This is a genomic window from Kribbella kalugense, assembly GCF_004365875.1.
Classification (GTDB): Bacteria; Actinomycetota; Actinomycetes; order Propionibacteriales; family Kribbellaceae; genus Kribbella; species Kribbella kalugense.
The window spans coordinates 2,621,319-2,678,989 of the sequence record NZ_SODF01000001.1; the positions used below are offsets into that span (position 1 = coordinate 2,621,319).

General features: G+C 68.6%; 42 protein-coding genes, 1 tRNA gene and 1 other RNA gene (2 of these 44 cut by a window edge). 22 read left to right on the plus strand and 22 right to left on the minus strand.

Going from position 1 to position 57,671, the window contains the following annotated elements:
* Positions 1–125 carry the 5' portion of an aldo/keto reductase gene (locus tag EV650_RS12300; protein ID WP_134118399.1) on the minus strand. Its footprint begins 775 nt before the window's first position, so the window shows 125 of its 900 coding nt (coding positions 1–125); it begins with the start codon at positions 123–125; its stop codon lies beyond the left edge, outside the window.
* Positions 126–282: 157 nt separating this feature from the next.
* Between EV650_RS12300 and EV650_RS12305 the strand changes: the two genes are divergently transcribed.
* Positions 283–780: an NUDIX hydrolase gene (locus EV650_RS12305; RefSeq protein ID WP_134118401.1), complete on the plus strand. Its 498-nt coding sequence runs from the start codon at positions 283–285 to the stop codon at positions 778–780.
* Here EV650_RS12305 and EV650_RS40325 read toward each other — a convergent pair.
* Positions 777–953, minus strand: coding sequence for a hypothetical protein (locus tag EV650_RS40325; RefSeq protein WP_166677960.1), 177 nt, complete (start codon positions 951–953; stop codon positions 777–779). The two genes, EV650_RS12305 and EV650_RS40325, sit on opposite strands and share 4 nt — an antisense overlap.
* Before the next feature lie 63 nt (positions 954–1,016).
* Positions 1,017–1,754, minus strand: coding sequence for a helical backbone metal receptor (locus tag EV650_RS12310; protein WP_134118403.1), 738 nt, complete (start codon positions 1,752–1,754; stop codon positions 1,017–1,019).
* Positions 1,755–2,046: 292 nt separating this feature from the next.
* Between EV650_RS12310 and EV650_RS12315 the strand changes: the two genes are divergently transcribed.
* Positions 2,047–2,646, plus strand: a complete 600-nt coding sequence (locus tag EV650_RS12315; protein WP_134118405.1) for a histone H1-like repetitive region-containing protein — start codon at positions 2,047–2,049, stop codon at positions 2,644–2,646.
* Between the two features lie 95 nt (positions 2,647–2,741).
* Here EV650_RS12315 and EV650_RS12320 read toward each other — a convergent pair whose 3' ends face one another.
* Entirely contained in the window at positions 2,742–2,930 is a 189-nt protein-coding gene (locus tag EV650_RS12320) for a hypothetical protein (protein WP_134118407.1), read from the minus strand.
* Between the two features lie 53 nt (positions 2,931–2,983).
* On the opposite strand from EV650_RS12320, the gene map reads away from it, so the two are divergent.
* The 3 genes from map to EV650_RS12335 are packed head-to-tail and all read left to right on the plus strand — an operon-like array spanning position 2,984 to position 5,647.
* Complete coding sequence (gene map / locus EV650_RS12325; protein ID WP_134118409.1) at positions 2,984–3,832, plus strand: type I methionyl aminopeptidase; 849 nt, start codon at positions 2,984–2,986, stop codon at positions 3,830–3,832.
* Positions 3,829–4,209 (plus strand): GNAT family N-acetyltransferase, encoded by a 381-nt coding sequence (locus EV650_RS12330; protein WP_134118411.1) that lies wholly within the window; start codon positions 3,829–3,831, stop codon positions 4,207–4,209. Before map ends, EV650_RS12330 begins: the two co-directional genes overlap by 4 nt.
* Before the next feature lie 52 nt (positions 4,210–4,261).
* Entirely contained in the window at positions 4,262–5,647 is a 1,386-nt protein-coding gene (locus EV650_RS12335; protein ID WP_134118414.1) for a mercuric reductase, read from the plus strand.
* 313 nt (positions 5,648–5,960) lie between these two features.
* On the opposite strand, the gene EV650_RS12345 is transcribed toward EV650_RS12335, so the two are convergent.
* The 5 genes from EV650_RS12345 to EV650_RS12365 all read right to left on the minus strand — a co-directional run bounded on the left by EV650_RS12345 (position 5,961) and on the right by EV650_RS12365 (position 13,370).
* Positions 5,961–6,194, minus strand: coding sequence for a hypothetical protein (locus EV650_RS12345; RefSeq protein ID WP_134118416.1), 234 nt, complete (start codon positions 6,192–6,194; stop codon positions 5,961–5,963).
* A gap of 128 nt (positions 6,195–6,322) precedes the next feature.
* Positions 6,323–8,185, minus strand: a complete 1,863-nt coding sequence (locus EV650_RS41315) for an HNH endonuclease signature motif containing protein (RefSeq protein WP_134118418.1) — start codon at positions 8,183–8,185, stop codon at positions 6,323–6,325.
* A gap of 374 nt (positions 8,186–8,559) precedes the next feature.
* On the minus strand, positions 8,560–9,021 hold the full coding sequence (locus EV650_RS12355; protein WP_166678094.1) for a GNAT family N-acetyltransferase: 462 nt from the start codon (positions 9,019–9,021) through the stop codon (positions 8,560–8,562).
* Between the two features lie 43 nt (positions 9,022–9,064).
* A complete protein-coding gene (locus tag EV650_RS12360; protein ID WP_134118422.1) occupies positions 9,065–10,528 on the minus strand; it encodes a S10 family peptidase in 1,464 nt (487 codons plus the stop codon).
* Positions 10,529–10,571: 43 nt separating this feature from the next.
* Entirely contained in the window at positions 10,572–13,370 is a 2,799-nt protein-coding gene (locus EV650_RS12365) for a fascin domain-containing protein (protein WP_134118424.1), read from the minus strand.
* A 197-nt stretch (positions 13,371–13,567) separates the two neighbouring features.
* Between EV650_RS12365 and EV650_RS12370 the strand changes: the two genes are divergently transcribed.
* The 3 genes from EV650_RS12370 (at position 13,568) to EV650_RS12380 (ending at position 17,677) form a co-directional block, all read left to right on the plus strand.
* Complete coding sequence (locus EV650_RS12370; protein ID WP_134118426.1) at positions 13,568–13,930, plus strand: DUF952 domain-containing protein; 363 nt, start codon at positions 13,568–13,570, stop codon at positions 13,928–13,930.
* Positions 13,931–13,940: 10 nt separating this feature from the next.
* Positions 13,941–14,339, plus strand: an RNA gene (gene rnpB / locus EV650_RS12375) — RNase P RNA component class A.
* A gap of 134 nt (positions 14,340–14,473) precedes the next feature.
* Entirely contained in the window at positions 14,474–17,677 is a 3,204-nt protein-coding gene (locus tag EV650_RS12380) for a S8 family serine peptidase (RefSeq protein ID WP_134118428.1), read from the plus strand.
* Here the strand turns inward: EV650_RS12380 and EV650_RS12385 are convergent.
* A complete protein-coding gene (locus EV650_RS12385; RefSeq protein ID WP_134118430.1) occupies positions 17,674–18,405 on the minus strand; it encodes a DUF899 domain-containing protein in 732 nt (243 codons plus the stop codon). The two genes, EV650_RS12380 and EV650_RS12385, sit on opposite strands and share 4 nt — an antisense overlap.
* Before the next feature lie 83 nt (positions 18,406–18,488).
* On the opposite strand from EV650_RS12385, the gene EV650_RS12390 reads away from it, so the two are divergent.
* Entirely contained in the window at positions 18,489–19,634 is a 1,146-nt protein-coding gene (locus EV650_RS12390) for an alpha/beta hydrolase family protein (RefSeq protein WP_134118432.1), read from the plus strand.
* On the opposite strand, the gene EV650_RS12395 is transcribed toward EV650_RS12390, so the two are convergent.
* Positions 19,631–20,116 carry a GNAT family N-acetyltransferase gene (locus tag EV650_RS12395; protein ID WP_134118434.1) on the minus strand — a complete coding sequence of 162 codons (486 nt, stop codon included), beginning with the start codon at positions 20,114–20,116 and terminating at the stop codon, positions 19,631–19,633. The two genes, EV650_RS12390 and EV650_RS12395, sit on opposite strands and share 4 nt — an antisense overlap.
* Positions 20,117–20,167: 51 nt before the next feature.
* On the opposite strand from EV650_RS12395, the gene EV650_RS12400 reads away from it, so the two are divergent.
* Positions 20,168–20,722 (plus strand): TetR/AcrR family transcriptional regulator, encoded by a 555-nt coding sequence (locus tag EV650_RS12400; RefSeq protein ID WP_134118436.1) that lies wholly within the window; start codon positions 20,168–20,170, stop codon positions 20,720–20,722.
* Here EV650_RS12400 and EV650_RS12405 read toward each other — a convergent pair.
* The 5 genes from EV650_RS12405 to EV650_RS12425 form a co-directional block, all read right to left on the minus strand.
* Positions 20,711–22,144, minus strand: coding sequence for an RNB domain-containing ribonuclease (locus EV650_RS12405; RefSeq protein WP_134118438.1), 1,434 nt, complete (start codon positions 22,142–22,144; stop codon positions 20,711–20,713). The two genes, EV650_RS12400 and EV650_RS12405, sit on opposite strands and share 12 nt — an antisense overlap.
* A gap of 4 nt (positions 22,145–22,148) precedes the next feature.
* A complete protein-coding gene (locus EV650_RS12410; RefSeq protein WP_134118440.1) occupies positions 22,149–23,273 on the minus strand; it encodes a bifunctional RNase H/acid phosphatase in 1,125 nt (374 codons plus the stop codon).
* A 76-nt stretch (positions 23,274–23,349) separates the two neighbouring features.
* On the minus strand, positions 23,350–24,063 hold the full coding sequence (locus EV650_RS12415) for a zinc ribbon domain-containing protein (RefSeq protein ID WP_202874475.1): 714 nt from the start codon (positions 24,061–24,063) through the stop codon (positions 23,350–23,352).
* Between the two features lie 57 nt (positions 24,064–24,120).
* Positions 24,121–25,248 carry a Nif3-like dinuclear metal center hexameric protein gene (locus tag EV650_RS12420; protein ID WP_238174171.1) on the minus strand — a complete coding sequence of 376 codons (1,128 nt, stop codon included), beginning with the start codon at positions 25,246–25,248 and terminating at the stop codon, positions 24,121–24,123.
* 219 nt (positions 25,249–25,467) lie between these two features.
* Positions 25,468–27,117, minus strand: a complete 1,650-nt coding sequence (locus EV650_RS12425; RefSeq protein WP_439648774.1) for a glycoside hydrolase family 13 protein — start codon at positions 27,115–27,117, stop codon at positions 25,468–25,470.
* A gap of 111 nt (positions 27,118–27,228) precedes the next feature.
* Between EV650_RS12425 and EV650_RS12430 the strand changes: the two genes are divergently transcribed.
* Complete coding sequence (locus EV650_RS12430; RefSeq protein WP_134118448.1) at positions 27,229–28,437, plus strand: ROK family transcriptional regulator; 1,209 nt, start codon at positions 27,229–27,231, stop codon at positions 28,435–28,437.
* Positions 28,438–28,545: 108 nt separating this feature from the next.
* Here EV650_RS12430 and nagZ read toward each other — a convergent pair whose 3' ends face one another.
* The gene (gene nagZ / locus EV650_RS12435; protein ID WP_134118450.1) at positions 28,546–30,024 is read right to left on the minus strand and encodes a beta-N-acetylhexosaminidase; all 1,479 of its coding nucleotides are present in this window, start codon (positions 30,022–30,024) and stop codon (positions 28,546–28,548) included.
* A 223-nt stretch (positions 30,025–30,247) separates the two neighbouring features.
* On the opposite strand from nagZ, the gene EV650_RS12440 reads away from it, so the two are divergent.
* Positions 30,248–31,177 (plus strand): ROK family protein, encoded by a 930-nt coding sequence (locus tag EV650_RS12440; protein ID WP_134118452.1) that lies wholly within the window; start codon positions 30,248–30,250, stop codon positions 31,175–31,177.
* A gap of 448 nt (positions 31,178–31,625) precedes the next feature.
* Here the strand turns inward: EV650_RS12440 and EV650_RS12445 are convergent, their stop codons facing one another.
* On the minus strand, positions 31,626–41,951 hold the full coding sequence (locus EV650_RS12445; protein ID WP_134118454.1) for a non-ribosomal peptide synthetase/type I polyketide synthase: 10,326 nt from the start codon (positions 41,949–41,951) through the stop codon (positions 31,626–31,628).
* A 433-nt stretch (positions 41,952–42,384) separates the two neighbouring features.
* Here EV650_RS12445 and EV650_RS12450 point away from each other — a divergent pair, with 433 nt between their 5' ends.
* From EV650_RS12450 to EV650_RS12460, 3 genes are all read left to right on the plus strand, one after another.
* A complete protein-coding gene (locus tag EV650_RS12450) occupies positions 42,385–43,866 on the plus strand; it encodes a carboxylesterase/lipase family protein (protein ID WP_134118456.1) in 1,482 nt (493 codons plus the stop codon).
* Positions 43,867–43,962: 96 nt separating this feature from the next.
* Positions 43,963–45,051 (plus strand): serine hydrolase domain-containing protein, encoded by a 1,089-nt coding sequence (locus EV650_RS12455; RefSeq protein WP_134118458.1) that lies wholly within the window; start codon positions 43,963–43,965, stop codon positions 45,049–45,051.
* Between the two features lie 140 nt (positions 45,052–45,191).
* A tRNA-Val gene (locus EV650_RS12460) sits at positions 45,192–45,268 on the plus strand.
* A gap of 19 nt (positions 45,269–45,287) precedes the next feature.
* Here EV650_RS12460 and EV650_RS12465 read toward each other — a convergent pair.
* Entirely contained in the window at positions 45,288–45,755 is a 468-nt protein-coding gene (locus tag EV650_RS12465; protein ID WP_134118460.1) for a peroxiredoxin, read from the minus strand.
* Positions 45,752–46,195 carry a DUF3052 domain-containing protein gene (locus tag EV650_RS12470; protein WP_134118462.1) on the minus strand — a complete coding sequence of 148 codons (444 nt, stop codon included), beginning with the start codon at positions 46,193–46,195 and terminating at the stop codon, positions 45,752–45,754. Before EV650_RS12470 ends, EV650_RS12465 begins: the two co-directional genes overlap by 4 nt.
* A gap of 278 nt (positions 46,196–46,473) precedes the next feature.
* Here EV650_RS12470 and aceE point away from each other — a divergent pair, with 278 nt between their 5' ends.
* The 5 genes from aceE (at position 46,474) to EV650_RS12495 (ending at position 53,319) form a co-directional block, all read left to right on the plus strand.
* Positions 46,474–49,242 (plus strand): pyruvate dehydrogenase (acetyl-transferring), homodimeric type, encoded by a 2,769-nt coding sequence (aceE, locus tag EV650_RS12475; protein ID WP_134118464.1) that lies wholly within the window; start codon positions 46,474–46,476, stop codon positions 49,240–49,242.
* 70 nt (positions 49,243–49,312) lie between these two features.
* Positions 49,313–49,831: a GNAT family N-acetyltransferase gene (locus EV650_RS12480; RefSeq protein WP_134118466.1), complete on the plus strand. Its 519-nt coding sequence runs from the start codon at positions 49,313–49,315 to the stop codon at positions 49,829–49,831.
* A 98-nt stretch (positions 49,832–49,929) separates the two neighbouring features.
* Positions 49,930–51,015, plus strand: coding sequence for a flavin-containing monooxygenase (locus EV650_RS12485; RefSeq protein ID WP_134118469.1), 1,086 nt, complete (start codon positions 49,930–49,932; stop codon positions 51,013–51,015).
* A gap of 34 nt (positions 51,016–51,049) precedes the next feature.
* Positions 51,050–52,687: a LuxR family transcriptional regulator gene (locus EV650_RS12490; RefSeq protein WP_134118471.1), complete on the plus strand. Its 1,638-nt coding sequence runs from the start codon at positions 51,050–51,052 to the stop codon at positions 52,685–52,687.
* A 74-nt stretch (positions 52,688–52,761) separates the two neighbouring features.
* Positions 52,762–53,319, plus strand: coding sequence for a hypothetical protein (locus EV650_RS12495; protein WP_134118473.1), 558 nt, complete (start codon positions 52,762–52,764; stop codon positions 53,317–53,319).
* Here EV650_RS12495 and EV650_RS12500 read toward each other — a convergent pair.
* Together EV650_RS12500 and EV650_RS12505 are read right to left on the minus strand one after the other, a co-directional pair.
* Positions 53,247–54,254 (minus strand): pirin family protein, encoded by a 1,008-nt coding sequence (locus EV650_RS12500; RefSeq protein ID WP_134118475.1) that lies wholly within the window; start codon positions 54,252–54,254, stop codon positions 53,247–53,249. The genes EV650_RS12495 and EV650_RS12500 overlap by 73 nt on opposite strands.
* Before the next feature lie 75 nt (positions 54,255–54,329).
* Positions 54,330–55,373 carry a PHP domain-containing protein gene (locus EV650_RS12505; protein ID WP_238174172.1) on the minus strand — a complete coding sequence of 348 codons (1,044 nt, stop codon included), beginning with the start codon at positions 55,371–55,373 and terminating at the stop codon, positions 54,330–54,332.
* An 84-nt stretch (positions 55,374–55,457) separates the two neighbouring features.
* Between EV650_RS12505 and EV650_RS12510 the strand changes: the two genes are divergently transcribed.
* Together EV650_RS12510 and EV650_RS12515 are read left to right on the plus strand one after the other, a co-directional pair.
* Positions 55,458–56,693 carry a PucR family transcriptional regulator gene (locus EV650_RS12510; protein ID WP_134118477.1) on the plus strand — a complete coding sequence of 412 codons (1,236 nt, stop codon included), beginning with the start codon at positions 55,458–55,460 and terminating at the stop codon, positions 56,691–56,693.
* A gap of 78 nt (positions 56,694–56,771) precedes the next feature.
* On the plus strand, positions 56,772–57,671 hold the 5' portion of the coding sequence (locus EV650_RS12515) for an acyltransferase domain-containing protein (protein WP_134118479.1). Its footprint extends 294 nt past the window's final position; only the first 900 of its 1,194 coding nucleotides appear in the window; the start codon lies at positions 56,772–56,774; its stop codon lies beyond the right edge, outside the window.

Consider the following 57,671-nt stretch of genomic DNA (forward strand, 5'->3'; position numbering starts at 1 on the left):
AGCAGCTGATGCGTGCGCACCCGCAGATCCTCGACCGCCCGCGCCTCCGGCAGATCCTCGTCATGACCGAGGTTGATGTACCCAGGACGCCCTAGCGCCGCCAGCCCAAGACCAATACTCGCCATGTTTCCGATCCTCTCACCCCCTTCTTCTTCTCTCCCCGCGCCACCCAACCACGTCCCGCCTGATGACGCAGATCGGGTAATGGGCTTTTGGCAACCAACGTGAGACTCGCCGCAACATCGGGCGCGCGGCTTGAGCTGTCCCTTACCGTTTTGTGGTGTGAGCGAATCCCAGTTGCCACCACCAGGAACGGTCCGACGCCGTACGACGGCCCGCGTGCTGCCGGTGCGTCCGGACGGCAAGGTGCTGCTGCTGCACGGATGGGATCCGCTGAAACCACACACGCCGTACTGGTTCACGATCGGCGGCGGCGTCGAGGACGGCGAGACGGTCCCCGAGGCGGCCAGCCGGGAACTGCGCGAAGAGGTCGGCATCGTGCTGCCGGCCGACGCGCTCGGTGCACCGGTGGCGACGAACACGATCGAGTTCGAGTACTACGGCAGCCGGATCATCCAGCGCCAGACCTTCTTCGCGGTCGCGGTGGACGATGTCGACGTGACGTTCGCGAACCAGGAGGAGCTCGAGCTGCAGACCATCAGCGCCCACGGCTGGTGGTACGGCGACGACCTCGAGGCAACCGGTCAGGCCGCGCACGTGACGATCCCCGGGATCCTGCGCCAGGCCGCGGACGCGATCACCCTGCGACGCGCGTCCTAGCGGGCCCGTGCCTCTTTGAGGACCTTCTTAGGAACCTTCTTGTCCACCTTGTAGTGGACCTTGTCGATGCGCTCCGCACAGCCTGCCTTGGACAGGCGCATCAGCACCACCGGGCACTTCTTGCACCTCGGCTTGTCCTTGCAGCACTTCTTCTTCGCGGTCATCGACGGCACTCGGCGAGTGTAGGTGAGGCATACCTAACCGTCTAGGTGTCGCGGCAGGCATCGTGGCGGACATCACTCCAGCTGTCCGGTCAGCAAGGCGCGCGCCTCGACCAATGACGGCCCGTACCAGGTGAGATGCCGGCCCGAGACGCAGCGCGCGGGTTTGCTGAACGCCTCGGGTCCGTCATCGGGTGAAAAGGCATAAGGCTCGTCCGGCAGCACTGCCAGGTCGTACTCCGGTAACGCGTCCAGCTCTATGCGTGGATAACGCTCGCCGGATTCTCCAAGGATGTTGTCTATGCCGATTCGGGCGAGCAGATCCCCCGCGAACGTGTCCCGTCCCAACGCCATCCACGGCCGCCGCCAGATCGGTATCACGGCCCGCCGGCGCATTCCGTCGTACGGCGAACTCCAGACCGCGCGCGCTTCACCCAACCACGCGGGTACGTCGCCGGTGATCGCGGACAGCATGCGTTCGAGTGAGTCGAGTGATTCGGGCACCGTCGTCGGCGCGGTCACCCAGACCGCGATTCCACTCGCGCGCAACGCGTCCAGATCGACCGCGCGATTCTCTTCGGCGTTCGCGACGACGACGTCCGGTGCGAGTTCGCGGACGCGGTCGAGATCAGGATTCTTGGTACCGCGAACGCGCACGACGTCGAGGTCCGCGGGATGCGTACACCAGTCGGTCGCACCAACGATCAACGATGCGTCGGTGACCGCGATCGACTCCGTCAACGACGGCACGATGCTGACCACACGACGTACAACATCGGGCAGTTCAACAGTGTTGTGGAGGTCGTCGTACACGCTCTTGCACCTCACCTTCGCAGGACGTTGCCGAGGACAACACTCGCCGATCGGGGCACTTCACGGCAGATTCTGCCGCGTGTCGCCAAGAAATTCTTGAGCGTATCCGGCATGCTCTCGGCACGGCGGAATCCCTTCTGCACAAGGATTTTCGGCATTTACGCCGCTCTTTGCCGCCAGTTCGCCTTAACCTGTAGACGTTTCGGGTGCTTTACGTGGCGCACAAGTGTTGTCATCATCATGACGACGAGGAATCCACCGTGGTTTTCCTCAGCCGCACCAAGGAGGCAGAGTGCCAGCCAAGAAGGCAGCCGCAGGGAAGGCGACAGCCAAAAAGGCTTCTCCCGCCAAGAAGACTGTCGCGAAGAAGGCCAGCGCCGCGAAGACGACAACCGCGCGCAAGGTCAGCGCAGTAAAGAAGACAGCGACGAAGAAGGTGAGTGCGGCCAAGAAGACCGCCGCTAGGAAGACGGTGGCGAAGAAGGCCCCGGCCAAGAAGACCGTCGCCAAGAAGGCCGTCGCGAAGAAGGCCCCGGCGAAGAAGGTCACGGCCCGCAAGACCGTTGCGAAGAAGGCGCCGGCGAAGCGCGCTACCGCTGCCAAGAAGGCACCGGCCGCGAAGAAGACGACGGCCAAGCGCACGACCGCCGCCAAGAAGACGACGGCGAAGAAGACCGTCGCGCGGAAGACTGCCGCGAAGAAGACGGTGGCGAAGAAGGCGCCGGCCAAGAAGGTCGCCGCGAAGAAGGCACCGGCGAAGACCGCTGCCAGGAAGGCGCCCGCGAAGCGCGTCGCGGCGAAGAAGTCGGCTGTGAAGAAGACTGTCGCGAAGAAGGCCCCGGCGCGTAAGGCCCCGGCCCGCAAGACCGCGGCTCGGCGGGTAGCCCGCTGATCTGGACGTCCGCACTCGCGCGACGTCCGGCAGTACAGACCTGAGGGGCATCACCGGATTCGGTGATGCCCCTCGGCATGTCGGCGGGACGACTGCTAGTCGTCCTCCCACTTCTCGTCGTTGTCCCAGGCCTCGTTGCGTTCCTGCACCTTGTCGAGGGCGCGGGCGGCTTCCTCCGGGGAGCTGTACGGGCCGAGCCGGTCGCCCGACTTCGCACCCGTGTACGGCTCGACCTGGCCGGTCTTGGTGTTGTAGTACCACTCGTTGCTGTGATCGTCGCTCATCTGGATGACCACCTCCTGGGAGTCTTGTCGCAGCTCTTTAGAATGATCTCACCATGTCGATCCTTACTCCTGGCGTCATTTCGCCGCGCCGTGACGTACCCGCATCCATCCCGCGCCCGGAATACGTCGACAAGCCGGCCCCGACGCCGTACACCGGTTCCTACGTCACGTCCCCCGAGCTGGTCGAGAAGATGCGCGTCGCGAGCACGCTGGCCGCGCGGGCGTTGCAGGCGGTCGGTGCGGCCGCGAAGCCCGGCGTGACAACGGACGAACTGGACGCGGTCGGCCACGAGTACCTGATCGAGCGCAACGCCTACCCATCGACGCTCGGCTACCGCGGCTACCCGAAGTCGCTGTGCACGTCGGTGAACGAAGTGATCTGCCACGGCATCCCCGACGACCGCCCGCTCGAGAACGGCGACATCGTCAACGTCGACATCACGGCGTACCTCGATGGTGTGCACGGCGACACCAACGCGACGTTCCTCGTCGGCGACGTGGACGAGGAGAGCCGGCTGCTGGTCGAGCGCACGCTGGAAGCGCTGAACCGCGGCATCAAGGCAGTCAAGCCCGGGCGCAAGGTCAGCATCATTGGCCGCGTGATCGAGTCCTACGCCAAGCGGTTCGGGTACGGCGTGGTGCGCGACTTCACCGGTCACGGCATCGCGACGTCGTTCCACTCCGGCCTGATCATCCCGCACTACGACGACGAACGCTTCGACGACGTGATCGAACCGGGCATGACGTTCACCATCGAGCCGATGCTGACACTCGGCACCTACGAGTACGACCTGTGGGACGACGGCTGGACCGCCACGACGAAGGACAAGTCCCGCACCGCCCAGTTCGAACACACCCTCCTAGTAACCGACACCGGCGCCGAAGTACTAACCCTCCCGTGACGATCACGCAGTATGTCGAGGCCCACCTCCCCGGCATCCTCGCGATCTGCGAAACCGAAGGCTGGCCGAGTCTGCCCGCCGATCCCGTCCGGGCGCACGCGGTCTTCACCGCACCAGGCGTGACAACTGTCGTCGCCCTCGACGGCGAGCAGGTCATCGGTTTCGCCTACCTGCAAAGCGACGGCCACATCCAGGCGCACCTGTCGCAAATGGCAGTGCACCATGACTACCGCCGCAAGGGCATCGGCCGCGCACTACTCGAGTACGCCACTCCCCTAACCGGCGCCCAACGAGTAGACCTCGTGACCGACACCGCCAACACCTTCTACGCATCCTTCGACCACCGCACCTTCGCAGGCTTCCGCATCTACCCGTAGCCGTTCGATTGCCGTAACCGCCGAAGGCGGCCGTTCTTGTTTGAATGGCAGTGTGACGGCTGACCAGTACGACGCGATTGTGATCGGGACCAGTCAGGGTGGACGGTTTCTGCCCGTCGACCTGGCGAAGGCGGGCCAGCGGGTGGCGCTGGTCGAGCGCGGCCAACTCGGCGGCGTCTGCGTCAACACCGGATGCACCCCGACCAAGACGATGGTCGCCAGCGCTCGCCTTGCCTACCAGGCGCGCCGCGGTCCGGAGTACGGCGTCCGGGTCGGGCCGGTCTCGGTCGATCTCGCCGCGGTACGCGAGCGCAAGCGGGCCATGGTCGCCGGCGCGCGGGAGAACTACGCGAGCCGTCTGGCGCAGGACGGCCTCGACCTGATCGAAGGCGAGGCCCACTTCACCGGACCTCACACGATCGAGGTTGCCTTGTCCGGCGGGGGCACGCGGCAGCTCACCGCGCCTGTGATCGTCATCGACACGGGCACCAGGCCGAAGCCGTTGGAGATTCCCGGGGCAGCCGCCGTACCGGTGCTCGACTCGACGTCGATCATGGAGCTGGACGAAGTACCAGAGCACCTGATCGTCCTGGGCGGCGGCTATATCGGACTGGAGTTCGGGCAGATGTTCCGCCGATTCGGCAGCTCGGTCACCGTCGTCCAAAGCGCCGCGCGGCTGCTGATGCTGGAAGACGACGACGTTTCGGACGAGGTCGCCGGAATCTTGCGAGACGAGGGGATCACGGTCCTGACGTCGTCCGCTGCCCTCGAGGTCGAGCCCGCCGGCGACGGCCTCCGGCTGACCGTCCGAACGGCAGACGGGGTGGAACAACTCGAAGGGACCCACCTGCTGTCGGCGATCGGCCGCGTCCCGAACACGGAGGCCCTCACTCTCGAAGCAGCCGGCGTCCGGCTCGACGACCGTGGCTTCGTCGAGGTCGACGAGTACCTGGAAACCTCCGTACCCGGCGTGTACGCGATGGGTGACGTCAAGGGCGGCCCGGCCTTCACCCACTTGTCGTACGACGACTACCGCATCCTGCGTGCCAACCTGCTGCTGCAGGAGAAGGCGAGCGTGCGCGACCGGATCGTCCCGTACGCCGTGTTCATCGATCCGCAGCTCGGTCGCGTCGGCATCACCGAACGGGAAGCAAGGACGCGCGGCCGCGCGATCCGAGTCGCGAAGCTACCGATGAGCGCCGTCGTCCGCGCGATCGAAACCGGCGAGACCCGCGGATTCATGAAGGCCGTCGTCGACGCCGACAACGGCCAGATCCTGGGCTGCGCAGTACTAGGCGCCGAGGGCGGCGAGATCATGACCATCATCCAGGTCGCCATGCTCGGCAATCTCCCCCACACCGCGCTCTCAAACGCGATCCTCACCCACCCCCTCCTAGCCGAAGGCCTAAACACCCTCTTCGCCCTCCTCGACAACTAACAAGCTCGGACGACAAAGCCACCGTCAGACCAAACGCGCCGTACGCGCCCATCTCAACGCCACACCGAACGACCACCGCCACCACCCCGACCACCACCATCACCGCGATCACCGCGATCACCACCATCACCGCGATCACCGCGATCACCGCGATCACCGCGATCACCCGCACCTGCACCGTCGGCACCACGCCGCCGCAGTCGCAGCTCGGCAACCCTCACCCACACACGACACCTCCAACTCCCCGCGACCACCGCCGCCACCGCGACCAGCCACAACCGCGCCGTCGGCACCACGCCACCGCAGTCGCAGCTCAGCAACGCTCACCGCGGCGGAACCGCAGTACGGCGTCCTCGGCGTCCACGTTGTGCACCTGCACACGACACCTCCACCTTGCCGCGAGTTCGCCGCCGACCGACGCCACCGGACTGCAGTCGAGGGCCGTCGTACCCCTCGCCCCTCGCCGCTGGAGTCGCGGCTCGGCAACGCTCACCGCGATGGAACCGCAGTACGGCGTCCTCCGCGTCCAGGTCGTGCGCCTGCGCACGACACCTCCAGCTCGCCGCGAGTTCGCCGCCGACCGACGCCACCGGACTGCAGTCGAGGGCCGTCGCGCCCCTCGCCCCTCGCCCCTCGCCCCTCGCCCCTCGCCGCTCATGCCTCACGCCTCACGCCTCACGCGGGGCTAACACGGACGCTCGCAGGTACCACGGGGTCCTGGGGCGTTGTCGGGAGTGGATCGGTCGAGGGATCGCCCCAGACGGCGAACCGGGCGGCTTCCTGCATCGTGGGTTCGTCGGCCGACCACCGACTGGAGCGCCGGCCGGAGCGTGGGTCGGAGCTCGGACCGGAGCGCGGAGTGGAACGCGGGCTCTGTGCGTCGGGGGCTGCGGTGGCGCGGGTGTTCGGCCTCGGGGCGGCGGTTGCCTCGAGGGAAGCTGACGCGGTTGGTCTTGGTTGGGGTGGTGGGTCGGCCCAGGTGGGGCGGGTGACGTGGACTGTGTTGTTGGTGATGGTGATGGTCCAGTGGCCGTTGTGTAGGTCGGTGTGGTGGCGACGGCAGAGCAGGGCCAGGTTCCAGATTGCTGTTGGGCCGCCGTTTATCCAGGATCGGAGGTGGTGGGCGTCGCACATGATTGGGGGTGCTCCGCAGACGACGCAGCCTTTGTCGCGTGCGTTCAGGGCGCGGCGCATCGCTCGGGTGACGAGGCGTTCGGCGCGGCCGACGTCGAGCGGTTGCGAGTTCGAACCGAGTACGAGCGGGATGATCTTGGCGTCGCAGGCGAGTCGGCGGATCGCGGCTGCTGACAGCTGGTCGCCGTACATGAGGGTGCCGGTGGCGTCTGCTGTGGCGGCTTTCAGGTCGTTCAGATCGATGGTGACGGTGATGTTCGCCTTCGCACCAAACCCAGGCACCCAACCCGCGCGACTCTCGCCCACCGGAGCACTGGCGCCACCGGTCGCATCCGTGGCGGCGGTGGCTGCAGGATCCGGCGCGTCGGCGATGCACGCGGGATCGGCGGTGCCGCTACCCGCCTCCGCAGCCGCACCTGCAGTCGCTCCGGCGCCGCTCGCGGCGGGTGCAGTTGTGTCGTCCGCGGTGGAGGTAGGTGTGCTGCCGGTAGGCGCGGTGCCGGCTGGAGGGCGGGGAGTACGTGCGGTGGGTCGCGGTGTGAAGGCTGCGTCGGTGGCTGCGGCGGCGATGGTTAGGGCTGTGGTGAGGGCGTCTGCTTGGCGTTTGTCGCGGGGGCGGGGGTCGGGGTCGCCGGTGGCGGTTTTGTGGGGGCGGGCGCCGGTGAAGGTGAGGGAGCGGAGGAGTTCGGCGTTTTCGTTGGCTAGGTAGCCGCGGAACTTGACTCCGTTTTCGGCGTTCGCGAGGGTGAGGCTCTCGCGTTCGTAGGCCTTGTTTTCGTCGGGTTCCGGGCCGTCGGAGTCGAGCAGGTCGCAGATCTGCTTGGCTGCTGTACGCAACTCGGCTGGCGACAGTCGACCGGCCAACGTCACGAGCTGTTGTTCGGCCACGTCGAGGTCTTCGACCGGGACTCTGGAGCGGACCCGTTCGAGCGCGGACACAATCACACCGGCCTGCGCCGTACGCAACACGCGAACTCCGCCGACACCGTCACCATCCGCCCCATCCTCAGCAGCGGCCGTCCCAACATCTTCAGTGGCACCGGCGCCATCCGCGGCCTCTTCACGCTGCAGGCGCTCCCCGGACTCGCCGCATTCCGCGGAGTCCTCAGCGGGGATTGCGATGCCGTGGGTTAGGGCTTCGGTGACGATGGTGTACTTCGGGAGGGCTCGGGCCAGGCGTACGTCGCGCCAGGCTTCGGCTCGGTCGCGGCGGTAGCGGAACGACAGCAGCTCGACCGCGTCGCGGGCACCGAGCTCTTCGGCGTACCCGCTCTCCTCGATCCGCGCGACCACCTGCAGTCGGCGGGACCCTCGCTGGGCGAGCTCGGCGTCCAGTGCGTCGAGCTCGGACAGCAGTTCGCCGCCGCTCAACGACCACACCGGTCGCTCACCCAGGAGTTCCATACCCACAACAGTAGACACCCCCACCGACAGTTCTCAAACCCAGAACCCCTTAATTTCAAGGCGATTCGGCACCAGCGCCTGTGGATAACCGGCGCGGTGCTGCGTCACTGACCAACCCCACCCTTGGGTTCCCCAGGGGCCGGGCCTGAGCGTGATCACCCGTGGCCGCGGCCGCTTGGTCAGTGGCCCACGTCCGCCTCAACCAGTCGGCGGCGGTCTCGCGTCGACCGCGCCCTACGCGCGGCACGTTGTGCATCAGATGCGTGTCGTTGAGGGCTTGGCGTGCGGATCTGGTGCACAACGTGGAGCGGAGGCGGAGAGGGCCGAGCAGTTGGCGAAGGCGGGTGAGCAGCTGGCGAAGGTGGGTGGCTGGCTTATGGCCAGGGGTGGAAGTTGGTGGTGGTGTAGAGGGTTTTGGCGGAGTGGTTGCCTTCGGCAACTCGGAGGGCTACTTGGCCTGGGACGGAGGCTAGGAGGGCGCGGGCTATGCCTTGGTGGCGGTGGGTTGGGGAGGTGAAGAGTTCGATGATGAAGGGGCAGTCGGGGGTGTCGGGCCAGGGGGCTCGGTCTACTACGAGGATTGCGGCGATCAAGACGTCGTCCAGGCAGGCCAGGCGGCTTAGGTCGAGGTTGAGGTTGCCGTAGGCGGATTCGAAGGTGAGGGTGATGTCTTCGATTGCCTCGGCTTCTGTAGCCGCCGCGGCTCCGGGTTCGTAGGAGGCGAAGTACAGCCGGCCCAGTGGGACCGTGTCGGCCACCGACGGCGCGCGCGTTGTGACGCCGGCGGGTAGTTCCACGAGTTCGGTGGGACCGGCGGGGCGGATCAGGACCGGCATTGGAAGGCCGACCAGGACCCACGCCTGCCGTGCAGGAGCTGGATCACCGGGCCGACTGGATGAAGGCGGCCAGGTCTTCCGACTGCTGCCGCCGGGAGTCGTCGTGGACATACATCATGTGGCCGGCTTCGTAGTACTTCGTTTCGATGTTGGGGACGAGTTCGGCCGGGATCTGTAGCCGGGACAGGGTGTTCTCGGTGGCGAAGTACGGCGTGGCGCCGTCGTAGCGACCCGACGCGACGTGGACCCGCAGGTGTGGGTTGACGCGCATCGCCTCGGCGAGTTTGTCGGCGACCGTGATCTGCTGGCCCTCGAACTCCTTGTACGACCAGTTCTTCGCGGCCTCGAAGCTGAGGATCTCGTACGGCAGATCGTTCTCGTACCCGAGCTCGACCCGCACGTAATGGTTCAGCGCGGCAGTGTAGGGACCGATGATCGCGTTGAACGACGGATCCTTGCTCTGCGTCTCACCACCGGAGTCCGAGTCCCAACCGATGAACCGACCGTCCAGCCGACCAACCACCTGACGACGCGAGCGCAGCAACTCGGCGAAGAAGCGCATGTGCTCGATCCGCAGGTTCACCCGGTCGATGTAGTCCTCCGACAGCCCGGTCAGCGCGGCCAGCCGAGTGACCACCTCGGCCCGGTAGTCCGCCGAGATCCGGTTGCCTTGGGCAAGCGCATTCGGATACCGCCCCGCCGCGAACCGCTCCGCGTCAGCAAGCAGGTCTTCCAAAGAGGAATCCGGGATCAAGCCGTGGTAGTGCGCAATAGCGGCGTACGTCGGCAGGTACAGCGTGTACGGCAAGTCGTTCCCCGGCGTGAAGTCGAGCGTGCCGAATTCCAGCACGACCGAGATCAGCATCACCCCGTTCAGGTACATCCCGTACCGCTCCTGCAGATGCGACGCCAGCCCCGCAGCCCGCGTCGTACCGTACGACTCGCCGGCCAGGAACTTCGGCGACATCCACCGCCCGTTCCGCGAGGTCCACAGCCGGATGACCTCGCCGACCGACTCCAGGTCGCGGGTGAACCCGTGGTACTCCCCCGGCTTCTCCCCCTCGACCGCCCGCGAGTACCCGGTCGACACCGGATCGATGAACACGATGTCGCTGTGCCTCAGCAAGGTCTCGGCGTTGTCGACGATCGAGTACGGCGGACGCGCGAGCTCACCCGCGTCACCGGAGACCACGCGGCGCGGGCCGAGCAGGCCGAGGTGCAGCCAGATGCTCGACGACCCCGGCCCGCCGTTGAATGCGAACGTCACCGGCCGATCCGAAGCATCCGCGTCGTCCAGCGTGTAGGCGGTGAGGAACACCTCGGCCTTCGGCTTCAGCCCGTCGAACTTGCCGTCGGTGTACACCTCCTGGCGAAGCACGATCCGCCCGGTGGTCGCCGTGTACCGCAGCTCCTGCCCGTCGATCGTCAGCGTGTGCTGCGTCGTGACCAGATCGTCGGCCGGCGTGGCGGGCTTGGTTTCGGTCTCGGTCTTCTCCTCGTTCGCCATGTCGCAGAACCTACCAGCGGCCCCGCGCCCGTCACCTGGATATTCAGTTGTCGATCAGATCGAACTCTTCCCAAGGACCGATCGCCGTTCGGTTGGCGATCAGCGCGGTCGCGCCGGCGTTCTCCGCGCAGACGAGGTTGTTGTTGACCTGGGCACGGAAACTGACCGAGCCGTCGCCGTTGTGGATCAGCTGGAAGGTCTCCCACGAGCCCACGGCCGAGTTCTTCGCGAGCAGCGGCGCGGCGCCGGCGTTGTCGGCTGCGACGTACAGGCCGTTGGCTCTGGCCTTGAGTGAGACGTTGCCGCCGCCGAGATCGGCCAGATCGAACTGCTGCGCCGTACCGATCGTGGTGCTGTCCGCGATCAGCGGCGTACCGGCGCCGGCCGTCACGTACTTGCCGTTGGCGTGGGCGCGCAGGCTGATCGTGCCCGTCCCGGCGGTCGCCGGCGGCAGGCCGATGGTGGCCTTGTCGTAACGCCGGGCCGTGGTGGCCGGCGTGCCGGACAGCGCTTCGAACGGCTGCACGGAGGAACCGGTCTTCTCCACCAGATAGGACCGACCGGCCTCGGCCGGGATCGTGAAGGTCGCGTTCGTCTGCGGCGCGACGACGGTGGCGCGGGTCCGGCCGTCGAGCACGGTCACGCTCTGACCGGGCCACGGGCTGCGTACGGCGAGTTGCTGGTCGGCGCCGGACGTGATGGCGACGGTTGTCGGCGTACCGTTGGAGACCTGGACGTGGACCCGGGATTTGTGGCCGATGGCAACTGTCCCCTCGCCGGTCCAGTCGCTCGGCCAGGCCGGAGCGATCCGCAGCAGGCCGTCGTAGTCCTGAGCCAGTGCCTCGGGTACGGCGGCAGCCAGCACGCCGACCTGTTCGATGTACGGCTCGGAAGCCTGCTGCGCGGTGTAGCTCGCCATCCCGGACGGGTAGACCTGGTACTGCCGGATCGCGTTGAGGAGCGTCGACTTCACCTCGGTCGCCAACCCCAGCCGCGCCGCCTGCAACGGGTCGTAGCTCCAATCGGCGTTGTTGGAATAGCTGCGTGAGGTATAGGTCCGCTGAGCCAGTGACGACTCGGCGCCCAGAAGGTTGTAGGGCCAGACCGCTTCCAGGCCGATGTTCTCACCGTTGTGCCGCTCGGCCGTCGGTTGGGTCGAGAGGCCGATCATCGTGGTGCCGTTGGCGTCGTCAGCAGGCGTGAGGAGCTGCGTCTGCGTTGCCTTGTCGGTGCGCGGCAGCGACGGAATCTTCGGGATCGCGGCGTTGAGCTGGCTGACCAGCGCGCTGTCGCCCTGGTTCTGCGCTGCCTTCACTGCGATTGGAAAGAACGCCTGCATCGCGGCGATGTCGGTCGTCGGGTCGGTGACGTTCCACTGGGTCTCGTGGGAGTTGGACTGGGTGTGCAGCTTGCCGTCCGACCCGGTGGTTGCGTGGGACAACAAGAACTGCGCAGCGCCCTTGATGAGCGTGTAGTGGGCCGACAGGAACGCCTGGTCGTCCGTCATCCGGTAGTGCTCCCAGACCCACAGCCCGATCTCAGCGCCGGTGGTGACCGTGAGCGCGTTGTAGCTCGGGGAGCTGGCCACGTCGCACGACGAGTTGCCGGTCCCGCCGTTGTAGGTGCCGTTGCCGTTGAACCGCATCGTCTCCGGAACGCACAGACCCTGGTGACCGGGCATGTGCCCACTGGTCCAGGACGCGATGGCGTCCAGGTTGTCCTGGTAGAGGCGGAACACCGGATCATTGAGCTCCGGCAGCCCGGCGGACAGGTTGGCGGCCACCTGCATCCGCAGATTCCAGAACCAGTAGCCGGACGGATACCAGTCCCGCTTGTCCTGCGAGAACGTGAACAGGTCGGCGACACCGGCCTGCGATCCAGGCAGTACGCCGCGACTCTCCGCGGCACTCGCGTAGAGGAAGATCGTCCGCAGGTTCTCGACGTACTCGCCGGTCCCGTCGGCCGAGCTGATCTTGATCAGGCCGGCCGACTGCCAATAGTTGTGCCACCACTGCAGATGCGCGTCCCGTACTTCGTTCTGCGGACGGGTCGTGGCGCCGTCCAGCACGCTGTTGGTGGTCGCGATCGAGTCGCCGCCTGTCCACGTCGGCGCTGCGACGACGATCCGGAACGAGCCGTCGGTGTTGGGCTGGAAGCTGACCTGCCCGGTGAGACTGTCCGGCACCGAGGCAACGACGTTCCGACCGCCCGCGCTGAGTCCCGCGAGCGAGCCGAAGGTCCGGCCGGATGCGCCAGCACCGGAGTTGTCCACCCAGGTCTCGGCCAGTGCCGCGGTCGCCCCGGACGCCCGCGCTTCGGGTGACCGGCCGCTCCACAGCTTCACCTGAGCCGTCTGGGTGCTGTTCGGGTCGGCGCCGGTGACGTCGACGACCAGTTGCTGCGTATCGGCCCGGATGAACGCGGTCGCGGTCATCCCGCCACCGGACTGCCGCAGCATCCCGTCGTACAGGTCGAGGGTGGCACTGAAATCGGCCGCGGTGGTCAGCCGCGACAGGCCCGGGATCACCAACTGGCCAAGCGATTTGCGGTCGGGGAAGGTGTCGGTGCGATTCAACTGGGCGGTGAAGCCGTCGGCGGACCAGACCGCAGCGCCGAGCGCGCCGTTCCCCAGCGGGAGCGACTGGGCCGGGGCGGGGTTCGGGCGCTGGAGGACGATGTCCGAGCGGCGGACGACGTTCGGGGTGTCGACGACGAAGGTGCCGTTCTGCCAGGCGGTCGTACCTGGCGAGGCGCCCGCGGGCGGTCCGCCGGCCGTGATCAGACCGGCGGTAATCACCAAGCAGAGCAGGATTCTGGGCAGGTGTGAGCGCAGAAGGGACATCGGACCTCATGAGGTCTAGGGGGCGGACCCATCGGCCTGGGAGCTGGCAACCCTGGGGTGGTACCGGATGTTTCCCGTCTCACTCCGTCACGTCAAGACTTCACAGAGCAAGGTGCCAACTTTTTGCACTCATCATCCCTGAATTTGCGCGCGGAGGTGCGACCACTCCGCTCGCCGTCCGTTCTAACCTGTGACGCATGGCGACGATTTTGCACATCGCGTTCGTGGACCAGTGGAGGGCCGCGCTCGAAGCCGGGAGCTACCGGTGGTCGACCCGCGGCAAGAGCCTCGACGACGGCGCCACGTTCATCCACGCCTCCCGGCCCGAGCAGGTCGCGATGACGGCGAACTTCGTGTACGACGACGTACAGGAGCCACTGTGCCTCCTGGTGATCGACACCGGGCGACTGGTGTCCGCCCTGTGCGAAGAGCCCGTCGGCGACCAGCTCTTCCCGCACATCTACGGCCCGCTCAACCTCGACGCGGTGGTCGACGTACAGCCGTACGAGCGCGGCGCCGACGGGCTGTGGCCCGCGGTCTCGCCACAAGCCGTATCCTGAGCAGACGGAACGGGTCGGTCGGGCGATCGCGTCGTCCGCGCAAGCGGGCGCCGAGGAAAGTCCGGACTCCACAGGGCAACGTGGTGGGTAACGCCCACCCGGGGTAACCCGCGGGACAGTGCCACAGAGAACAGACCGCCAGCGGCTCCGGTGAACCCCGTGGTTCATGGGAGTGCGGGTGAGGGTGAAACGGTGGTGTAAGAGACCACCAGCTCCGCAGGTGACTGCAGAGGCTAGGTAAACCCCACGTGGAGCAAGGCCAAGAAGGGCGATGGGCAACCATTGTCCGCGCGAGCGTTCGAGGGCGGCCCGCCCGAGCTCGCGGGTAGGCTGCTGGAGGTGCCCGGCAACGGTCACCGTAGATGGATGATCGCCACCACAGAATCCGGCTTACAGACCGGCCCGTTCCCGCACCCGTAGTTCCTCCCCCGTTCGGGGTCGAGGTCTGGCGATGCTCGCGGTTTGGTGCGAATGTGCTCCCAGGGGTCACGAGCAGGTCACGGGTAACGCTTGTGTGGGGTTCACGGGATGGGGGATCGGACAATGCTGTCTTGGATCAGAAAGCTCGGCGTCATCGGGGTCGCGGGAGCGGTGGCCGTCGCGATGGTCGGCGTGACGCCGGCGGCCGCGGTCGAGGCGGGCGGCCTCGGCGCCACCGTCAAGCCGAAACCGAAGAAGGATCTCGGGTACGGCGACAAGATGCTGTTGCAGAAGGCCCGGTCGAAGGGCCAGAAGACGGTCACGCTGCTGGTTGCCGCCGAGAAGGGGCAGAGCAACGACGTCGCACAGCGGGTCGCCAAGCTCGGCGGCACCGTCGAGAAGCGCACCGACTCGATCGGGTATCTGCGCGTCAAGGTCAACATCGACAAGGCGGAGGACGTGGCGAACCTCCTCGGCGTCAAGGCCGCCGACGTCGACGAAGTGATTCCGCTGGAAGATCCACGGCCCCAGGGCACGGTGGATCCGATTCCGCAGTCGCCGCCGAAGGCGACGACTCCGCGAGTCAACCCGTACATGCCGACCGGCGACATCGGCTCGGCGCAGTTCGTCAACGCCCACCCGACGTGGGACGGCCGCGGCACCACGGTCGGCATCCTCGACACCGGGATCGACCTGAGCCACCCGGCGCTGAACACGACCTCGACCGGTGAGCGGAAGATCGTCGACTGGGTCACCTACACCGACCCGACGTTCGTCGGCAACACGAACGCCGACGACGACCCGACCTGGATCCACATGACCGCGCAGGCCGCCGGCTACCCCGCGCAGTTCCGTCAGGGCACGTTCAACGAACGCGATCCACGCCTCGGCGGCGAGCTCGGCAACGACGTCAACCGCGACGGCAACCCGGTGGGGTCGTCAGGGCTGTTCGGTGTCCTCTGGGACACGATCGCCAACACCGTCTGGGTGGACACCAACCAGAACGGCACGTTCACCGACGACCTTCCGATGACCGACTACAAGGTCAACTACGACCAGAACCACTTCGGCACCGACAACCCGGCCACGCCGATCAACGAGTCGATGCCGTTCGTCGTCCAGACCGACGCGGCGGACCAGGCCGTGAACATCGGCATCGTCTCCGGCGAGCACGGTTCGCACGTCGCGGGCATCGTGGCCGGCAACCAGCTTCTCGGCGGAAAGATGAGCGGTGCGGCACCTGGCGCCAAGCTCGTGTCGGTCCGGGTCTGCCTGTTCATCGCCGGCTGCACGAACCACGCACTGCTCGAGGGCATGATCTACGCGGTCACGCAGGCACACGTGAACGTGATCAACATGTCGATCGGCGGCCTGCCGGCGCTGAACGACGGCAACAACGCCCGCGCCGACCTGTACAACTCGTTGATCGACACCTACGGCGTGCAGATGTTCTTCTCCGCCGGTAACAGCGGCCCCGGTATGAACACCATCGGCGACCCGGCCGTGGCGTCGAAGGTCGTCAGTGTCGGTTCGTACATCACCAGCGCCAGCTGGCTCGCGAACTACGGCTCCAAGACCGGTCCGGCCGAGAACCTGCACCCGTTCTCGTCCCGCGGTCCGGCCGAGGACGGCGCTCTCAAGCCGGAGATCGTCGCGCCGGGCTCCGCGATCTCGGCCGTGCCGACCTGGCAACCAGGGCAGCCGGTCGTCGGCACGTACGCCCTGCCGCCGGGCTACGCCATGCTCCAAGGCACGTCGATGGCCTCGCCGCAGATGGCCGGGGCTGCCGCGTTGCTGCTCAGTGCCGCGCAAGCGAACGGGCAGACGGTCACGCCCGCGCAACTGCGCAAGTCGCTGTTCTCGTCGGCACGGTTCCTGACGAACTACAGCGCGTACGAGCAGGGCAACGGTCTCGCCAGCGTCGGCGACGCCTGGAACCTGCTGAAGAAGAGCCCGCGGACGGACACCATCACCGCCTCGGTCCCGGTCAGCACGGCGCTGTCCGCCTTCCTCAAGACACCGGGCATCGGTGTCGGTATCAACGACCACGAGGGCGTCGTACTCGGTACGCAGTACACCCGCACGTACACGCTGCGCCGTACGTCGGGACCGGCCGGCAACGTGAAGTACAAGCTGTCCTGGCTCAGCGGCGACGGCACCTTCGTCACCGCCGGGAACGTCATGCTGCCGCTGAACACGGACGTGTCGCTCCCGGTCGGAGTCAAGGCCAAGTCGGTCGGCGCGCATTCGGCACTGCTGCAGTTCGACGACACCAGTTCGCCGGGGATCGAGTTCCAGACCCTGAACACGATCGTGGTGCCGTACAGCCTGGCGCAGGCGACACCGTCGAAGACCGTCAGCGGCAAGATCGGCCGCAACCAGACGACGAGCTACTTCTTCCAGGTGCCGGCGGGCGTGGCGGCGTTGAAGGTCGACCTGTCGGGACCGGACGGCACACCCGGCACCGGCCAGGCACGATTCCTGCGGTTCAGCCCGTACGGCGTCGCGAGCGAAGCCGGCGAGCCCAACAGCCTGTACTGCTACAACCCACCGGTCGCCGGCGGGACGTGCCCGGGCGATCCACTCAGTCGCACGGTCAGCAATCCGCTGCCGGGTGTCTGGGAGATCACCGTCGAGGCCCGGCGTACGTCGGACCTGCTGAACACGCCGTACACGCTGACGGCATCGATCCTCGGCGTATCTGTGTCGCCGAACCCGGACGTGATCGCGAGCGGCACTCTCGGACAGCCGATCGCCCGTTCGTACACGCTGACGAACCAGCAGGGTCCGTTCACCGGTAAGGCTGTGGGCACCGCACTGGGCAGCGCGAAGCTGTCGACGCCGACGATCGCGGACGGTGCTCAGCAGCAGTTCCAGGTCAACGTCACACCGGGCACGACCCGGCTCCAGGCGACGATCGGGGGCGCGAGTGACATCAAGGCGGACCTCGACCTGTTCATCTACAACTGCACCTCCGGGACCTGTCTGCTGGCAGCACAGAGCGCGGGCAGTACGGCGGAGGAATCGGCCGCCGTCAACAATCCAGCGGTCGGAGTGTGGGTTGTGCTCGTCGACGGGTTCGGCGTGCCGTCGGGCACGACGACGTACAACTACCGCGACGTACTCACCAATGCCGCCTACGGCTCGATCGCAGTGGCGGATGCCAACGCGCTGAGAGCAACGGGCGCACAGTGGACCGTCTCGGCCACAGTGACCCCAACCGCGGTACCCGCCGCGGGGCGGGTGCTCTACGGCAACGTGCAGGCCCTGACCGACTCGAACGTCCTCATCGGCCAGGGAGACGTGATCATCCAGTCCGTTAGCTAGTGGCAGTGGTCGCCAGGAGACTCCAGGATCCGGCCTTCGGGCTTCTCCCAGGGCTCCTGGCGACCCAACGCCGTCATGTCGAGAGCGGTCGGGGTGAAGGTCATCGCGTCCGGACCGCGGCCGTACGTCGAGTACGTGTGGTGTACGGCGTCGTCGACGCGGAGGAAGCAGCTCAGACCGTGCAGCTCGAACGGCTGCTCCTGCTGGATGAAGTCGGCGCCGGGGCGCTGGTCCCACTCCGCCTTGGTGCGGTAGTTGTACACGAACGGTACGACGGACTCGTCCAGCGTGACCTGGTAGTCGTAGTTGAACTCGCTCCCGTACGACGAGTACCAGGGAAACGACCATCCACGCGCGTCCTTGTAGGCGGCCAGCTTCTCGTACGGCGCCCGGGACACCAGCGCGAACGTCGTGTTCTTGCTGTGGAGAAAGTCGATTGATCCGATCTCGTCCACGAAGCCGGTGCAGCTCGGGCAGGCGGCGTCCCACTCGGGCGGGTACATGATGTGGTAGACGACCAACTGCGGCCGCCCCTCGAACAGATCCGCGAGCCCCGCCGAGCCGGACGCGCCGGTGAAGACGTACGGCTTGTCGACCAGGACCATTGGCAGCTCACGCCGGCGGGTGTTGAGCGCGTCGCGCTGCTTGGTGAACGCCTTCTCCTCGGCCAGCAGCGCTCGCCGAGCCTCCAGCCACTCGTCCCGGGAAACGACCTCGGGCAGGTTCATTCCAGCCTCCTCGCAAGAGATTCACCCGCAACGTCGGAGCCGATGTCGCCGGTTCGACACCCTCAGGGTGACAAACTTGGCGCATGCGGAGACGGGTACGTACCGGGATCGTGATCCTTCTCCTGATCGTGCTGCTCGGCGGCGCCGGGTACGTCGGATGGATCCTGGTCCAGCGATCTCAGCCGGTGTCGCTGCCGGAACCGACCGGGAACTTCCAGGTCGGCCGGCGGACCTACGAATGGACCGACGTACCACGCCGCGACCCGTACACCAACGGCCCGCGGAAGCTCGCCGTCTGGCTCTGGTACCCGGTCGCCAAGGACACCACCGGCCGCCGCGTCCAATACGCCCCGGACCTGTGGAGCGGACTCCACCTCAAAGCACCGGTCTCCCTGTTCCAAGGACCGTTCGACACTCTCCAGGACCGCGCACTCGACCGCGTCGCGATCGCGCCGGGCCACTTCCCGGTTGTCGTACTGATGCCCGGCATGGGTCTCTCAGCACCGATGTACGCCGCTCTTGCGGAAGACCTCGCCAGTCACGGCTACCTGGTCGCCGGCGTCACCCCGACGTACAGCGCGAACCTCACCGTGATCGGCGGCCAGAGCATCGCGAGCAAGCCGGAGGCAAACCCGTCGAATCTCGGCGACAGCAGCGAAGGCTCCCAGAAGGTCGGCGATCACCTCGTCACCGTCTGGGCCGCGGACGCCCGCTTCGCCGCCGGCATGGTCACCAAACAGCTCCCGAACTCGGTCGAGACCGCGGTCGGGCCGTCGTACGTCGGCCACTCGTTCGGCGGCGCGGCGTCACTCGAGGCATGCCGGCTGGACCAACGATGCGCGGCCGCGGTCGACCTGGACGGCAGCCAGTTCGGCGACGTGGTGACGAAGGGCGTCAAGGCACCGATCCTGCTGCTCGGCGCGGACGACTCGTGCATCACCAGCGTGTGCGGCCCGGACGCCAAGAACGACACGGATCGCGACCGCGCACTTTCGTTGCTCAAGGCAAGCAGCGGTACGTCGTGGTGCGCCACCATCCCCGGTAGCCGGCACTTCAACTTCACCGACTACGGCGTCTACTACCTGGCCTACCCGCTGCGGAAGTTCCTCCCGCTCGGCAGCGTCGCGCCGCGGCACGCGCTCACCGTCACGAATGGCTACATCGACGCCTTCCTGTCGCACGCGATCTACAAGGCGCCCTCCCCCGGCGCCCCGGCCTGCACTACCTAGAGATCCAGCTCGTACGTCTGCCCGACCAGCGCGTCGCCCCACATCTCGTGCGGCTCTGAATTCGTGAGCCGGAAACCGCGAGCCAGGTAAACGTGCCGGGCCGCCACGAGTGGAGCGTTCGTCCACAGCACCATCCGCTTGTAGCCGGCGGAACGAGCAAACGCCAAGCACGTATCGACCAACTCGGCGCCGAGCTTGAGGCCTCGTGCGGCCGGTGTCACCAGGAGCAGCCGCAACTGCGCAGTCGTCTCGTCCGGCCCGCGTACGCAGAAGATGCTGCCGACGCGCTCCCCGTCCACCTCGGCGATCCACGCTGCCTCGCGCTCGTCGTCGTGGTCGGTCGCGTAGGCCGCCACGATCTGCGCGATCAGCACCTCGTACTGCGGCGCCCAGCCGTACTCCGCGCTGTAGGTCTCCGCGTGCGACTGCACCACCCAGCCGAGGTCTCCCGGCTGCCCCAGCTTCCTGATCAGTTTCGTCATCCATCCACCCGATCTACTGACACGACTGTTTCAGTAAGCGATACTAGCAACGTGCCGACGACTAAGGAAGGCCCTTCCGCGCGCGAGCAAGAGCTGCTCGAGCGCGCCTACGCCTACTCGCTCACGCACGGGCTGGCCGACCTGTCGCTGCGCCCGCTGGCGACCGCGATCGGGTCCAGTCCGCGGGTGCTGCTGTTCCTGTTCGGCAGCAAGGACGGCCTGATCCGGGCCCTCCTCGCCCGCGCCCGCGCTGACGAACTCGAGCTCCTCCAGCGGTACGACGTACCGCCGGGGCTGACCGTGATCGCGCGGGAGCTGTGGACCTGGCTGGCCGCGCCGGAACGACGGCCGTTGATGACATTCTGGGTCGAGGCCTACGGGCGTTCGCTCGTCGCGCCGGACGGTCCTTGGGCGGACTTCGCCCGATCGACGGTCGACGACTGGCTCGAGCTGCTGAAGGCGAGTCAGCCGGATCCCGGTTCCGCCAAGGCGGAGGCACGACGTACCGCCGTACTGGCAATGCTCCGCGGCGCGCTCATCGACCTACTCGCGACCGGCGACCTCAAGCGGACGACCGCGGCGGTCGAGGACTACCTAGCCGACTAGTTCGAAGGACACCGTGCGTTTGGCGATGTCGGCTTCGACGAGTTTCACGCGGACCGGGCGGCCGAGCGGCAGCGCAGTACCGGTGACACGTCCTTCGATCGCGACTGCGGTCAGAGCGACGATGCCGCGGCCGTTCTCCCGCTGGTCCACCTCGGTGATCACGCCGTCGAACTCGGACCCGACCTGATCCGCGACCAGACCCGCCTCGACCATGCTGACGATCGACCGCTCGTACGCGTGTGCCCGCCGATCCGCGTCGTCCATGGCCTTCGGGATCTCGACCATCGAGTCGCGCACCCAAGCCGGAACCTCGGTGCCCGCTGAGAGCGCGATGCAGATCTCCGCGGTCCAGCGGTCGACGAGCCGCCGCAGCGGCGCGGTGACATGCGCGTACTCCGCCTTCATCGCGGCGTGCTGCGGTCGCTCCGGCAGGTTTCCGTCGAACGCCGTGTACCCAGCACCGCGGAACAACACGGTGCACGCGGCAAGCATCGCCGCATGCGCCGGCACCTTCGGATCGAGTCCGTGGATGAATTCGGCGTACGTCGTCTCGTCGGCCCAGACGAGCCCGAGTGCCTTGGCGGTGTTGCCGAGCTTGCGGCGAAGGTCGTCGTGCGACTCGGGCAGCGTCCGCAGGATGCCGATCTTGCCCTTCATCATCAGGTCGGCTGCGGCCATCCCGGTCAGCAGCGAGATCTGCGCGTTCCAGCCCTCGACCGGGAGCGGCGCCCGGAACTCCAGACCCCAACCGTGGTTGGAGGTGACGACCTCTTGGTCCGGGATCGGCAGGTTGACCCCACCGCGCTCCAGCTCGCGCTTCTCCCGGAGCTGCCCGACCTCACGGAGCAGTTGCAGCGACTCCGACGCCGTACCTGCATCGAGGTCCTTCTGTACGCCCGCGTAGTTGAGCTTGGCCCGCGATTTCACCAAGGCCCGCTCGCAGGTGACGCCCGTACTCTCGCCGGTCGCATCGACTGTGATCGTCCACAGCACGGCGGGACAGACCTGATCGGGCAGCAGTGAGGCCGCGCCCTCGGACAGCTCCGGCGGGTGCAGCGGAGTCCGTTTGTCCGGCGCGTACAGAGTCTCGCCGCGACGCCGGGCCTCGACGTCGATCGGGTCGCCGGCCTGGACGAACGCGGCGACGTCGGCGATCGCGTAGTACACCGTGTAGCCGTTGCCGGTTCGCTCGATGTGTACGGCTTGGTCCAGGTCCATCGAGTCCGGCGGATCGATCGTGACGAACTCGAGGTCCGTCCGATCGAGCTCGGGCAGACGGACATTCTTCGCCGCCGCCAGCGCCGCCGCAGTCACCTCGGGCGGGAAGTCGGCCGGCACCTCCTGCTCCCGACGAATGTCCTGCAACGACGCCCGGAACACCTCCGGAACGTCCTCGGCGAAGTGAACCCTCTGCAACGGCATGGGGTCAGACTAGCGATGGCTGGACATTGAAGGAGCGTAGGGAGGCCAGGCCGTCGGCGTACCAGTGGATCTCGGTGAGGGTCGCCGGTCGCAGTTCCATCCGGAACATCGACGACATCGGGGCCTGTAGCACCGATCGAACCATCAGCTTGATCGGCGTCACGTGCGTGACCACGACGACCGTCTTGCCGGGGTACCGGGCCAGCAGCCCGTCCCGCGCCGACCGCGCCCGCCGCGCACACGCGTCGAACGACTCACCGCCGGGCGGCGCGACATTGGTCGATTCCATCCAGGCGTTCAACGCGTCCGGCCACTTCTCCTGGACCTCGGCGAAGGTGTGCCCGTCCCAGTCGCCGAACGAGCACTCGACCCAGCCGTTGTCGGCAACCGGCTCGAGCCCGAGCTTCGCGCCGACCGCATCGGCCGTCTGCCGGGCCCGCACCATCGGCGACGTGACCAGCGCATCGACCCCGCCGATCCGCGCCAGGTACTCCGCGGCTGCGAGCGCCTGCGCCCGTCCGGTATCACTCAACGCCGGGTCGTCGCCACCGGAGCCGGAGAACCGCTTCTCCGCCGTGTGCGGCGTCTCGCCGTGCCGGAGGAAGATCAACTGCGTCGGCGGCTCTGCCTGCGGACCCCAACCCTGCAAGGCTTTCTTCAGATCCGACGGCTCCTGAGCCTTGGCCGGAGTGGGGCCAGCGGGCTCCGGCTGCAGCGGGATCGGCACGCCGTCCAACGCGTTGTTCGCCAGCGCGTCTGCAGCCGAGTTCTGCGCGCGCGGCACCCAGGTCCACTCGGTGCCGAACGGAGCCAGACTTTGTGCCTTGATCGCCAGCGGCTGCAGGTCCGGGTGCTTGATCTTCCACCGGCCGGCCATCTGCTCGATGACCAGCTTGGAGTCCATCCGCACCTCGATCGAAGCATCCGGTGCGTACTCCGCGGCGAGCTCGAGCCCCGCGACCAGTCCGGAGTACTCCGCGACGTTGTTGGTCGCGATGCCCAGCGTCTTCCCCTGCTGGGCGATCACCTGACCGGTCGACGGATCGCGCACCAAAGCGCCGTACGCCGCCGGCCCCGGATTCCCCCGCGATCCACCATCAGCCTCGACGATCACGTGGGAGTAACTCATCCACGTCCTCGCTTCGCTCCGGGCGCGGACGAGGCACAAAACGCGCTGTGCTTGATGATGAGCTCGCTCCGCTCGCTCATGCGGCGCTCTCCGACGTCCGCACGAGGATCCGGCCGCATTCTTCACAGCGCAGTACGGCGTCCGGGGCGGCGTTCTTGATCTGGTTGAGGTCGGACGGTGCGAGCTCCATCCGGCAGCCCATGCAGCGCTTGCCGACCAGCGGTGCGGCGCCGATCCCGCCGTTGTGCTCACGCAGTCGCTGGTACTGCGCGATCAGCGCCTCCGGGATCTCGGCAGCGACCTTCGCGCGCTGGTCGCCGACCTGCGCCCGCTGCTCGTCGAGCTCCTTGAGCGTGGCGTCGCGGGTCGTCTCCAGCTCGGCCTGCCGGCTGGCGAACGCGTCGGCCCGCGTCCGCAGCTCGACCTGGACACCCTCCGCGGCCTCGAGCTTCTCCATCACCTCGAGCTCGGCGTCCTCCAGGTCGGAGATCCGCCGGTCCAGCGAACCGATCTCGTGCTGAAGGTTCTCCAGGTCGCGCGGCGAGGCGACCTGACCGGAGTCGATCCGCTGCTGGTTGCGTGTGCGGCGCTGGCGGACCTGCTCGACGTCGGAGTCGGCCTTCTTCTGCTCGCGCTGCAGGTCGCTGACCTCCATGTCCGCGGTGACCAGGTCGTGGTCGACGACGGACTTCTCGGCGGCCAGGTCCTTGAGGGCCTGGTGCTCGGGCAACGACGCGCGCTTGTGCGCGACCTGATCCAGCTGCAGGTCGAGATCCTGCAGGTCCAGCAACCGGCGTTGGACGGCGGGCTCGGCGTTCAGAGTCGGCTCCTTAGATCGTGGCGGCGCTCAGATCCGCAAGGTCCATGCGTCCGTGCACAGTGTTGAGATGTGAGTGTCTACGGTACTGCCTTGCGCCGCCAGCTCAGCGAGCAGGAGCCGCTCGGCATCGGCCAGCCACGGCCACTCACTGGCCCAGTGCGCGACGTCGACCAGTGCGGGGTCGCCGTACGCCCGCGCCTCGGTAGCGGGATGGTGCCGCAGGTCCGCGGTCAGGTAGGCATCGACGCCCGCGGCCCGGACCCGTTCGAACTCCGAGTCCCCCGCTCCCCCGACCACCGCAACGGTCTCGATCATCCGGTCCAGGTCGCCTGACACTCGTACGCCGTGCTCGGTCCGCGGCAGGCTCTCCGCGACCAGCCGAGCGAAATCGGCCAGCGGCAACGGCTCCGCGAGTACGCCGACCCGCCCGCCGCCGCGCTCGCTCGGCAGCTCGGCCAGCTCATAGACGTCGTACGCCGGTTCCTCGTAGGAGTGCGTCGCGAGCAAAGCCTCGACGACCGCGAGGCGCTTGCGGCGCGGCAGGATCATCTCGATCCGATCCTCCGGCACGACCTCGATGTCGCCGACGGTCCCGATCGTCGGGTTCGCGCCTTCCAGCGGCCGGAACGTCCCCTCGCCGGTCACAGTCCACGCGGCGCGCTCGTAGTCGCCGATCTGTCCCGCACCAGCCTTTGCCAGCGCGTCGAGCATCGCCTGCGTCTCCGCGACCGGGACGCCGACGACGACCTTGTCCATCGGCTCGGCCGGCATCGCCTTTAACGGCCGCGTGTCCCGCAGGCCGATCGCGGCGGCGAGCGCATCGCTCACGCCCGGGTTGGCGTTGTCGGCGTTGGTGTGACAGACCTGCAGCGCGACATTGCTCCGGATCAGGTCGTGGATGACCCGGCCCTTCGGCGTGGTCGTCGCGACACTGTTCACTCCGCGGAGCAACAACGGATGATGCGTGACGAGCAGATCGAACCCGCCCTCGATCGCCTCGTCGACCACGGCCCGCATCGGGTCCACGGCGAACAGAACCCGCCGTACCTCCTGCTCCGGATCGCCGGTCACCAGCCCGACCGCGTCCCAGGACTCCGCCCAGGCAGGGTTGTAGAGCCGATCGAGAATTGCGATCACATCAGCAAGCGTCGTCACGCGCCTATCCTGGCACTTGCTGCATATGTAGCTGGATACAGCTGGACTGTGACGGGGGCAGCCGCCCGGTGCCCCCGCCACAACCAGTTCCGCCGGGACGGGGGTGGCGGTGCGACCGCCCCGCCGCATCCACCACCGCACCCGCTCCGGCGGGTCGCCCCGGCCACAGGGGGAGGGCCGTCGACGACGGCTTGACCGGAACGAGTCTCTGGAACCTGGCTAGATCAGCCAGGCGGTTGTTGCACTCGGCAGCTTGTCGCCCTCGAGCGGGCCGCTGGACAGTACAACGGCTGCGTCGGGCAGCTCGACCGGCGCCGCGCCGAAGTTCGTGACGCTCTGCCAGCCGCCCGGCCGGGTGAAGTGCAGAACCCAGTCGGTCGCGTCGACCCAGGTCAGCGAGTTGCCGGTCCGCAGCCCACGCCGTACCGCGAGGGCCTTGCGGTAAAGGCTCAGCGTCGACTCCTGGTCGTCGTGCTGCGCCTCGACGGAGTACGCCCCGAACCACTTCGGCTGCACCAGGTGGGACCCGCCCGGACCGAAGCCGAACGACAGCCCCTCGACGGTCCACGGGATCGGCACCCGGCAGCCGTCGCGGCCCTTCTCGGCACCCTTCGAACGGAAGTACGCCGGGTCCTGCAGGTTCGCTGCCGGCAGCTCGCCGACCTCCTGCAGACCGAGCTCCTCACCCTGATAGAGGTACGCCGATCCCGGCAACGCGAGCATCAGCAGCGTCGCGGCGCGGGCCCGGCGCAGGCCGAGCGCGACGTCGACGGTCGGCTCGGTGCCGTTGCTCAGCAGCCAGTCCTTGCCGTCCTGCCAGCCGCCCTTCGGGTTCTTCGGCAGGCCGTACCGCGTGGCGTGCCGGACGACATCGTGGTTCGAAAACACCCACGTCGACGACGACCCGTTCTCGTCGGCGAGGGCGAGGTTCTCCTCGATCACCTTGCGGAACTTGTCGTACTCGAAGTCGGCCTGCAGCAGGTCGAAGTTGAACGCCTGCCCGAGCCCGTCGGCACTCGCGTACCGGGCCCGGCGGGCGGCCGGCACGAACGCCTCGGCGACCGCCGACCGCGGCGGGTCGTAGGAGTCCAGCAGCTTGCGCCAGTCGCGGTAGATCTCGTGTACACCGTCCTGGTCCCACAGCGGGTGCTTGCCGTACGACTCCGACTGCCGGGGCAGCGTGGCCTTCGACGGGAACGGCTCGGACAGGTCCTTCACGAGCGCGTGCGCCACGTCGACCCGGAAGCCGTCGACACCGCGGTCCGACCAGAACTTCAGCGTCTCCAGGAAGTCCGCGCGTACCTCGGGGTGCTGCCAGTTCAAGTCGGGCTGCTCGGCGGCGAACATGTGCAGGTACCACTGGCCGTCCGCGGTCTTGGCCCAGGCGGACCCGCCGAACACCGAGTCCCAGTCCGACGGCGGCTGGTCCTCGGTGGCGCCGTCGCGGAAGATGTAGCGGTCCCGGGCCGGCTCCCCCTTGGCGGCCTCGAGCGCCTCGAGGAACCACTCGTGCCGGTCGGAGGTGTGGTTCGGGACGATGTCGACGATCAGCTTGATGCCAGCCTCGTGCAAGGCCCCGATCAGCTCGTCGAAGTCGTCCAGCGTGCCCAGTCGCGGGTCCACGTTGCGGTAGTCGTCGACGTCGTACCCGCCGTCGGCCAGCGCGGACGGGTAGAACGGGCTCAGCCAGACCGCGTCGATGCCCAACGCCACCAGGTACGGGACTCGACTGATGATGCCCGGCAGGTCACCGACGCCGTCGCCGTTGGAGTCGGCGAAGCTGCGCGGGTAGATCTGGTAGACGACGGCCTGCCGCCACCAGTCGGCCTGAGTCTTTTGGGCAGTTCGGGTCGTCTGCGGACTCGTCACGATCGCCTCACTCGAAATCTGTTGGTAACCCGTGGTTTATATATAGGCTCTAAATTTAGAATCTGCATGTATTCTGCGGTCGGTAGGACGACGAGGTCAAGGGGCATTTTCATGGCGAAACCACCGGCGACCCCGCCCACGGCCACGCCGACGATGTTGCGGCGGGTGAACGCGGGCAAGGTACTGGGTGTGCTCACCCGTGCCCGGGTGATGACAGGAACCGGCCTGATCGAGGCCACCGGTCTGACCCGGGCCACCGTGCACGCGGTCTGCAACGACCTGATCTCGATGGGCTGGGTGGTCGAGCTCGACCCCGGCCGTACGTCGGTCGGACGGCCGTCGCGGCGGTTCGAGTACAACAACCGCGCCGGCTACGTGCTCGGCATCGACATCGGCGCGTCCAAGACGACCGTGCTGGTCTCCGACCTACGCGGCGAGACCGTCGCCAAGGTCGGGCAGTCCGCCGCCGGCGTGAAGACACCCGGCGAGCGGACCGCGATCGTGCACGAGACGATCATCGAGGCGCTGGCAACAGCGGGTGTCTCGAACGCTCAGGTCCTGGTGGCAGGTATCGGGGTCGCGGCGCCGGTCGACCGGGACGGGAACATCCTGGTCGACGACGAGTTCTGGCGACGGTTCGACCCCGACCTGGCGAAGCGGCTGACCGAGCTGCACGGCTGGCCGGTCCTGCTGGAGAACGACGCCAACCTGGCGACCCTCGGCGAGCACTGGCGCGGCGAGGCGCGGAACGTCGACGATCTCGTCGTACTGCTGGCCGGTGAGCGGTTCGGGTCCGGGCTGATGGACTCCGGACGGCTGCTGCACGGCAGCCGCGGCGGCGCCGGCGAGATGGTGTTCCTCAAGCTGATCGAGGGCGTCGGCGACACCCACGGCATCGCCCGGATCGCCCGCGAGGACGGTGCGAAGGCGGTCGCCGACCCGGCCGTCGACACGTTGTTGCGGAAGCTCGCCGACGACGGCGAGGTGACCGCCGAGCAGGTGTTCAGCGCGGCGGCCGACGGCGATGAAGTTGCCCTAGGCATCCTTCAGGACATCGCCGGCCGGACCGCGCGAGTGGTCGCCACCCTCGGCATCCTGTTCAACCCCGAGCTGGTGGTGCTCGGCGGCGCGGTCGCCGAGGCCGCCGCCGCACTGCTCCCCGACCTCGAGAAGCACCTGGCCGGCTACACCAGTACGCCGCCCCGCGTCGCCGTCTCGTCCCTGGGCGACGCGATCGTCTCCGTCGGCGCAGTCCGCCACGCCCTCAACTACGTAGAACAACACGCCCTAGACCTAGAACTAGGCTGCCGCCCGAGCTGACTGAGTTGCAGCTCGACAGTACGTATATGCCCACTGCCCCGGATCGCCCGCTCCGCTGAGCGCGGCCACGACCGTAGTGGTCGTATACGTACTGTCGAGCTGCAGATCTCAGCTCGTCAGTTGCTTGGCAACGGCCTCCAGGACGATCAGGTTGCGGCCGGACGTGGTGGCGGAGGGCGTGCCTTCCGGGACCAGCGCCTGGTCCTCGGGGATGCCGGTGCAGAGGACGAACACGTCGTCGGGGTGGTTCTGCAGGAGTTGGGTGAGGGCTGCGCGCATCCACGGTGTGCGGCCGGCGTCCTGGATCGCGATCACCAGCGGGCGGCCCGCGGCGGCTTGAGCTGCCTTGGCGATGTCGTCGTTCTCGGGCTCGGCCGCATTGGTGTCGCGGTGCTCACCCCGCAGTACGACGCCTTCGGAGCCGGGAGCGACCCGGGTGAAGATCTCCGGGAGGCCGGAGAAATAAGGGTTCCAGGCCGGGTGCAGACCTTGGGTGAGGTCGATGACGTACGGCGCTGGGCCGAGCGAGGGGAACGTCTGCCCGGCGACCACGCGCGCAGCGACCTCGCGGATCGGAGCGCCGTCGAGACCCGGCTGGCGGGCGCGCTGACCGAGTGAGGTGGCGAGGGCGCGGACCCGGGCGGCCGCGTCGGCGACGCGCTCGGCGGGAAGAGTGCCGTTGCGCACCTCATCGGCGACCCGGGCGATCAGGGCCTGAGCATCGGCGGAACCGACCGCGATCATCGCAAGGTCGGCCCCGGCGCGGATCGACGCGACCGCGGCGTCCTCGATCGACCGGTTCTTGGTGATCGCCTGCATCTCCAGCGCGTCGGTGGTGATGACTCCGGTGAAGCCGAGCTCCTCACGGAGCAGACCGGTCAGCAGCCGATGCGAGAGGGTGGCCGGCTGGTCGTCGTACGCCGAGAAGACGATGTGCGCGCTCATCACGACGTCAGCCCCGGCGGCGATCGTCGCCCGGAACGGTGCCAGCTCGACGGCGTTGACCTCGTCGATCGAGCGGTCGACGCGCGGGAGGTCGGTGTGGGAGTCGACCGCCACGTCGCCGTGACCCGGGAAGTGCTTGGGGCAGGCGGCGATGCCGGCCTCGTGGACGCCCTCGACGAAGGCGACGCCGTGCCGCGAGACGACGTCCGCTGTCCGGCCGAACGAGCGGGTCGAGATGATCGGGTTCGCGGGGTTGCTGTTGACGTCCACCGACGGGGCCAGCATCAGGTCGATACCGAGAGTGGCGAGGGTCGCGGCGGCGTCCCGTGCGGAGGCCCGGGTCAGCTCGACGTCGTCCAGGTCGCCCAGTAGGCGCGGTGAGGCGAGCGGCCACGGGTTCGCCGGTGCAAGGTGGCTGAACTCGCCGCCCTCGTGATCGATCGCCACGATCAGATCGGGGCGCTCGGCTCGCAGCGCGGCTGTCAGCGCCGTCATCTGCTCCGCGTCCGCCACATTCCGCGTGAACAGGATGACCGCTCCGAGGCCGCCGGCGACCGCTCTCCGCAGCTCGTCCGGGGCTGTGGTCCCGCTGAAGCCGACAACCAGCGAACCGGCGGCATCACGATCCAGTTGATCACTCATCCCCCCACCCTCTCGCGCTCCGGGTTCGCGCGCCACTCATCACGGATTGCTAATAATTAGCGGCCTCGAGGCGGCTGGAGGGGCATCGTTGTCAAGGGCTGTCATGGCAGTTAACTGCCGTCTTCCTGCGGGTTTGCCCTGATTACTTTCCTTCACCCCTGTCTGTTCGGGCCGACTACGGATAACGTTGTCTCTCGACCTGACCGCCCTGACCGGGGGGACGATGAGCGACGACACAGCGATGGCGCGGGAGACCGTGCTTGGACTCGACATCGGCGGCACGAAGATGGCCGCCGCTTTGGTGTCCGCTGACGGCACGATTCTCACCGGTGATCTGATCCGCACCCCGGCCGGCGACGCCGACGAGGTATTCGCGGCGCTCGGTGAGCTGATCACCCGGGTCCGCGGCGACTCCAGTCCCCTCGCTGTCGGGATCGGCTCGGCCGGTCCACTCGATCAACAGCACGGCCTGGTCTCCCCGGTGAACATCCCCGGGTGGCGCAACTTCCCCCTGGTCGACCGGGTACGGGCGTTGACCGGCGACGTACCCGTGACCCTTGGAATGGACGGGCACTGCTTCGCGCTCGGTGAGTTCTGGAGCGGCGCGGGACGGGACGCGGACACGCTGCTCGGGATCGTGGTGTCGACCGGAGTCGGCGGCGGTCTGGTCGTCGACGGCAAGCCGCTGATCGGGCAGTCCGGCAACGCGGCGCACATCGGCCACGTGGTGGTCGACCAGGACGGCGAGTCCTGCGCGTGCGGGTCGTACGGCTGTGTCGAGGCGTACGCGAGCGGTCCGCGGATGGTTGCCCGGGCGAAGCGGCGCGGGTGGCGGACGGACGAGGACGTGGACGCCGCCGTACTGGCTGCTGATGCCGCGGCCGGCGACGAGCTCGCGCTGGCGACGTTTGATGATGGCGCCCAGGCGCTGGCTGCCGGGATCGTGGCGACTGCGGTGACCGTCGACCTGACCACGGTGGTGATCGGCGGCGGAGTCGCGAAGGCCGGACCGGTGCTGTTCGACCCGGTGCAGGCCTGGGTGAAGAAGCTGGCGCAGCTGCCGTTCGTCGCGGAGCTGACCGTGGAGCCCGCTCAGCTGGACAATGCCGGTCTGCTGGGTGCCGCCCATCAGGCCTGGGCCGCTCTCACCTGATCCGCACATTTCGCGTCGTTCGGAAAGGGCCATCCCGCGCATCTTTGCGCAATTTTTACGAATATCAGGAATCTCTGTAACGACCGCCCTACTCCGCCCGATACCACGGATGGATGGGGTGGGGGCACCGTCATCCACGACCGGTCGAGGGGGGCTTTGACCGGACGGAACGGCTGATCGATGGGGGGCCTTGGATCAACCGGTACACGTGAGCGGCGGGTGAGGAGACTCTCCCGCCGCAACCGTGTCACCCACAGGTCGGGAACCACCGCTCATCCGGCGGCGTCCGACCGAACGGTAGGTGTTCGATCTCGTGGAGGGATGGGATCGAACGCGGGTTCTGCACTGTGGACGGCGGACGGCGGCCGTGGGGGGCGCCACCCCCGTCCATTGCGCAGAACAGATATCCGGCCAGGACCTTGCCGGATATCACTGCCGTTAGGGTCTGCTAGGGCTTGCGCCATTCCGGGTCGGGCAGGCGGGTGCGGTCGAGGCGGCCGTTGTCGTCCAGCGGGAGCTCCTCGATCGGGATCAGGTCCGCCGGCACCAGGTAGATCGGCAGCTCCTTGCCCAGGTCAAGCATCAGCCGCGCCAGTACGGCGGGATCGCTGTCCTCCAGGACGACGTACCCGATCAGGCAGGTGTCGCCGCCCGGGTCCGACTGGGCAACGACCACCGCGTCGACAACGCCGGGCTGATCGGCCAGCACGTGCTCGGTCTCGCCGGGCTCGACCCGGTGGCCGCGGATCTTCACCTGATCGTCCGCGCGGCCGAGGTACTCCAGCATGCCGTCGACCCGCCAGCGACCGAGGTCCCGGCTGCGGTACAGCCGCGCGCCCGGGTGGCCCGGATCCGGTACGAACGCGTGCTCGGTCTCCTCCGGCCGCCCGATGTAGCCCTGAGCAACCGCCGCGCCGCCGAGGTAGATCTCGCCGACCGCACCGACCGGCACCGGCCGCAGTACCGCGTCCAGGAGGCGTACGACGACACCCTCGATCGGACGCCCGATCGACGGCCTGTCCTCGGCCGGGTCGACCTCGTGGATCGTGGTCACGATCGACGCCTCGGCCGGCCCGTATTCGTTGTACAGCCGGCAGTTCGGATGCGCGTCCAGGAAGTCCCGGACCTTGTGCGTCAGCACCATCGCCTCACCGCCCGCGACGATCTCCCGCAGCGCGGGCAGTTCGGGCAGCCGGCGCATCGTCGCCAGCAACGCGGTCAACGGACTGAACGCCATGAACAACCGCTCGACACCGTGATCGCGGAGCGCCGCGACCACCGAGTCCGGGTCGTACCGGTCGTCCTCGCCGATCAGTACGAGCGCCGCACCCGACGCCAGCGTCGTGAACATCTCCTGCACGTGTACGTCGAAGCCGAACGACGTCCACTGCAACGTCCGCAGCGATCGCCGGGTCCGCAGGTAGTGCCGGACCAGGTTGACCGGACCGCGGTGCGGGACGATGACGCCCTTCGGATTGCCGGTCGAACCGGACGTATAGATGCAGTAGGCAACATCATCGGCCGCGGCCCGCACCGGCGGCGCCTGTCGCGCCCGCGGGTCGCCGTCCACTGCCGCGACCGGCACCAACCGGAGACCTAGCCGGTCCGCCAGTGCCGCATCGTCACCGACCAGCGCGACCGCCGAGGCGTCGTGGATCATGAACGCCCACCGGGATTCCGGTACGCCGGGGTCGAGCGGAAGGTACGCCGCACCGGACTTCAGCACCGCGAGTACCGCGACGACCATTTCGGTGCCTCGGGCAACTCGGACGGCGACCAGCTGCCCTGGCTTGACGCCGAGATCGACCAACTGCCAGGCGACCGCGTTCGATCGGCGGTCCAGTTCGGCGTACGTGAGTTGACGGTTGTTCTGGATCAGCGCGATCGCGTCCGGCGTGCGAGCGACCTGCTGCTCGAACAGGGTGTGCAGTCCACTGAGTTCGCCGGCGACGACGGCATCGCGTCGTACCCGGCCGATCGGGCCGCTCGGATCGGTGTCGGCCTCCAGCTCGCGGAGAGCCTCGAGGTCGGACTCGATCGGGAGCACCAGTTCCGGGAGCCGCAGGTTCGACCGGGTCGTTGCCCTGCGCAACACTTCGGCCAGGTAGCCGAGCAGGCGCTCGATCGTGGTCCGGTCGAACAGTCCGGACCGGTAGTCCGCAGTACAGATGACGCCGGCGCCGTGGTGGGTCAACCGGAACCGCAGGTCGACGGCGGCAGGCAGGTCGTCGTCGCCGTCCTCGAAGTCGACGAGGATCTGGAACAACGGGTCCCGCTGGAGAATGGCGAGATCGAGTCCGGCGTGGTCGAACGCATCCGTTGCCAGGTCGCGGACCCGTTGAGCGAGTTCGCCGAGGTCGGGCTCGCCGGAGAGATCGATGCGCAACGGGAGCGGGCGGCGGATCGCGGTCGAGGTGTCGCCCTTCGGACGGATCAGGGCGGAGCCGATCGTGACGTCCTCTTGCGCCGCGAACCGGCCGAGCACAGTCGCGACCGCAGCGAGCATCGTCATGACGGGGCTGAGTTTGCGCTCGCGGCTGTACGCGAAGACCGCGTCGCCTAGCTCCTCGTCGAGCTCCTGCTTGACCGATGCGACCGCGTTGTCGCCGGCTACGCGAACACGATCCGCTGGGAGGACCAACGGTTCGGCGCCGGCCAGCGTCTGGTCCCAGTACGAGAAGTCGCGGCGGCGTTCCTCGTCGCCGGGCCGGGATTCCGTCGTACTGCGGGCTTCGTCGATCACCTCGTCGTCCCAGGAACCGGCTGGGTCTTCTATGGCCGGCTCATCCGGCTGCTCGCCGAGGAGGGCGAGCTGCTCGCGCATCAGCTGCGTGACGCCATCGACCAGCTGACCCGCGACGCGGAGCTGCTGGGACATGAGCGCCGCCATCCCGCTGCCCGGCAGCTCGGCCTCGCTGGTCGCGGCGGCGGCCTCGTCGACCTTCGCGGCAAGCTCGGCCAGCCCGGTCCCGAGCACAGCCAGCGCCGCCCTGGGATCCCTGCTGGCTGGGAGCTCCTCGGTGGGTGCGGGCTCGGCGAGTGCGGGCTCAGGCTCGGCGGCCTCGACGGCTACGGCGGTCGCGAGCTTGTGCGGGGTGGTGTAGGTCAGGAACAGATCGTCCGGCGCCAGCTCCACCGAGAAGCGGCTGTTGATCTCGTCGATCACCGGCGCCATTGACGCCGGTGTCGCTCCGAGCTCGGCGAACGTATGGTCCACGGTCAGGTCGTACGGATCGAGGTTCAGTTCCTCGCAGGTCAGGTCGAGTACGACGTCCAGCGACTCGCGGTACCGCTCGGCCGACACCTCGTCACCCGGCAATGATCCGGCCTGCAGGAGGTAGTCCGCATCGATCTGATGCGTCTCGGCCGGCAGTTCGAACGGCGACCGCTCGCTGTCCTCGTCCACTGTCGGCTCGGGCTCGACGGGCTCCGTCGGCGGGTCCAGCATGATCCGCTTCACCGCTGCGTTCGACGGCGGCTCGAAGACCAAGGACTGGGCTCGTGCGGCCCGCTCGAACGCGTTCGACTGCGCCCTCGCGGCCACACCGTTGTCACCGGCAACCGCCGTACCTGGTCCGATAACCACCGTCACCGAGGGATCGACCGGGTGGTGCACCCGACGGAAGGGGTACGTCGGCAACGGGACGCGGCCGCCGTCCGGGTAGACCTTGGCCCAGGCGATCTCCGTGCCCTGCTCGTACAGCTCGGCCAGGCCATTCATCGTCGCGAGCACCGGGTCCTGGCCGAGGCGCTGGGCCGGAATCCACGTGCTGTTCGGGGCGATCCGGCGACCGGCGGGACTTAGTACGGCGTCCGGTCCGAGCTCCAGGAATCGGCGGCAACCGGCGGCCGTGACGGCCTCGACCGCGTCGCCGAACAGGACCGGCTGCCGCAGCTGGCCCACCAGGTAGTCGCCGTCGAGGACGGTCCCGGACTCGAGCAGATCACCCGACCAGCTCGACACCATCGGCGTCCGCAGTGGCTTCAGTGTGATCCCGCGGACGATCTCGGCAAAGTCGGCCAGTATTGGGTCGACCAACGAACTGTGGAACGCGCGGTCGACGTCCAGCCGCTGCCACGCGACCTCCAGCCGGTCCAGCTGTGCGGCAAGCTGACCGACGATCACCTCAGACCCGGTCAGCACGAACGACTGCGGACCGTTGCCTGCAGCAACCTCCACGCCGGTGGTGCGGGCGATCTCCCGGACCCGGTCGGCGTCCGCGCGGACGGCGACCATCGCGCCGGGGACCGTGCCGCGCTGCATGAGTTGGCCGCGCTTCGCAGTGAGGCGTACGCCGTCTTGCAACGACAACGCGCCCGCAACGGTCAAAGCGGCGTACTCCCCCACGCTGTGGCCGACGACGAGTGCGGGCTGGACGCCGAACGACTGCCAGAGTCGGGCGAGTGCGAGCTCGAACGCGAACAGGGCCGGCTGCGCGGTCTCGGTCGGCCAGACGCCTTCCGCCGTACCGGCTGCTGTGGTCAGCAGGAGCTCGAGAAGGTTGCCGCCGGTCTCTTCGTGGTACACGCGATCGCACTCGTCGAGCACCGAGCGGAACGCCGGGAAGCGGGCGGCGAGACCGGCCGCCATACCGCGCCGGGCGGCGCCCTGGCCGGTGAACGCGTACCCCAGTGGGCCGGGTCCGCCGCGCGGTACTTCTGTCGCCTGGGCGGACCCGAGTGCCTCCTCGAGCTCGGCTTCCGAACCGCCCGCGACCGCGACCCGATGACGGTGGGCCGGGCGGCCGAGTGCCGCCGTACCAGCGAGGTCGATGAGGCGATGACCGGTGCCGTGGCCGAGGTCCGTGCGGTACAGCTCGACGAGGTCGGCCAGGGCGTCCGGGTCGGGCGCGGAGAGCGGGAGTACGACGGGGCCGTCGTCGCCGCGGCGGATCTGCCGGGGCGCCTCCTCGAGGATCACGAGCGCATTGGTGCCGCCGGCATCGATCGCGCTGACGCCCGCGCGGAGCGTCGTACCTGCGTCCCATTCGCGTGCTTCGGTGCCGATCACGAACGGGCTGCCGTCGAGGGCGAGCGCCGGGTTCGGAGTGGTGTAGTTGATCGTCGGGACGAGCATCCGGTGCTGCAGCATCAGAATCGTTTTGATCAGGCCGGCCATACCGGCGGCGCTGTCGAGGTGGCCGATGTTCGGCTTCACCGAGCCGATCGTGCAGAACCCAACCTTGTCGGTGTGCCGGCGGAGCGCGGTCGTCAGCGACTTGACCTCGGCCGCGTCGGCGGTCGCGGTGCCGATCCCGTTGGCCTCGATGTAGCTGACCGAGTCGGCGTCGAACCCGGCGCGCTCGAGCGCACGCTCGATCAGGTCGACCTGGTTCCCCTCGTCGTTGCTGACCGCAGTACCGCGGATCACGGCGTACACCGTGTCGCCGTCGGCGAGAGCCTGGTCGAGACGCTTCAGCAGTACGGCGGCGACGCCGTTGCCACCGACAGTGCCGTCGGCGTCCGCGGCGAACGCCCGCACGTGCCCGCTCGGCGAAAGGATCGACTCCGGCGTCGGCTGGTAACTCGTTGCCTGCGGCATCTGTACGGCGGCGGCACCGGCGAGCGCGAGATCCGCGTCACCCGAGCGCAACGCCTGACAGGCAAGGTGTACGGCGACCAGCGACGACGACCAGGCCGACTGCACACCGATCGCGGGACCGGTCAGCCCGAGTCGATAGGCGACCCGGGTGGCCAGCGAGTCCCTGGACTGGTGATGGCGGTTGTAGAGGTTCATGCCCGATCCGGCGAACACACCGACGCGGCTCGACGTACCGGCGTACCCGCCGTGCTCCAACGCCTGATGACACACCTCGAGGAACAACCGCTGAGCCGGATCCATCAGTTCCGCTTCGCGGTCACTCAACCCGAAGAACTTCGCATCGAACGACTCGACGTGCTCCAGCACCCCACTGACCGCCGCGGCCCCGTCGCCCGTCCCTCCGACCTCCTCCGCCGAGAACCGCCGAACACTCTCCACCCCACCGACAAGGTTCTCCCAGAACTGCTCAACCCCCTCAGCCCCCGGAAACCGCCCAGCCACCCCCACCACAGCCACGGGCTCAACCAACCCAACCCGCTCACGCCCAACCACCCCGTCAGCAGCGTTGCCCTCAGCAACGTCTTCCGCCGGCCCACTCGCCTGCTCGTCGCCGCCTACCGACTCCTGCTCAACCGAAGCCTCGCGTGGGGCGACGTGAGTCTCGCGATCATCCGCGTCGCCAGAAGCGTTGCCCTCAGCAACATCTTCCGCCACCCCGACAACGCCGTCCTCCGCAACCTCGGAGTCCTTCGGCGGTACGACGCCCACCGCCGCCGACTCCGAGTCCGCCAGGTCCCCCGGCTCGCTACCCTCACCCACCGCAGCCGCGGACTCAGAAGCCTGAAGCTCGTCGCTGTCAGCCGCGCCAGAAACCTCAACCTCGCCGCCGTCGTCTCCAACGGCCGCCACCGACTCCTGAAGCGCCTCGCGCCCCGCGTCCCCGGCAGCTACATCACCAGCCGCGCCAGGCACCCGCACGAGCTCAGCAGTCTCCGCCTCGTCGCCGAACTCCGCTCCGTCCTCCGCCGTACCCGAAGACGCGCCTACGACCTCAGCCACGCCACCAGAAGACGCGCCTGCCACCTCGGCCGAGGTCTCGGCTACCCCACCCCCGCCGTCCCCAACGTCCTCAGCGACAGTCCCCTCGCCACCACCCGCCTGCTGGTCAACGCCAGCACCATCCACACCCTCAAGCCCAGCCCCGACGTCCTGCCCCTCGACACCCTGCCCCTCGACACCCCGCGCCTCAACGTCCTGGACCTCGACATCCCGCCCGTCGACGTCATGCGCCTCAACACCCTGCGCCGACTCGACGTCCTGCGATTCGCCCCCGACCGCCGGGTCGCCAGTCGCCGTCGCCTCACCCAGCGCAACCGCCGCCTCAGCCACCTCGGACTCGCCACCGTCAGCACCCTCGGCCTCGGCCTCGGCAGCCTCGGAGGCTACGAGTCCGGCGCCCTCAACATCCGTGGCCCCAGAAGCCGCACCCTCATCGCCGTCAGCATCTTCGCCATCGGTGGACCCAGAACCCGCAAGCTCGGCAGCACCAGCTCCCCCGGCACCGGCGGACTCAGCACCCACCGCCTCGGCGCCACCAACTCCTTCGGCATCCGTGGAATCGGAAACCGCAGGCTCGCCGCCGCCACCTCCCTCGACATCGGAGGACTCAGCACCCACCGCGTCGGCGCCGCCGCCTCCCTCAGCATCCGCGGTATCCGAGACCCCGGGCTCGTCGCTGCCAGCACCCTCGACATCGGCGGACTCAGAACCCGCAAGCTCGGCGCTGTCAGCTCCTTCAGAACTCGCGGACTCGACTACCTCCAGCTCAGCTGCGTCGTCCCGCTCAGCTGCGTCGTCCCGCTCGGCCGAGGGCTCGACGCTGGCTTGCTCATGCCCGGCGACCCGAGCATCCGCGGCCGCCTCATCCAACTCCTCCGCGTGTTTCTGCTCGCCCTGCTCTTGCCCACCCCGCTCCGCGTCGCCGGGCTCTTGCTCGGCCCGTGCGGCGTCGGCGTGCTCTTGCTCGGCATGCTCCGCGTCGCCGGGCTCTTGCTCGGCCTGCTCTTCCCGACCATGCTCCGCGTCAGCGGGCTCTTGCTCGGCGCGCTCCTCGGAAGCCTGCTCCTGCTCGGTGGCGTTTGCCGACGGGGTGGAGGCTTCAGGTTGGATGGCCTCTCGGGCTGCGGGAGATGTCTGCTCGCCTGCAGCGCGCGGCTGCTCGTCCGCCTTGGACTCGCCAGGTGCTGCCTGCGGTTCGTCGGTGGACTGCTTGTTGTCTGGCTCTTCTGCGACAGCCGGTACAACGGCCCCTTGCTCGTCGGCCGCAGATTCCGGCGTGCTGTCAGGTGCAGCCGGCCGAGCCTCGACCGCTTGTGCCGCGGCGGCTTCGCCCGAGGGCTGCTCGACTGCTGACTCGGCCTCGGACGTCGGCGCCGCCGTACCTGCGGATGCAGCAGCCTCGGGAGCGAGTTCGGGCTCCGCCACAGGTACTGCGGACGCGGCAGACGCAGCGGGCTCGGCCGTCGGCTCGGGCTCAGACGTCGGTGCCGAGGCGGCTTCGGGCGATGACTGTTCAGCTGCTGACTCGGCCTCGGACGTCGCAGGCGCCGTCTCGGCTGATGCAGCAGGTTCGGCAGCGAACTCGGGATCCGTCGCAGGTACTGCGGGCTTGTCGGACGCAGCGGGCTCGGCCTCAGACGTGGGTTCCGAGGTAGCACCCCGCGCAGACTGTTCGGCTGGCGACCCGGTCTCGGACGTTGGCGCTGCAGGTGTGGCGGAATCAGCAGGTTCAGAGGCGTCCGGCGCAGGTACTGCGAAGGCGGCGGGCTCGGCCGTCAGCTCGGGCTCGGGTGTGGGTGCGGCGGTGCCACCGGCTTCGGAAGTCGTCTCAAGCTGAGGCATAGCTGCTGCGGGGGCACCGGCCTCGGGAGTTGGCTCGAGTTCGGACGTGGGTGCGGCGGTAGCAGCGGGTGCGGACTGGTCGGCTGAGGGCGCTGGCGATGGCGCGGCTGCGGAAGGTGCAGGCGACGGCGCGTTTGCGGGCGGCGCTGCCGGCTCCGTGGGTTGCGCGGGCGTGGGCTGCGCGGACGTGGCCTGCGCTGGCTGCTCAGCTGCGGGGGCCGGGGTGGGCTCGGCCGGCTTGGCTGCTGGAGCTGTGAGCGGTGAGGCGGCCTCGGGCGACGGCGCGCTAGTGGAAGGGGCCGGTGCCGACGACGCGGGTGCGGAGGCTGCGGCGGGCGTTGGTGCGGAAGGGGCGGGTGTTGAGGGGGCGCCGAGGGTGGGGCGTTGGGGGGGTGTGGGGATGGATTGTTGGAGTTCTCGTTGCCAGGCTAGGCGGACTACTGGGAGTTCGGTGGTGCGTTCGGAGGGGTCCTCGTCGGCGTATGGGGTGGTTTCGGGGGCGGCCGAAGGGCCCTGGCCGGTGGGACCGGAGTCGGGGGTGGCGCCGGCCGGTTCTACGTGGGGGGCGGCGGGTGGTTGGAGGAGGGTGCCGTCGATCCAGCGTTGTTTGAGGAGTGGGCGGAGGATCTTGCCGCCGGGGGTCGTCGGGAAGTCGCGGCGTGGGACGCCGACGACCTGGGCCGACAGGCCGAGGCGGGACTGGATCAAGCTTCGGATCGCCTGGTCCATCCCAGGAACAGACTCGGCCGTCAGTGCATAGAAGACGACCAGCCGGTCGGTCCCGGACTCCTCGTCCGCGACACCGCACGCGGCGACCAGACCGTGTTCCGCGCCGACCACGGTCGTGGCGACGGACTCGATGTCGTGGGCGTAGTGGAGCTTGCCCGACATGATGATGCGTTCGCTGTCCCGGCCGGTGATGACGACCTGCCCGCCGGTGATGAAGCCCTGGTCCCCGGTCGCCAGCCACTTCCGGGCCGGCCAGTTCCCGACCGGGAACGCGGTCCGGTCGGCCTCGAGATTCCCGAGGTACCCCGGCGTGACCCGAGCCGACGCGACCTGCAGCTGACCGATCCGGCCTTCCGGCAGTACGGCGCCGTTCGGTGCCACGATGCGTACCGTCGTACCCGGTGCCGGCGCTCCCACCGACACCAGCGACAACACCCCGGGGACCTCAACGCGCGTCTTACCCGGTCGCGCGACAGCGACCTTCCCGGACGACGGGCGCTGGTCCACCCACTCGACGATGCCGGTCGGTGGGATCCGTACCCGGTGCACGTTCGGCGTCAGCCCGGGCCGTGCGAACGTGATCCCGGTGACCGTCTCGGTCATCCCCCACGCCGCGACGAACGTCTCCGGCACCACGCCGAACCGGTTCGTCACCCGCAGGAACTCCGACATCACCGGCACGGTGATCTGCTCACCACCGCTGACCAGACTGCGCAACGCGGACAGATCCCAGTGCCGGTCCGGCTCCCCCGCCACAGCGGCCGTGGCGAGGCGGTACCCGAAGTTCGGCGACCACGAGTGGTTGACGCGGTGCTGGTCCATCAGGTCGAGCCAGCGCAGCGGGTTGGACAGCACCCAGTCCGTGTTCACGTGGATGTTCGTGCACCCGGTGAACACGGGCAGCAGGTGGTACAGCAGGAATGCCCCGCTGCGATCCAGCGGCAGCCAGTTCAACGTCGTCTGACCAGGTCGCACCGGCAGCATGGCCGGCGTACCGGCAGCGAATTCGACCAGCCCGCGATGCGTCAGCTGCACGAGCTTCGCCGCGCCCGTCGAGCCCGACGACAACATCAGTACGGCGACGTCGTCCGCGGCCGGCCGGTGGAAGTCCGAGGTCGGCTCGTGGCCCGCCATCGCGTCCGGGTCGAGGACCGGCAGGCCGAGGTCGTTCGGCAGGTCGGACGGGCGGCCGATCAGGACCGTCCAGCCGAGCAGGTCGGTGATCTTGCGGAGCCGCTCCCGGCCTTCTTCGGTCCGGTCGCCGCCCGGGTTCGGCGCGACCAGCAGCGGGCGGATGCCGCCGAGCGTGCAGGCCCAGAACGCGGCGAAGAACCCGACCGGCTCGGTGCAGTGCACGACCGCGGGATCACCCGCGCGTACGCCGTTCGCCCGCAGGCCGGCCAGGATCCGGGCGGCGAGCTCGAGCAAGGTCGGGAAGTCGAGCTTGGTCTCACGGCCGTCCGGGCCGATCTCGACCACTCCGGCGGCGCCGAAGTCACGCGCGGCCCGGAGCAGCGCGCTCGGCAGGTCGCGCGGGTACCCGGCGGGAATCATCAACGCCGGCCCGGTGGAGATCGCCGGCCGGTCTGCACCACTTCTCACGCCGATGCCACCACCAGCGGGGTCGCCAACCGATCAGCTGCGGGTACGACGGGACGCGCGCACGGCTCGGCTACGAGCGGAGAGACGCCGGCCAGATGGCGACTCACGGACACGCGCCTCCCCAACTGGACGGAGCGGGTTCAGGGCAGACCCGCCTCACTTCACACCGACAGCAGCCCCGTTTTCCGCCAGCCGGAACAACGCCGTCACCGGGCGCACCCGGTGCGTCATCGAGCCGACCGACAGCCGTGAACCCTACCAGCCGCAACCGGCCCTGGAGGAGTCCGTTCTCACCAGCCGATAGTTAAGAATTCCGCGACCCATCGACACCGTTCACAACGAGCGGGAGCCGCTTCCGATACGGCCCCCGGCACAAACTCCGGCGCGCAAAACTCCGGCGACAGGATCGTCCGGTGGGTCGACCATGGTGACCATGATCGACAGCGGCTCAACGGTCCGCACAACTACCGGACTCGTCCGCGGCAGCGCCGAGAACGGCCTCGCGGTCTTCCGGGGGATCCCGTTCGCCGCACCCTTGCCGGGCGACCTGCGGTTCGCCGCTCCGCAGCCCGCCGAACCATGGGACGGCGTTCGTCCGGCAACGTCTTGGGGACCACCGCCACCGCAGTCGCAGATCTTCGGACCGCCGTCGAACCCGGTCACCGGGGACGAGTGGTTGACGGTCAACGTCTGGTCGCCACGGGTCGAGCTCGGCGCCGGGCTGCCGGTGATGGTGTGGATCTACGGCGGCGCGTACGCGTTCGGCCACGCGAGTGATCCGGCGACCGACGGGGCACGGCTGGCTCGCGAGGGTGACGTCGTACTGGTGACGTTCAACTATCGGGTCGGCGTCGAAGGGTTCGGCTCGCTGCAGGGTGCTCCCGCCAACCGGGGTCTGCTCGATCAGGTCGCGGCGCTCGAGTGGGTGCGCGAGAACATCGCGGCGTTCGGCGGCGATCCGGCGCGGGTCACGGTGTTCGGGGAGTCCGCCGGAGCCGGCTCGATCGCCGCCCTGCTGGCGATGCCGCGAGCCGCAGGGTTGTTCGGCCGGGCGATCACGCAGAGCGTGCCCGGGACGTTCTTCTCGGTGCCGCTGGCCGACGACATCATGGCGACGATCGCCAAGCGGCTCGGACGCGAGCCGAGCGTCGACGGCCTGAGCGGGGTCTCCGCGGCCGAGCTCGTCGGGGCGAGCGACGCGTTGAGCGGCGCGATGCTTCCGTACGCCGATCGCTGGGGAGCCGTCGCGCACACCTCGGTCCCGTTCTCGCCGGTTGTCGACGGTGAGGTCCTGCCGAGGACGCCGTACGACGCTCTCGCCGACGGCACCGGCCGCGAGGTCGAGCTGATCGCCGGCCACAACCGCGACGAGTACCGGCTGATGCTCGCGATCACCGGCCGCCTCGGCAACGTCACCGACTCCGACGCCACGGCCGCGCTGGAGCTGCTCGGCCCGGACGGCTTCCGCGAGGCCTATCCGGACGCGAGCGCCGAGCGCTTGTTCGAGCTGGTCCATTCCGACTGGCTGTTCCGGATGCCGAGTCACCGGCTGGCCGAAGCGCAGGTCGCCGGCGGGGGCCGCGCGTACTCCTACGAGCTGGTGTGGCCGAGCAGCGGGCTCGGTGCCTGTCACGGCGTCGACGTGCCGCTGGTCTTCGGGAACCTTCAGCAGGAGCACACCGCCTTCCTCCTCGGCTCGGAGTCCCCCGCCGACATCGAGCGAGTCTCCCAACACTTCCGAACCGCCTGGACAACCTTCGCCCACACCGGCGATCCCGGCTGGCCGCAGTACGACGAAACGCACCGCCTAGTCGCGTCGATCGGCACCGACCTCACCATCACGCCGTACGCCGAAGAACAGTCCCGCCGCCTGTGGGCCAACTACGACTTCGCACCGCTCCCCTTGCTGGGGTGAACGTGTCAGCGCGGTGGCGGTCCGGTGTCAGGGCGCGCGGCGATCGTGGTTCTCGGCAGCGCGGGACCACCGCGCTCGAGACCGAGGAGCACGAACATGCCGATCCAAACCCCCAGCGAGCAGCAGGACCGCCCGGAGTTGCGGAAGGCCGCCGAGGAGTTCGTCGACGCCGGCTTCGGCGGGCTGGAACTGCGCGTGCACGACGAGCAGGGCGAGTGGGTCGGCAGCGCCGGAGTCCGTGAGCTTGGCAGCGCCGACGAGCCGCCGCTGGACGGACAGGGTCGGGTCGGCAGTGTCACCAAGACGTTCGTGTCGACTGTCGTGCTGCAACTCGTGGCCGAGGGCAAGCTCGAGCTGGACGGCCCGGTGGCGCCGCATCTCGCCCGGTTCGAGCTGGATCCGCGGATCACGGTGCGGATGCTGCTCAACCACACCAGCGGGCTGTTCAATTACACGGGCGAGTACTTCCCCGACGGAACCGTCGTACCGGGCCTCCCGGCGACCGGCAAGGACTGGGCGGAGAACCGGCTGCAGGGCTACGCACCGGAGGAGCTGGTCGAGTTCGCGCTGTCCAAGCCGTCGCGGTTCGAGCCGGGCGCCGAGTGGAGCTACGCCAACACGAACTACACGATCGCCGCGCTGCTGATCGAGGCCGTCACCGGCCGCTCGTTCACTGCGGAGCTGGAAGCGCGGATCCTCAAGCCGCTCGACCTGACCGGCACCCTGGAACCGGGCGACCGGACGGACATTCCAGACCCCCACTCGCACGGCTACTTCCGCTACTCGGACGGCGACGAATCGAAGCTGGTCGACGTCACCGAGCAGAACCCCTCGCTGCTGTTCGGCGCCGGCAGCATGCTCTCGACCGTCCGGGACCTGCACGTCTTCATGTCCGCGCTGCAGAGCGGACAGCTGTTGCCTGCCGAACTGCTGGCCGAGATGCGGACGCCGGAGCCGAAGAGCGGTCCGCTCAACTACGGCCTGGGTCTGTTCGCGCAGGACACCGGCTCAGAGACCATCTACCACCACAACGGCAGCGCACCGGGCGGGTACGGCGCCCTGGTGTTCAGCAGCGCAGACGGCACCAAGACCCTGACCGCCCTCATCACGATGGGAGACGCCGACGTAGACCTGCTCCAGATCTTCCCGCCGGCCCTCGACCGCCTGGTGAAGGCGGTGTTCTGAAACAGATCCGTGGGCGAAGGGGGGATCGAAGCGTTCCTGGACGCCGAGCAGCCGGGTAGGTGATATCGTGAACGCCTGCTCCTCAGGTGAGCAAACCTCCCCGGCGCCGGCGTGCCGGGGCTTCGTTTGCCGGGCGGCATGGGCTGTTAGCTCAGTTGGTTAGAGCACCTCGTTTACACCGAGGGGGTCGGGGGTTCGAGTCCCTCACAGCCCACCACTAGTAACCACCGGCCGGCTCAGGGGTTCGCGGTGAGACTTGCCAGCGCGGCAGCGTAGTCGTCGGGGTTGCGGGCCTCCGGGATCGGGTTGACCACGGACCAGCGGATGATGCCGGTTCGGTCCACGACGAAAGTGCCGCGGAGGGCGCAGCCGCGGTCCGGGTCGAAGACGCCGTACGACGTGGCGATGGTGCCGTGGGGCCAGAAGTCGGTGAGCAGGCTGAAGTTCAGGCTCTGCGCGTCGGCGTACGCCCGGAGGGTGAACATCGGGTCGCAGGAGATCGCCAGGAACTCGGCGGCGGCGAGCAGGTCCGGCCGGTCGCGGAGTTCGGCCAGTTCGCTGGTGCAGACCTGGCTGAAGGCATACGGATAGAAGACCAGTACGACGTCCCGGTGGCCGGCGAAGTCGCTCAGCCGGACCTGTTCGCCGTACTGGTTCCGAGTACTGAAGTCGGGGGCCCGGCTGCCTGCAGCCGGGACGGTCACCCGCGGCGGCCGGACTTCGGAACCACCAGCTTGGTCGCGGACCAGTCGTCGGTCACGCTCAACGTGCTCGTCGTGGCCAGGCCGGCGACGGGCGCGGCCTCGGCGATGTCGCTGGTCTCGACGTAGCCGTCGCGACCGACCTTCGGGGTCAGCAGCCAGACGACGCCACCGGCCTTCAGGTCGGTGAGGATGTCGAAGAAGGCGTCGACCAGGTCTCCGTCGTCCTCGCGGAACCAGAGCAGTACGACGTCCACGACCTCGTCGGTCTCGTCGTCGACGAACGCCTCGCCGGTGATCTCCCGGATCGCATCGCGGAAGTTGTCGTCGCTGTCGTCGTCGTACCCGATCTCCTGGACGACCCAGCCGGCCTCCAGGCCGAGCCGGGAGGCCATGTTCGGCACTCCGCCCTTGCCGTCCGCGTGGTCCGCGGTCGCGCTCACGTGTCCTCCTCCGTGGTCCCCGCTTGCCCGGGGGTAGGTGTCAGTAGCCGCACAGCTAGCGATAGTCCATCGTGCCGTACCGCGTCGCGCAAGTATGCACCAGGGTTCCGTGACGTGTCCGGTATCCGCGTGGCGGGTACAGTGCGTGTCCGCTGAGATCGCGCCTTGACAACCGGATTCGGACCTGTCTGGAAGGCGAAGTAGAACGCATTCCGAACAGGTGACAGGATTGCGTGGAAGACAACCAGAACGAACGGCAGAGAGAACGGCAGGACACCGTGGCTTCCGGACACGAACCACCAGCCATCATCACCGAGGGGATGCCCACCCAGCTCCCCGACATCGACCCCGACGAGACACGCGAGTGGGTCGAATCGCTCGACGCCGTCCTGGACGAACGGGGCAAGGCGCGAGCGCGCTACCTGATGCTCAAGCTGATCGAGCGAGCCCGGGAGCGACAGGTCGGCGTGCCCGCCCTGCGGAGCACCGACTACATCAACTCGATCCCGCCCGAGCGTGAGCCGTGGTTCCCCGGCGACGAGCACATCGAGCGCCGGATCCGGGCCTTCATCCGCTGGAACGCCGCGGTGATGGTCAGCAAGGCCAACCGCAAGGGCCTGGAGGTCGGCGGTCACATCGCCACCTATCAGTCCGCGGCCAGCCTGTACGAGGTCGGCTTCAACCACTTCTTCCGCGGCAAGGACCATGCCGACGGCGGCGACCAGATCTTCATCCAGGGTCACGCCTCCCCCGGTATGTACGCGCGCGCCTTCCTCGAGGGCCGGCTGTCCGCCGACGACCTGGACGGGTTCCGCCAGGAGGTCTCGCGCGGTCCGCACCACGGCCTGTCGTCGTACCCGCACCCGCGGCTGATGCCGGACTTCTGGGAGTTCCCGACCGTCTCGATGGGACTGGCCGCGCTGAACTCGATCTACCAGGCCCGCTTCAACCGGTACCTGCAGAACCGCGGCATCAAGGACACCAGCAAGCAGCACGTCTGGGCGTTCCTCGGTGACGGCGAGATGGGCGAGCCGGAGTCGCTCGGCGCGATCGGCCTGGCCGCCCGCGAGGAGCTCGACAACCTCACCTTCGTGATCAACTGCAACCTGCAGCAGCTGGACGGCCCGGTCCGCGGCAACGGCAAGGTGATCCAGGAGCTGGAGGCGTTCTTCCGCGGCGCCGGCTGGAACGTGATCAAGGTGATCTGGGGCCGCGAGTGGGACAACCTGCTCGCCCAGGACCACGACGGCGCACTGGTGAACAAGATGAACACCACGCCTGACGGCCAGTTCCAGACCTACTCCGTCGAGTCCGGCGAGTACATCCGGAACAACTTCTTCGGCGGCGACCAGCGGCTGCAGCAGATGGTCAGCAACCTGTCCGACGAGGACCTGCGCAAGCTGCCCCGCGGCGGTCACGACTACCGCAAGGTGTACGCCGCGTTCAAGAGCGCGACCGAGCACGTCGGCCAGCCGACCGTGATCCTGGCCCAGACCATCAAGGGCTGGACGATCGAGGCGCTGGAGGGCCGCAACGCGACCCACCAGATGAAGAAGCTGACCTCGGACGACCTGAAGGCGTTCCGGGACCGGCTCTACCTGCCGATCGAGGACTCCGCCCTCGAGGACGCGTACAACCCGCCGTACTTCCACCCCGGCACCGACTCGCCGGAGTACCAGTACATGATGGATCGGCGTAAGCAGCTCGGCGGTTCGCTGCCGCAGCGCAAGGTGGCGCCGAAGACGCTCAAGCTGCCCGGCGACGACGTCTACAAGCCGCTGTCCAAGGGCAGCCACGCGCCGATCGCCACCACGATGGCGCTGGTCCGGCTGTTCCGCGACCTGATGAAGGACCCGGAGATCGGCCACCGGATCGTCCCGATCGCCCCGGACGAGTACCGCACCTTCGGGATGGACTCGATGTTCCCGACGGCGAAGATCTACTCGCCGCACGGGCAGAACTACGAGGCCGTCGACCGCAACCTGCTGCTGTCCTGGAAGGAGTCCTCGGCGGGCCAGCTGCTGCACGAGGGCATCAGCGAGGCCGGCGCGATGGGGTCGACGATCGCGGCCGGGACGGCGTACGCCACCCACGGCGAGCCGATGATCCCGTTCTACATCTTCTACTCGATGTTCGGCTTCCAGCGGACCGGTGACTCGATCTGGGCGTTCGGCGACCAGCTCGGCCGGGGCTTCCTGGTGGGTGCCACCGCCGGGCGTACGACGCTGACCGGTGAGGGACTGCAGCACGCGGACGGGCACTCGCCGCTGCTCGCCTCGACCAACCCGGCGGTCGTGCACTACGACCCGGGCTTCGCCTACGAGGTCGGCCACATCGTGAAGGACGGCCTGCGCCGGATGTACGGCTACGGTCTGGACAAGGACAAGCCGTACGGCGAGGACGTCTTCTACTACCTCACGGTGTACAACGAGCCGGTCGCGCAGCCGGCCGAGCCGGAGAACCTCGATGTCGCGGGCCTACTCAAGGGCATGTACCGCTTCAACGAGTACGAGACCGCCGAGGGTGACGACGTACCGCGGGTGCAGCTGCTCGCGTCCGGCGTCGGACTGCCGTGGGTGCTGAAGGCCCAGCAGATCCTCGCCGAGGAGTACTCCGTGGCCGCGGACATCTGGTCCGTCACCTCGTGGAACGAGTTGCGCCGCGACGCGATCGCCGCCGAGCAGCACAACCTGCTGCACCCGGAGGAGCCGGAGCAGGTGCCGTTCGTGACCGAGCAGCTCAAGGACACCAAGGGTCCGGTCGTTGCCGTCAGCGACTTCATGCGCGCGGTGCAGGACCAGATCTCCCGCTGGGTGCCGAACGACTACACCTCGCTCGGGACCGACGGCTGGGGTCTGGCCGACACCCGGGCCGCGGCGCGGCGGCACTTCCAGGTGGACGCCGAGTCGATCGTCGTCGCCACCCTGGAGATCCTGGCCAAGCGCGGTGATGTCAAGCCGGAGGTCGCTGCCGAGGCGGCCCGCAAGTTCCGGATCGACGACCCGACCGCGGTCGCCGGTGTGAAGCAAGAGGGCGCCGGCGCCTGAGCTGTCCGACCCGAACCGCCTCTCCCGAAATTCCCGGGAGAGGCGGTTCTCGTTGTCCTAGGCTCTGACCATGCCTGAGTTGATCGAACCGACCGCCGAGCTGCGCGACTCGTTCCTGGAATCGTCCCGCGAATGGGGCGAGGAGCACCAGGACGGCGCCGGGCTGTGGGAGGCCGACGATCTGACCACGGCCGAAGGATTCGCCGAGTGGACCGAGCGCCTGCGCCGGCAGAGCGACTCCGTCGAAATCACCGCAGAGCGGGTGCCCGCGACGTACTGGTGGATCGTTGAGGACGGCAACTACCTGGGCGCGATCACGTTGCGGCACGCGCTCAACGAGAAGCTGGCCGAGGGCGGTGGGCACATCGGGTACGGCGTACGTCCGTCGGCGCGTGGTCGCGGTCTGGCGACCTGGGCCCTCGGGCAGGTGCTCGACCGGGCCCGCGCCCGCGGCATGGACCGGGTGATGGTCAGCTGCGACGACGACAACGTGGCGTCGGCGCGGACGATCGAGCGCAACGGCGGCGTACTCCAGGACGTAGGCGAAACCTGGCTAGGCCTGACCCGCCGCTACTGGATCGAGCTCTGACCAGAGCCGGCCTACGACAAACCTCGTAGTCGCGGGCGGACGGAAGTTGCGCATTCCGTCCGACGCGGGAGGTGCCCCGGGATTCCTACCGTCGAGGCATGAACACGATCATCATCGGCGCGGGACAGGCCGGGCTCGCCACCGGTTACCACCTACAGCGGCTCGACGAGCCGTTCACGATCCTCGACGGCGGCGCACGGGTGGGAGACCAGTGGCGGTCGCACTGGGACAGCCTGAAGCTCTACTCGCCGGCGAAGTACGACGGACTGCCCGGCCTCCCGTTCCCGGGCGAGCCGTGGCACTACCCGGGCAAGGACGAGGTCGCCGACTACCTCGCGTCGTACGCCGAGCGCTTCGACCTGCCGATCCGGCCGAACGCCCGGGTCGACAAGCTCGAGCGGCTCGACGACCGATGGATCGCCACCGTCGGGCGCGAGCAGCTCACTGCCGACAACGTCGTGGTCGCCACCGGCACCTTCGGGCGTACGCCGTACCTCCCGGACTTCGCGGTCGACCTGGACCCGGCGATCCGGCAGCTGCATTCGTCGGAGTACCAGCGACCGGAGCAGCTCAAGGACGGAGCGGTGCTGGTCGTCGGCGGATCGCATTCCGGCACCGACATCGCCTACGAGGTCGCGCAGACGCACCAGACGATCCTGTCCGGCCGCGATCCTGGCCAGGTGCCGTTCACGCCCGGCCGGCCCAGCCAGGCCTTCTTCTGGCCGGTCATGTTGTTCGCGTGGCGGCATGTGCTCAACCGCCGGACGCCGATGGGCAGGAAGGAGATGGAGCACATGCGGCACCACGGCGGCCCGATGATCCGGGTCAAGCGGGCAGATCTGCTCGAGCGAGGCGTCGAGCGAGTACCGGCCCGGGTCACCGGAACGCAGGACGGTCGGCCGATGCTGGCGGACGGCCGGGTGCTGGACGTCGCGAACGTGGTGTGGGCGACCGGGTTCCGGCAGGTGTTCGACTGGATCAAGGTGCCGATCGTCGGCGCGGACGGCTGGCCGCGCGAGTACCGCGGGGTCGCCGAGAACGCGCCCGGTCTGTTCTTCTGCGGGCTGTCGTTCCAGTACGCCTTCAGTTCGATGGTGCTGCCGGGGGTCGGCCGGGACGCGGCGTACGTCGCCCGGCGGATCGCGGCGCGGGTCCGCACCGAGCGGAGTCTTGCCGCCGCGTGAACCGGCAGGGCATGCTCACCTGTGGGGGCATCGGATGGGCATTGTCGACGATCTGCAGCGAGCCCGGACCGCGTTCGAGCAACGCGACTGGGCCGCTGCGTACGAGCGCCTGACCGCCGCCGACGGGGAACCGGCGGCGGTCGGTCTCGGGGCGGACGAGCTGATGACCCTGGCGATGGCCGCGTTCCTGCTCGGCGACATCGATGCCTGCATCCGGGCACTGCAGCGCGGATACCGGCTGCGGATCGACAACGGCGAGGTGCTGGGCGCGGTGCGGTTCGCGTACTGGCTGGCCCGGGTGCTGAACGGACGCGGGGAGGCCGCGATCGGCACCGGCTGGGCCGCGCGGGCCGAACGATTGCTGGCGGATCAACCCGAAGATGTGGTGGAGCGGGGTTACCTGCTGATCCACGACTTCTTCCGTTGCCTTGAGCGCGGCGACTTCGCGGCCGGGCTCGCCGTCGGCGAGGAGATGGTCAGCGTGGCGCGCCGGCACGGTGATCCGGACCTGCTGGCGCAGGGCCTGGTGTGCAAGGGCAGGCTCCTGATGTACTCCGGTCAGGTGCCGGAAGGACTCGCCACCTTGGACGAGGCGATGGTCGGCGTCGCGGCCGGAGAGCTCTCACCGGTCTTCGCCGGCACCGTCTACTGCGCAATGATCGACGCTTGTCAGGAGGTCCTCGACTTCGCACGGGTCTCGGCCTGGACGAGCGCGCTCACGCGCTGGTGCGACACCCAGCCGGATCTGGTGCCGTTCACCGGACAGTGCGCCGTTCACCGCGGACAGATCCTGCGGCTGCACGCGGCGTACCCCGAGGCGTTGGCGGAGTTCGAGGATGCGTGCCGGCGGTACGCGTCACTGGGGTTCAACGCGGCGGCCGGGCTGGCCTTGAGCGAGCGCGGCGACGTACTGCGGATCCGCGGTGACTACGTGGCGGCGGAGGCGTCGTACGACGAGGCGGCGAGCTACGGGTACGACGCACAACCCGGGCGCGCGCTGTTGATGGCGGCACGCGGGCGGGTTCCGGGCGCCGCTGCCGCCGTACGCCGGATGCTCGCGGAGACGAACGATCCGGTGCATCGATCGCGGCTGCTGGCCGGTGCGGTCGAGGTGCTGCTCGCGGGTGACGCGCTGCCCGAGGCCGAGGATGCGGCCGGCCAGTTGTCGACGATCGCCGACGGGTTCGGGTGCACGGGGTTGCGCGCGTCGGCGGCGTACTGCCTGGCCTTGGTGGCGTTGGCGGGTGAGGATCCCGATCGCGCGCTGCCGCAGGCACGGCTCGCGGTGCGACTCTGGGGCGAACTGCGGGCGCCGTACGAGGTGGCGCAGGCGAAGGTGCTGGTGGGGCGAGCGGTCCGGATGCTCGGGGACGAGGACTCGGCGACCGCTGAACTGACCGCGGCCTGCCGGACGTTCGCGGAGCTCGGGACGGTGCCGGCCCGGCAGGAGGCCGAGAGGCTGACCGGCCGCGGGACTACCGGCGGGCTGACCGGGCGAGAGCTGGACGTGCTGCGGTTGGTTGCTGTGGGCAACAGTAATGCGGAGATCGCGGGCCGGCTGGTGCTGAGCGACAAGACGGTAGCCCGGCATCTCACCAACATCTTCGCGAAGCTCGACGTACCGTCCCGGACGGCGGCCGCGGCGTACGCACGCGACCACGACCTGCTGTGAAAGGTTCTCCGGAGGGAGTGCGTTCCCTCTCGCGGGTGAGGTGACGCCGGGCGGTCGGCCGCGATGCTCGAGGGGTGAGCACAACAGAGCGTCCTGTCCCGCGGTGGGCGTACCGCCTGGCCCATGTCGTCCCTTTCCTGACGCTGCCGTCCGGGCTCTGGCGGCTTGGGCTCGTCTTCGGCTCGTCGATGGGCATGCTCGACGACAACGGCCGGCCGGCCTACCTCGAGGGTGCCGGCGGCAAGGTGTACGTCGTCTGCCTGACGATCTTCTCCGAGTTGGTAGCGCTGACCGCGCTCGGTCTGGTGCAGCGTTGGGGTGAGGTCGCGCCGCGCTGGATCCCGTTCATCGGCGGCCGCCGGGTCGCGCCGTACGCCGCCATCGTCCCCGCCACCCTTGGCGCCCTGTCGCTGATCGCCATCTGGACCTACGGGTTCCGTGATGTGTGGACGGACCACTTCATCCCGTTCTCCAGCACGGCGTGGAAAGCACTCATGATCGCCTGCTACGCCCCGCTGTACCTCTGGGGTCCAGCCCTCCTGGTGCTGACGTGGGCCTACTACCGCCGCCGCGGACGCGGTTTCAGTGCGATAGCAGGAAGAGTCGGAGCCGGCAGCGGGTCGCCGTCGTAGCCGGTCACCATCGGGAAGCGGTCGTTGCCGCCGGCATTGATCGCGGACTGCCAGTCGTTGCGGGCGGCGACGATCTCTTCGTGGGAGCGGCCAATGAAGTTCCACCACATCACCAGCTCCTCCTCGAACGGTTCGCCGCCGAGCAGGAGGAAGCGGACTCCGTTGTCCGAGGCAACCAGGTCGATGGAGTCGCGGTTGGCGCCGAAGTACACCATCTCACCGAAGCCCGGCGTCAGGTCTCCGACCGACAGCGATCCGTCGACGACCAGCACGGCGTACTCGTTGGAAGTTGTCAGCGGGAGGGCGAGCGTGCGGCCGGGCTCGATGGTGATGTCGGCGCCGACGAGTGGGGTGTAGGCCGGCGCGGGGGAGGTCACGCCGGCGACGGTGCCGATCATGACGGTTACTCGGGCGCCGTCGAGTTCGAGCTGCGGCAGGTCGGCGTACGCGTTGAAGGCAGGCGGGATGGTCGTCCGGACCGAGTCCGGGAGGGCGACCCACAGCTGGGCTCCGTGCAGCCTCGGCGGCGCGGTCGGAGTGGAGACCTCGGAGTGCGCGATCCCGTTGCCCGCGGTCATGATGTTGAGCTCGCCCGGCCGGATGAGGGCGTGCGATCCGACGCTGTCGCGGTGCTCGATCTCGCCCTCGAACAACCAGCTGACCGTCTGCAGGCTCGTGTGCGGGTGCGGCGGGACCAGCATGCCGCGCTCCCCCGGTGCGTCGTACGAATCGACCCGCTGGGTCAGGTCATCGGGCCCGTAGTGATCGACGAAGCACCAGGCGCCGACCATCCGGCGATTCTTGTTCGGCAGCAGTCGCCGGACCTTCGTCGTACGCCCCAGCACAACGTCGCGCGCCTCGAGCATCTCCAACGCGGGTCCTTCACAGTCCCCGCTGCCAACCACTTCGGCCGGATCCTTCTCGAGATCACTCATCCACGTCCTCGCTTCGCTCCGGGCGCGGATGAGGCACGATCACGCTGTGTCTTTTGATGAGTTCGCTTCGCTCACTCATGATGCTGTCCATTCCAGGAGCTTCTGCTGGTCCCAGGTGTTGATGACGCGATCAGGCACCACGCCGCAGTCCTCGGCGCGTTCGCAGCCGTAGACCTGCCAGTCGAGCTGGCCGGGTGCGTGCGCGTCGGTGTCGATCGAGAACATGCACTCCATCTCTACGGCCATCGAGAGCAGGCGCTTCGGCGGGTCGAGCCGTTCGGGCCGCGAGTTGATCTCGACCGCCGTACCGAACTGGCGGCAGGCCTCGAAGACCACCTCGGGGTCGAACTCCGACTCGGGCCGGGTACCGCGGCCGCCGGTGATCAACCGGCCGGTGCAGTGGCCGAGGATGTCGACGTGCGGGTTGGCGATCGCGCGGACCATCCGCTCGGTCATCGGCTCGGACGCCATCCGCAGCTTCGAGTGGACGCTGGCCACCACGACGTCGAGCCGGGCCAGGATCTCGGTGTCGCAGTCGAGGGTGCCGTCCTCGTTGATGTCGACCTCGATACCGTTCAGGATCCGGAAGCCGTCGAGTTCGTCGGTCAGCTTTTTGTTGAGCTCGGCAACGACCTCGATCTGCTGCAGCCGGCGTTCGCGGGACAGTCCGTTGGCGACGGTCAGCCGGGGTGAGTGGTCGGTCAGCGCGACGTACGAGTGCCCGAGCCGGTGCGCCGTACGCGCCATCTCCTCGATCGGGCTCCCGCCGTCGGACCACTCCGAATGCAGGTGCAGGTCGGCCTTCAGCTCCGCCCGCATGCCGGTCCCGGCCGTGGTCAGCTCCCCCGCCGCCTCCTCCAGCTTGACCAGGTACGACGGGGTCGCGCCGTCCATCGCCTCCACGATGACGGCCTCGGTCTTCGGCCCGATCCCGGCCAACTCGGTCAGCGTGCCGGCCCGGCGGCGGGCGCGAACCTCAGCAGCCGGCAGCGCCGCGATCGTGTCGGCCGCCCGCCGGTACGCCTTCACCCGATGGGTCGGCTGCCGGTCCCGCTCGAGGTAGTACCCGATCGCGCGCAACGCCGCGACCGCGTTGTCCACACCAGCCTTGTCGCTCATGCGGTCCATCATCGCAGCGCGGACCGCCACGCAGGCAGAAGTACCCGGGCAAGCGGCTACCGACCCGATTTAGGCGGGTTCTGCATGCCTGGCGGTCCGGGCAGCTATGGTCTGGGCGTGGTGAAGGCGACGAAGGCGCGGGCGGAGCGGTTGCAGAACGCGACCGGCGCCCTCGCGACCGCGGCCATGGCGGCGATGGACGCGAAGCTGCCGTGGTTCGCGAAGTTGTCGGCACAGGACCGGTCCTGGATCGGGCTGGTGGCACAGTCCGGGATCTCGGCGTTCGTGGAGTGGTTCCGCGACCCCGACGAGCACTCCTCGATGCCGACCCGGATCTTCGGGTCCGCGCCGCGGGAGTTCACCCGGGTGATCTCGCTGCACCAGACCGTCGACCTGGTCCGGACCACGATCGAGACCATCGAGAACACCATCGGCACGCTGCTCCCACCCGACGACGTCCCGATCGTCCACGAGGCCATGCAGCGGTACGCCCGGGAGGTCGCGTTCGCCGCCGCCACCGTCTACGCCCAGGCCGCCGAGATGCGCGGCGCCTGGGACGCACGACTCGAAGCACTCCTCGTCGACTCGGTGATCCGCGGCGAGGCGGACGAGTCCGTCCGCTCCCGCGCCTCTGCCCTCGGCTGGACCGGAGCCGCCGGTACGACGGGATCCGCGGAAGTCGCCGTGGTCGTCGGCCGGGCGCCGGCCACGACTAGCACCGAGGGCGGCTCGACCGTGGCCGACATGGTTCGGCACGCGGCCCGGGAGGCGGGTGCTGACGCACTGTGCGCGGTCCAGGGCGATCGTCTGGTGGTGGTACTCGGGGGTACGAGCAAACCTGTCGAGATCGTACAAAAACTGGCCCAGTGGTTCGGACCCGGCCCGATCGTCGTCGGCCCGGTCGTGAAGGACCTGATGTCGGCCGTCGCCTCGGCTCGGGCCGCCGTCGCCGGTCTTCGCGCAGCGCCCGCGTGGCCGGGTGCGCCCCGGCCGGTCCAGGCCGACGAGCTGCTCCCGGAACGGTCACTCTCCGGAGACGGCCACGCCCGCCGCCAGCTCGCCAACGAGGTCTACGGCCCGCTCACGGTAGGCGATGGCGTGCTTCTCGACACGGTTTCGGCGTACCTGGACTCCGGCGGTTCGATCGAGGCGACAGCCCGGGCGATGTTCATCCACGCCAATACCGTCCGGTATCGGTTGAAGCGTGTGGCGGACATCACGGAGTACAACCCGCTGGACCCCCGCGACGCTTTCACACTACGTGTCGCACTGACGTTGGGCCGCCTGCTCAATCCCGAGCCGGGAAGTTCCGTTTTGTAGGATCTCTACAAACCGGCCCGGAAGAATTCGTGCTTGTCCTGAGGCTCTCGACGGGTCCGGCTGAGGGAGAGTTGTCACGTGCTCGTCATCGTCGCGCCCGGTCAGGGTGCCCAGACCCCAGGATTCCTCGAACCGTGGCTGGCGGACCCGGTGTTCGAGAGCCGGCTGAACTGGCTCTCCGCGGTGGCCGGTCTCGACCTCGCCCACTACGGCACCAAAGCCGACGCGGACACGATCCGCGACACCGCGATCGCGCAGCCGCTGCTGGTCGCGTCCAGCATGCTGGCCGCGCTGGCGGTCTTCCCGCACCCGGCCGACGCCTTCACCAAGGTCGGCGCGGTCGCCGGTCACAGCGTCGGTGAGCTCGCCGCCGCGGCCGGCACCGGCGTACTGACCGCGGAGCAGGCGATGGTCCTCGTCCGCGAGCGCGGCAAGGCGATGGCCGCCGCTGCGGCGCAGACCGCGACCTCGATGACCGCGGTCCTGGGCGGTGACCGCGACGAGATCCTGGCCAAGCTGGCCGAGCACGGCCTGACCGCGGCGAACGACAACGGCCCTGGCCAGATCGTTGCCGCCGGCACCGTTGAGGAGCTGGCCGCACTGGCCGCCGACCCGCCGGCCAAGACCCGGCTGATCCCGCTGTCGGTCGCCGGCGCGTTCCACACCAGGCACATGGAGCCGGCCGTCCAGACGCTGGCGAAGTACGCGACCGCGATCAGCACCCACGACCCGCGGACCCGCCTGATCTCGAACCGGGACGGCCACGTGGTCCACGACGGCCGGGACGTCCTGCAGCGGCTCGTCAACCAGGTCAACGCGCCGGTCCGCTGGGACCTGTGCATGCAGACCATGTCGGACCTCGATGTGACCGGCATCCTCGAGCTGCCGCCGGCGGGCACGCTGACCGGGATCGCGCGTCGCGCCCTCAAGGGTGTCGAGACGTTCGCGCTGAAGACGCCGGACCAGCTCGACGACGCC

Excerpts from the sequence above, each read along its gene's own strand:
- EV650_RS12320 (WP_134118407.1), bottom strand. The coding sequence starts at position 2,930 with ATGAGCGACGATCACAGCAACGAGTGGTACTACAACACCAAGACCGGC.
- map (WP_134118409.1), top strand. The coding sequence starts at position 2,984 with ATGTCGATCCTTACTCCTGGCGTCATTTCGCCGCGCCGTGACGTACCC.
- EV650_RS41315 (WP_134118418.1), bottom strand. The coding sequence starts at position 8,185 with ATGGAACTCCTGGGTGAGCGACCGGTGTGGTCGTTGAGCGGCGGCGAA.
- EV650_RS12355 (WP_166678094.1), bottom strand. The coding sequence starts at position 9,021 with ATGCCGGTCCTGATCCGCCCCGCCGGTCCCACCGAACTCGTGGAACTA.
- EV650_RS12360 (WP_134118422.1), bottom strand. The coding sequence starts at position 10,528 with ATGGCGAACGAGGAGAAGACCGAGACCGAAACCAAGCCCGCCACGCCG.
- EV650_RS12365 (WP_134118424.1), bottom strand. The coding sequence starts at position 13,370 with ATGTCCCTTCTGCGCTCACACCTGCCCAGAATCCTGCTCTGCTTGGTG.
- EV650_RS12370 (WP_134118426.1), top strand. The coding sequence starts at position 13,568 with ATGGCGACGATTTTGCACATCGCGTTCGTGGACCAGTGGAGGGCCGCG.
- EV650_RS12380 (WP_134118428.1), top strand. The coding sequence starts at position 14,474 with ATGCTGTCTTGGATCAGAAAGCTCGGCGTCATCGGGGTCGCGGGAGCG.
- EV650_RS12385 (WP_134118430.1), bottom strand. The coding sequence starts at position 18,405 with ATGAACCTGCCCGAGGTCGTTTCCCGGGACGAGTGGCTGGAGGCTCGG.
- EV650_RS12390 (WP_134118432.1), top strand. The coding sequence starts at position 18,489 with ATGCGGAGACGGGTACGTACCGGGATCGTGATCCTTCTCCTGATCGTG.
- EV650_RS12395 (WP_134118434.1), bottom strand. The coding sequence starts at position 20,116 with ATGACGAAACTGATCAGGAAGCTGGGGCAGCCGGGAGACCTCGGCTGG.
- EV650_RS12405 (WP_134118438.1), bottom strand. The coding sequence starts at position 22,144 with ATGCCGTTGCAGAGGGTTCACTTCGCCGAGGACGTTCCGGAGGTGTTC.
- EV650_RS12410 (WP_134118440.1), bottom strand. The coding sequence starts at position 23,273 with ATGAGTTACTCCCACGTGATCGTCGAGGCTGATGGTGGATCGCGGGGG.
- EV650_RS12430 (WP_134118448.1), top strand. The coding sequence starts at position 27,229 with ATGGCGAAACCACCGGCGACCCCGCCCACGGCCACGCCGACGATGTTG.
- nagZ (WP_134118450.1), bottom strand. The coding sequence starts at position 30,024 with ATGAGTGATCAACTGGATCGTGATGCCGCCGGTTCGCTGGTTGTCGGC.
- EV650_RS12440 (WP_134118452.1), top strand. The coding sequence starts at position 30,248 with ATGAGCGACGACACAGCGATGGCGCGGGAGACCGTGCTTGGACTCGAC.
- EV650_RS12450 (WP_134118456.1), top strand. The coding sequence starts at position 42,385 with ATGATCGACAGCGGCTCAACGGTCCGCACAACTACCGGACTCGTCCGC.
- EV650_RS12455 (WP_134118458.1), top strand. The coding sequence starts at position 43,963 with ATGCCGATCCAAACCCCCAGCGAGCAGCAGGACCGCCCGGAGTTGCGG.
- EV650_RS12480 (WP_134118466.1), top strand. The coding sequence starts at position 49,313 with ATGCCTGAGTTGATCGAACCGACCGCCGAGCTGCGCGACTCGTTCCTG.
- EV650_RS12485 (WP_134118469.1), top strand. The coding sequence starts at position 49,930 with ATGAACACGATCATCATCGGCGCGGGACAGGCCGGGCTCGCCACCGGT.
- EV650_RS12490 (WP_134118471.1), top strand. The coding sequence starts at position 51,050 with ATGGGCATTGTCGACGATCTGCAGCGAGCCCGGACCGCGTTCGAGCAA.
- EV650_RS12500 (WP_134118475.1), bottom strand. The coding sequence starts at position 54,254 with ATGAGTGATCTCGAGAAGGATCCGGCCGAAGTGGTTGGCAGCGGGGAC.
- EV650_RS12505 (WP_238174172.1), bottom strand. The coding sequence starts at position 55,373 with ATGAGCGACAAGGCTGGTGTGGACAACGCGGTCGCGGCGTTGCGCGCG.
- EV650_RS12510 (WP_134118477.1), top strand. The coding sequence starts at position 55,458 with ATGCCTGGCGGTCCGGGCAGCTATGGTCTGGGCGTGGTGAAGGCGACG.